This window comes from Mycobacterium sp. IDUB_28 (genome assembly GCF_055419285.1).
In genome coordinates, this window is the sequence record NZ_JBVAXK010000014.1 from 1 (window position 1) to 56,730 (window position 56,730).

The following is a 56,730-nucleotide window of genomic DNA, read 5'->3' on the forward strand; positions in this document are numbered from 1 at the left end:
ATGTTCGCGGTAGAGGAATCGTGTCCTAACTTTCACAACGAATAGCGCACGTCCGGAATACGCGCACTCCGCCAGTACGATGCGACACCACGCTGTACCGTCCTCCCCCAGGGCCACAGTGTCAATTCACTGATTTGGACAACCGAGGTGGCAGGCGCACCGGTGTCGATCAGCAACACATCGACGGACAAGCCCGCCCACTCTGAAAACCGGGGTGCGCCCGCCGGCATCATCGGGAGGGGCCACCACGGAACTGCAGGCCGAAGCCTGCTCCCAAGAATCCGGTCAAGAAATTGTTCGCATCATTGCGCCCGCTCCCACCCCGAGCTTGAGTCTCCTAGCCGTTGACGGTGTCCTGGGGTGGACGTAGTTTGCCAGTTCAGTTCCGATCGCGCCGGGTGGTTGCGTGGAGGAAGGGGGCCGTCTGGTGGCTGGTGTGGATGTTTCTCCGGCCGATTTGTTGGGTTCTGCTGATGCGTATGCGGCGTTGGCGGCGCGTGCGGCGTTGATTGCGCCTCAGGCGGTGGTGGAGGTGCAGCGGATCGCGGAAAGTCATGGTCCGATGGGTTATCCGACGGCGGTGGGTGTGGCGGCGGGGTTGGCGTCTCGGGAGGGTTCGGTGACCGCCAAGGTGGCGGATTTCGGGGTGTATTCGCAGCGTTTGAGTGAGCATGCGGCGGCGTATAGCCGTGCGGATAAGGGTGGGGCGGTGCGGCTGGCGGCGGTGGCGTGGCCGGCGGGGTTGCGTGAGTTGGTGACTGGCACGGGTGTGCCTGCGGCCCATGTTGACCCGAAGCCTCCACCAAGCAAGCCGGCGGAAAAGCTCTGTTGGATCGGCACCGAAGATGGTGATGTCGCGAGTTTGTGTCCCCCCGACACCGACAGGGTCAGCTACGTCGACAAAGACAACAACTACGTCTCCAAGGACCTGAGCACCGGAGAGATCACCATCGAGTTGCAGCCCGGGCCAGAGCCCGGGGGAACCAGCTGCTGGCTGGGCAGCCGTGATGCTGACCGCTCAATCTGCGGACCGGACACCACCCGATGGGTCTATCAATACAGAGGCTGGCGGGTCAGCGAAGTGCTAATGCCTGACGGTCACATCGAAGTGATCTTCGAGATGCCGCCAGGTCCTGTTGACCCCAACTGATTGACGACCGCTCCCCCGCGGCGGCATCCGAAGCGCGCGAATTGAGCGGTCATCCGCCGTTGCGGGGCTTCGATTCCGTACATGCTTCGCGTACCAATTTGGGCGAGACGCCCGCGTCGGTCGGGTTCCTTCGCTGGGGTCGTGTGGTGGTTGGCGGGTGTCGGTGGGTGTGGTGGCTCGGTTTTGTTGGCGGGTGGGGTTTTCGTGGAGGTCGGTCATGCGGTGTTGGTCTCCTGGGTGGGGTTGGTGTTGTTGTCGAGTTGGGTGGCGATGTGGGGCCAGCAGTGGTGGCAGATGGGGGAGGCCAGGGGTAGTTGGGGGCGTTGGGGGGCGTTGGGTGTGGCGCAGACGAGGCATTGGTTGGTGCCGATGGCTTGGTCGATGAGGAGTTCGGTGCTCAGTGAGGTGGCGGGATGGTGGTGGGGGGCTGGGGTTTTGGGTTGTCCGGCGAGGGCGTTGTCGGTCCAGTGGGTGAGGGCTTGGGTTAGTGGTAGGTGGGGGAAGAGTCGGGTGGCGCGGCGGCCGGCGCCGGCGAGTGCGGCGGTGGGGTTGGTGGTGGGCCCGAAGGTGGTGTTGTGGGCTTGCAGGAGGCGGCGGCGTTGGTGTGGTGTGGTGGCGGCGGTGACCTGGTGGTACCAGCGTTGGGTGTCGGTGTGGGTGGTGGTGGTGGTGGTGTTTTGGGTGCTGGCCTGAACCTGGTGGACCTGGCTGTTGGCCGCGATTGCGGTGTCGGGGTTGGGGGTGGTGGCGCTGCCCTGGGTCGGCCCGGGGGGCCGGTCGGGCAGGGCGCGCAGGCGTGAGGCGAGGAAGGCGCCGGGGCGCTCGATGTGGTCGGGCCAGGTGTAGCCGGTGGTGCGCATGTCGGCATTGAGTGCCTGGGTCAGCGCGGCGGCCGACCACACGGCGGGGTCGATGCCGGTGGTGATCAGTGCGTCGCAGATGGCGCCGATGTGGCCGCGGGCCAGGCCGTGGCACAGCGGGGTGCGGCCGTAGCGGTTGCCGGTGAGTTGGTCGGCGAGGCGTTGGATGGCGAGGGGCCGCGGCGCGCGTAGCGGGCGCCGCGGTGGTGCGTGTCGAGGAGTACCTGATGGGGGGTACGGCGCGCGCTTGCGCGCCCTTGGTGAGGAAGTCCTTTCCAGAGATAACCGCCTATCACTACGTGATGGCGGTAGGTCGCAAACACCGCTGTTGTGCACAGGCTGTTTGCGACTGATGAGGTGCCACACGGAGGGGCGACGGCGGTGCGAAGGTGTCCTGGGCGAGCCGGTGCCCCGGTACGCCTCGATCGCCCAACCGGCGGCGGCAAGGACTCGGCGGGCGGTAGTGACGCTGCGAGGCGAGCAGCCTGCTGCGGCGGCGACGGTGGCATTGGTCGCAGCACAGTGCCGGCCGGTGCGGTGATCTGCGCTTACCGCCATCGCCTCGGCGACGCGCAGGAGCAGTTGAGCGCGTAGGTTAGCCGCGGTCAACGCCGCGACCCCTTCATCAGCCGTCGTCCATACGGCCAACCCGTCGAGCCATCCACGCCTACTGGTCCACATCGGCGTGCTGGTGGTTGTCACTGCCGCGGCAAGAATCCAGTGGCGACGGCTGTCGCGCAGGCGTTTTCGATGTGCGCGGGTGGTGCGTGGTGGATGAGCGTGTCGATCGTGATCATGAAGTAGCGCGCCTTCTGGTCCTGCTTGGGCGCATAAGCTACCGTGGTACCTGTCCATCGCGACAAGTCCCTTCGGGGATGGGTGCGAACCCACCGAGTCGAGGGCCAACTCGACTCGAACACTTCAGATACGAAGCCCTCGGTTGCCGCCGGGGGCTTCGTTGGTGTAGGCGGTGGATCCGGACCGATATTCAGCTGTGGATGTCGCCGGCCGCGAAAAATGGCTCAACGCTTAATGTTTGGGTGCTGCGGCCTGCGCGAGTGGTGCAGGGGTGGGAACCTCCTCCCGGTGCGCGTGGTTTCAGGGGTTATGGGTCAGGGCACGTCGAATAGACCCGAGTCATGTCAGAAGACACGGGCGATGACGAGTCAGGTTTCGCGGTAGCGAATTTCGGTCGCGACTGTTGTGCGACGCCGAAAAGGATGGCGCGCGATGCGGATTCGCGCTTCGGGCAGGCAGCGTTATGGACCGTGCGGGCGCATGGCGACCTCCAGACTGTTAATGGTGTGCCTGGAGGGATCGTCGCACGGGAGGCGCGGGAGTCCGCGCAGCGACACGCGGACACCCGCGCGTCGCTCTCATCTCACTGTCGAATGACAGCGATGCCTGTTAGCAGGCCACCGGTGCCGATGAAGTCAGCGCACGCAGCAGTAGTGCCTGCGCTTCGGAGATTCCATGTGCACGCGCGAGGTCCTGGAGGGCGTCGCGATCGGCGGCCAAGGCGTCGAGTGCGCCGGGAGACATCAGGGGCTGGCACACGTCGACGATCAGCGCCTGGACGCTCTTCATGTCGAACTGCGAGGCGACGGCCTCGGCGACCTCTTGCTCTTGCGGCAGCAGTCGCAACGTCATGTGCTTGGTACGGCGGCGGGTCTCGGTGCCGCGCCGACTCTTGCGGGCGGATTCGCCTGCGACAGGGGCCTGTGCGGTGTCCAAACCGGTTGTCATGGTGGTTCCCTCTCGCTGGTGCGCGGACATCCGCGCGCTATAGCGATACAGTAGCGCACAATGCGCCATGATGAGTGATATGTCTCCGCCCGGTTAGTGGTGTGTCGCAAGATGCGCCATTAAGCGTGAGGTGGGGTAGTAAATTGTGGGCATGACGACGCACGATGGCGCTTTCGACGCCGTCGACCCCGACGGGTGGCTGACCGCCGAGCAAGTAGCGGAGCTGTCCGGCGGCCGGGCAAAGGCGAACACGGTCCGTAGTTGGTGGAATACGGGAACGCTCGCTTTCAAGGTGTTCCCGGAACTCGGCGCCAAGTCGAACAAGAGGTCAAAGCGTGAGGATGCGGAGCGTTTTCTCAGCCGCAAGTTCGGTATCACGCCCACCACTCCCCTACCCGCCCCGCAGGCTGGGCGCCCCGCGCAGCCGGATCAGCGTCGGGTAACCGAGCTGCTCGACACGCTCACGTCCTTGAAGGCTGCGGCCGACGCCGCGATGCAGGCGCTTCTCGCAGAAGCTGAGCATCATGCCCAGACAGCCGCCGCGCAGGCAGCCCTTTCGCGCGCCCAGGCCGACGCTGATGCCATTCGTGCCCAGGCCGATGCGAAACGCGTGGAGACACTTCGACACTTGCAGACGATGTTCCGCGGCTACGACTCAGCGCTGACGACGTTCCTGCAGCCCAGCACGCCTGAAGCTGCGTTTCTTCACGCAGACTGAACCGGAGACAGGCCACAAGACTCCCCCGCTGCCAGCGCGCGGCCTCCCTTTAGTTTCCGCCCTCTGCCACGGTGGCGTTTTGTGCGGGCACGCTGCGGTGCCATGCGCCGTGACCTGCGATGTACGGATCAACGGCGGGTCTTTCACGGGCAACCGACACCCCGTTACCGGATCAGTCGCGGGGTGACGACCCGTCGGTGTGACGGATGTTTGTGAGTCCTTCCGACGGAGAACGGCCTGCAGCATCGACGGGCGGTCGTCGGACGGCGTCACGGCCCACTGCCCGTGCTGGCGTACGGGCGAATGACGTACGAGCGATCGCGCGTTTCGCCGCGTGTCCGCTCGCACGTGCGCGCGGTCGGCGAGACGTCCAGGGCGCCGGCACGCGGCACGTCCGGGGTGCGGGACGGTGTCGCGGGAGTGGCACCGCCTACTCCGACGCGGGGTGCCACGCGCGGCTGTGTGGGCGGTGGGACGGGCGGGACGCCGATACACCGCACGTCCCAACAGTCACTTGTGTAACAGTTCGGTTTCACGTCAGTGTGCCGACGCAGTTGCGAGTTCGCGTGCACTTACGTTGCAACGCGTGACAATGACTGGACCGACCCGAGTTATTCTCGTGGCTAATCAGAAGGGCGGCGTCGGCAAGTCGACGACCGTCGCGGCCGTCGCCGAGATGATCGCGACGGCAGGCAAGCGCGGACGCAGAGTGCTGGTGGTCGACGGGGACCCGCAGGCCAACGTCACCGTGGAGGATCTCGGCGTAGCGGGTGACCGCGGACAGTCACTGGCAGCGACCCTGCAGTTCGGGACGCCGTTGGTCCCGGTCCGCAATGTCCGCGACCATCTCGACGTCGTCGCGGGGGGACCACAGTTGGCGGTTGCCGGCGCGGCCGCCCACCTGATGGTCGACAACGGCATCGACATGGCAGCCAACCTGCAGACCCAGCTCAGCGCGCTGTGCGACGCCGAAGGCTACGACGTCGTGCTCATCGACTCCGGCCCGGGCGACGTGCCCCTGCTGGACACCTACCTGTCGGTCGCCAACTATCTGCTCATTCCAACCCGCGACGATCAGGCCAGCCTCGGCGGCGTCGAACGGCTGGCCCGACGCTTCTGGCGGGCCCGCAAGCACGGGGCTTCGATTCAGTTGCTGGGCGTGCTGCTGTTCGATGTCAACCCCCGCGCGACTAAGCGCAACGAGGAAGTTTTTGCCCAGGTCAACGACATGCTGGAGGGCAGCGGCACGACCCCCTTCGACATCACGATCCGCTCGGCATCTGCGGCTGCTGTCGACATGCGCTCGATGCACAAAACGGCCGGCGAACTGGTCGCCCTGGCGCACGACGCGCGGCGCAGCAGGCTGTCGAAGTTACGGGACAAGCAAAGTCCCGAGCGCGCAATGTGGGCCAGCGATCCGTCTGGCTTGGCCTCGGATTACCAGGAGCTGGTGCGCCAGATCGTGGCGCGTCTGCTGCGCTACGAGGCGGCGGCGCCGGTCGCGGAGCGCGCCGGATGAGCACCAGTCGACAAAAGCGCAAGGCCGTCTTCGATCCGTCGGCCCTCGACGACGAGATGGATGAGATGTGGCCGGCGCGGAGCAGTGCTGCGCCGAACCCGACCCAGACACCAATTGCGCCGCCGGCCACGCCTGCGCGGGAAGTGTCGCCCGCCACGCCCTCGCCGAGACCGTCGACGCCGGCTGAACAACGGCAGCCACACTCGGCGCCGCTGCAGCTGGTCGCCGAATCAGAGCCCGGACACCAGCGCCCGCACACCCCGGTGCGCACCGAGCTTGAGGTCGATCACCAGCGTCTACGTCCGACCGCCTCACCCGGTTCCGGTGGGGCGGCGAAGCGCGTCAGACCCCCGGAGGTGTTGCTGTCGGCCGAGGTGTACGACGAGCTGTATCGCGTGCAGATCGGCGAGAAAAAGCTGCGCCGGGGTCTGGCCCGACCCATGGGCACGATCGTGATGGATGCGATCGAGGCGCACGCGCCGAGGTTGGCGACCACCTGGTCCACGGTCGCGTCGTCGACGATGGGGGAGGGGCAGCTGTTTGAGCGGCCATCGTCGAATGCGGTGCCGCGGCGAAGGCGTCATGTGACCGCTCCGCGCACGGTGGTCCTGTCCGGAGTGTCGGCCGCAAACGGTCAGCGGCTAGACAATCTGGTGTTGGCGTGGGGCGCGGGTACCCGGAGCGCCCTGGTCGAGCAGGCGCTGCGGTACGAGTTCGGCCTGCTCGGGGCCTGACGGTCCGAGGCCAAGATCACCGGCGTCCCGGTTCGAGTGGCTCGGTGTCGGGAACGATGGCGCGTCCGCTGTTGTAGTCGCGCGCGATAACGGTTAGCTGCGCGACGAATGCCTCGCGGACAAACTGCGCGAAGGTGTACCGGCGTCCGGTCACCCGTTCAACCAGCCGGACCGCGGCGCGCGCTTGCTGATGAAGGTCGATGGGAATATTGACCTTGCTGTTCTTGGTCGTCTCGCCGTGCCGTGCAGTGTTTTTCGAGTTAGGCATTGATGGGTACGGAGCAGAACATACCGAGGCGCTTCATGTGGCTGAGCACGTTCTTGTAATCAGCGGTGATGTCCTTGGCCCGGTATCCATACAGCGGTACGGGGCGATAGTTGGTGTAGGCCTCGTCGACGATCGAGCTGCGCCGAATCGCCGGGGTCACTTTGTCGCCGAAGCCCTCCTGCAAGTACTCCATCTGCTGCTGGTACACCGCGCCGCTGGCGGGCACCGCGCAGGGGACGATCGCGAGCAGCGGGATGTCGATGCGGAAGGTCTTCTTGACGATGGCGAGTTCACGAAGCAGGGCCTGGATGCCCTCCGATTCCTTTCCGGCGGGCTTGGTGCAGGTGATCAGGCCCCATGACCCCGGTGGTGCTGCCTCGTCAACTGACGAAGCGATGAGCGCAGTTGTGACCAGGGCGCTGTTCGAGCCGGGGGAGTCGATCAAGGTGACGTCAACCGGGGCAGCATTTTCGAGCGCGTCGCGCAGACGCATGACGCCGCCAACCACGGCCGGCAATTCGACCATGAGTTTGTCCAGTGTCGAGCGGGCGGCGGGCACGATGGTGAGGTTCTCGATACGCGCCTCGGGGGCGTCGCTGAGGAGGAGATCGCCGTCGTCGGTGTAGTCGATGGTGCGGGCGGGGCGTTCGATGTCGTCGATTGTGGCGTCGAGGCGCAAGACGTCGGCGATCGTGGTGCCGGCGATGTCCGGATAGCCCAGCCAGGTACTGGCGTTGGCTTGCGGATCCAGGTCGATGACCCGCACGCGCAGGCCGGAGGCGGCCAAGAGTATGGCGGCGGTGACGACGGTAGTCGTCTTGCCGACGCTTCCGGACATGTTGGCGACGGTGTAGGTAGGCATGGCTGGCGGGTCTCCTATCGCGGGCGAGGTGATTGGGCGGTGATGCAGGCTGCATCACGGTGGTGGTGCGTGAGCGGTGATGCAGCCTGCATCACGCGATGTGAGGAAGTCCGGACGTGCACGGTGACATCACCCTCGGGCCATCGATATCTGCTGGCTTTCCCAGTCCGTCGGCCGGTAACCAACCCGTTCAACGAGCACATCGAGGTGAGCCACGGCGTCGTCGTCGAAGCCTTCTTTGAGAGACGCGGTGTGCAGCTCGGCGGCGGCGATCGCGTGGTGCCACGCGCGTGTGCAGCGAGCCTTCTCGCCGGTGCCGGCAACCGTAGCGTTCCAGTCGCGCAGAAGAGCCTTGACTGCGGATGTCTGGCTGCGTGCGGCGACGCCGGACAGATATTGGCGGACCAGGAGTTTGAGCAGTTCGGCATTCGAGGGCTGCTGGCCGATCAGCGTCGCGCACGCCTGCCGGCGCAGCGTCTGCGACGAGGCGGCGGCTCGCTGCTGCTGCGCGATCTCGGCGGCCACGGCGTCCGCCCCTGGATCAAGGTGTGCATCGCTGCCCTGAGTGCCGGCGCTGGCGGGGCCAACATCATCATCGGTATCCGGCCGGTTCGGGGGGACTGGGGAAGGCGCGTCGTGCTCTGTATAGGCCGCTTCGGGTGCGGGGTCGGGTCGCGGCCGCGCGTAAAGGTCTAGGTGGCCGGTGTTGGGGTTCACCGCGCCCACGACCTGGGTGCCCGGGGACAGCTCGTCTCGGCCTATGCGGTGGTCGGTGTAGTGCTCGCCCAGCTCGCTGCGCGGATCATCGGTGAGCGTGATACCGAGAGCGGCGGCCTCCGCGCGCGCGTCCCGCTCGGCGATGATGCGTTCGGCCGCGCGGGAGGCCGACCAGTGGTGGCGCAGGATCAGTTGCTGGGCCGCCACCTGCTCGGCGCGGCGCGGCGCGGAATTCTGGTCCCGATCTCGCCCTTTCTGCCATCGCCGGTGCGGCCCGTACGGCAGCTTGCCGGCCAGGGCCGCGGCCTCCGCGCTGGGCAGGCTTCCGGTCGCGACCGAGTCCCGAACCTCCGGTGCGAGTAGCAGCAGCGCTAACCGTCGTGACACGGTGGCCTGGTCGACGCCAAGGCGTTCGGCGATCGCGCGCTGGGAAAGATTGATGTCCGCGTAGCGGGCGAACAGGTCCGCTTCGGCGAGGTCGGAGAGGTCCTCGCGGCCAAGATTCTCGGCCGCCATCGCATCGAGGTCGCCATCATCGGCCATGATCGAGTCGTCGACGACAGCTGGCACGGTGGCACGGCCGGCAGCAAGGGCTGCGGCTCGCCGACGGTGCCCGTAGACGAGGACGTAGCGGGCGTCGGCTGAGATCTGCTGCTCGGCGGACGGCCTGGCCGCGAGGAAGGCATCTCGTGGCACGGCAAGCACGGGCAGGCGGACCCCGCTGACGCGCACTGCGTTGAGAAGTTCTTCCCACTTCGGTTCGCCGGGTTGGGGGGTGGAGCGCGACGAATCGTTGAAGGGGTGCGCGGCGATCTCGGCGACCGGGAGGTCGACGACGCGGTGGGCCTCGTCCGCGGCGACGGCGGTCATCCCGGCGATCAGCCCGTTTTCGTCGGCCGTGTCGCCGGCGGGGGAGTGGGATTGGCCGGGTTCGGTGTCGCCGCCCGCGAGTCTGGCGAAGCGATTGGCGGTCTTGCGCTTGCCGGCGGCTTTGACTGGCCGGCGGGAGGTCCTGGTGGACGTGTCTGTCATGACGCAACTCCTTCTCAATACCGGTATTAGAGTATTAGGCCGGGGGGACACGAGCAACAACAGCGCGTTGCCGCAGGGCCGTCGGCTAGCGGGGGCAACGGCGGCGGGGTCGATCGTGGCGGTCGTCGTCGCGGTGATGCACGCTGCATCACCGTTAGTCCGGAGTTATGGTGTCCCACCAGGCATTCCTTGACTTTCGTCACGTGACGTATTTAGCGAGGGTAGATGGGTGGCGCAGGTATAGGGCAGCGATGCGCGAATGTCTTGTTCAGCGGGCTTGCTATCGCACGGATGTCCGTGGGCCGCGGTTGACCGATGTGCGGCAACTCGTGCTGCGCTCCACGAGCAGACCTATGTCTCGACCAACCCCCATCATGGTACCGGCGGCCAGGGACGCGACGGCGCAACCACGGCCGTCACCAACTGCTCGACCCTGGCTGGGTCTCGCGACCTGTCAGTGCCGCTGGCCGCCGTTCGATATTTAACCTTTCGCCAGTACGTTGCGACATGGCGCCGGGCCGTTCTCCGTGCGCGCGATCCACAGTGGCAACGCCGAGTGCTGATGCCATCGTGGTGTATGTCGTATGCGCATATGCGATGATGCGCGTCGCGCATCGCATCGTGTTCGGCAATTCCCTGAGGTGTGCTGCTGGTGTGTCGGCGGGCAGTACGTCTCCTACACTCACCGGCTTGCATCATGCGCTACGGCGGTAAGCAATCTATTTGCCGTGTCCACTTCGTGTGCTCTACTGCGAGCACGCACGGCAAGGATCCGGGTTTGGAGGGAAACCGTCGATGACTGAATCGAAGTTGGTGGACGAGCTCAGCGCTCGTCTGCTCAAGCAAGACGAGAAAGTCCCGACCACGATCCGCTTGAGCCGGCGGCTCCTCAAACGGCTGCGGGACCAGGAGCGACGCTGGTCGACGTCGATGTCGTTCATTGTCGAAAAAGCCCTAGAGCCCGTCCTTACCGAACTAGAGCAAGCCAAACCACCAACTGAGGGTGCCGCCGATGACAGCGACTAAGCACCCGGCCATCGAGGTGACCGCGCAGCAGGCGTGGTTCCTCGCTGATCACCTTCGGGCAGGTACCTATCCGTGGATGTTGGCGATCACCACCCCCTACGTCGACGCGGGGGAGCGGGCCCCTTTCAATCAACGCTGCAGGGACGAACTCACCGAATCCGGCGTTCTGGATCATCGGGGGCAGCTCAACCCGTCCGTCGCTGAAGCTATCCGGACCGCGTGCCATCCACGTCAGTGGCTGGAATGGCTCACCATCCTTGGCCCGGACCAGATCTTGCGTGGAGTCCTGGCCCGCACTGAACCCGTACAGGCCGTGGCCGTATTGCGCTACGCGCAGATGGTGACGTTCACCCCGCTGCAGCTCACTGACAGCGAAGCGATCGTGCCGATCGTCACTGCCGGACTGCCCCCTGACCAGCGGGCGGCGCGCTTCGAGGAGTTCTCGCTGTCGATGGACCTCGGCAAAGCGATCGATGCCCGGATAGGCCGCGGCGCAGATGTGTTCGAGACTCTCACCGACCTGGGTGTGGACGAACAGGCAGCCGAGATCATGACGCTGGCTCGTGGTGGTGACCGCGCGATCGTGGAGCTGACCGCCCATGAATCCACAGGCGGCGGCCACCACCACACTGACGTCAGCGTCAACGTCATCAGCACCGATATCGGGCTCATACTGGTCAGCCCGCCAGCTGGTGAGCCGCGAAAGGGCGGACGGTCGGTGTTCGCCCCTGGTGATGCGTTCGCAGTGGCGATGGCCGTGCGTGACCTCACCGCCCGATTACCCTCTGGCACTTGGTTTCCCAATGAGAACTACAGCATCTGACATCTCCGATTCGAAAGTGGGACCGCATCGATGAGCACTCCATCTGACTTCTCCGCCGATGACAACGCCGCCGGCAACCTGCCAGCGCAGCGGTCGATTGAGACCCCGGCTGCCCCGCCGGACCCGTACCGTCCTCCCGGTCAGGCCGACACAGGGCCCCAGCGCCGCATCCAGTGGCCATTGCAGCAGGGCGTGGGACCGGGCGATGGGCAGCAGGACCCTCGCGCGGCGGCGCCGCTTCCCGCGACGGCACCCCGGCCGCCGGCACCCCCGCAGCACGCCTCGGGTTCCGGCCGCCCTCAGTTCATCCCACCAGCTCCTCTGCGCCCCTCCTCCGTTGACACGCAGAACCAGCAAGCCTTCAGGCCGCCGGGCCAGCCTGGCGAGCGCCCCACACCGCCCCCGCCGGCCTCGCACGCCGCCCCTGAGTCAGCCCCACCAGTGCCCAACCTCCCCAGTTTCGGGGGATTCTTCGACGACACAGACCCATCTGACAGCGCGCCGCACACCGGGTGGGCACCTGAACCCAACACCGCGGCGCCGCCACCGGCCAGCCACGTTGCGCGCGGTCACGACAGCTTCGCTGGCGCGGTCCCGCTGACTCAGGACAACCAGCGGGTCGTCACGACACGGCGACGCGCCAGCGGCACTGGCTGGCGCAAAGTCGTGGCGAAGATGACATTCGGGTTGATCACGCCGGGCCCCAGCGCCAAGCAAGAGCAGGCCGACGAGCTGAGCAGGCGGATCAAGAGCGCCCTGCTCGGTGTCCATGTCGTGGCTTTCGTCAACGCCAAAGGCGGGGTAGGCAAGACCACGATGACCGTCGCCGCGGGCAGCGCGATCGCCCGCGAACGCGGCGACCGCGTCATCGCCGTCGATGTCGACACCGACCTGGGCACCCTGTCGTCGCGCTTCGAACAGCAAGGCGGCGCCAAGGCGAACATCGAGGCACTCTCAGCACTGCAAGACGCCAGCAGCTACCCCAATGTCCAGGTATTCACCGTGCAGAACAACGATCGGCTGGAAATGCTTGGCTCCCAGAATGATCCGCGATCGTCCTACATCCTGAACAGCGCCGACTTCGAGGCCGCGATGAAGATCCTGAAGCTGCACTACAACATCATTCTGTTGGACTGCGGCACGGCGATCACCTCACCGCTGTTCGCCACCATCGCCGCCCACGTCGACAGCCTGGTAGTGGTCGCATCTCAAGATCCGCTCGGCATCAATGGTGCGTGGGCGACCGTAGAGTGGCTGCAATCCCACGGCTTCAGCCGGTTGCTACCCCGTACCGTGGTCGCGCTCAACGCCACCGCCAAAGGCAGACCACTGGTTGACGTCACTGACGCCGAGACACGGTTTCGTGAGCGCATTCCCGGCGTTGTGAAGGTGCCCTACGACGTGCACCTGGCCGAAGGCGGCGACATCGCGTTCGACGAGCTCAAACCACGGACCCGCAAAGCACTCATGAACGTGGCCGGGGCAGTGGCCGAGCACTATCCGGTCCGGCAACCACAGCAACACCGCCGCGATGTGGGCGGGAGTTTCTAAGCGATGGATCCCGCTGCTGCAACCGGACAAATCCGTGTCGCCGTCATCGGCGAAGACACCGCCGCGGATCTGGCATTGCCGACCAGTTTGGCAATCAGGGAACTGATCCCGCGCATCCGAGCCACGCTGGCCTCCAAACGCGACGACGACGACATCGTTGCCGACGCCGGCGACACAATGCGCCCGTATTCGCTTGCCCCACTGGGTGGTACACCATTTAGCCTCGATGCCACCCTGGGCACGCTGGCGATCGACGACGGCGAGCAGCTCTTGCTGTGCCGGCTACCACCGGGCCCGGCCGCGCCCCCAGTCGTCGAGGACATCGCTGATGCATCGGCGATCCACTCGGCCAGCCAGTTCAAACCGTTCGAGCACCCGATGCTGCGCACCGCCGCTCAGGTCACGGTGCTGGTGTTCGCCACACTGGTCTGCGGCCTCGCTGTCTACGGATGGTGGCGCGGCTATCGCGGATGGTCCTCGGTGGGTTGCGGGGTGCTGGCCGTGACCCTCCTCGCCGCCACTGTGTGGCTGCACCGCCGCGGATCCACCGATGTCTCGACACGATTGGGCATCGCCGTCACGGTGCCGCTGGGGTTGGCCGCGGCCGCCGCATTGCCCGGTGACGCCAGCGCCCCGCGGCTGTTCTTGTCCGCGGCGCTGCTGCTGGCGTGGTCACTGCTGCTGTTGGCGCTGACCGACCGCTGGGCCAGCGTCCACGCCGCCACCCTGGCGATCAGTACCACGGTCGCGCTCGCAGCCGCAGTGCGCATTGTGTGGCATCTGCCCTTTCTGACGATCGGCTGCGGAGTCCTTGCGATCTCGCTGCTGCTGGCCAGCAACGCCCCGACGATCTCGGCGATGTGGGCGCGGTTCCCGTTGCCCAATGTTCCGGCGCCGGGCGAGCCGACCCCCGCACCTTCCTCGCTCGCTGAGATCGAGGACCTGCCACGCAAGACCGCGGCGTGCAACGCCTATCAGAGTGGTTTGGTCGCCGCCTCGGTCATCCTGTCGGTCCTGGGCTCGGTGCTGGTCGTGTGGCTACCCGCAGCGCCGTCGCTGCTGGCGTGGTGGCTGGTGGTCGTCATCACCACTGTCACCGTCCTGCGGATGCGGATCTGGGATTCCGCAGTTCCCGCCTTCTGGTTTTTGGCCACGCCGCTGGTGACCGCGGTCGCACTGAGCGTGTCCTTCGCCGCCACCGGACACCTGGTCGCCAGTATGTACGCTCTGGCCGTCGTCGCGGCGCTGACCGCGACCATTCTGATCGCGGCGGCGGTGCGGCCCAAAGAACTGTCGATCCCGCAGCGCCGCTGGCTCGATCTGGCCGAAAACACCCTGCTGGTCACGATCCCACCAGCCATGTTGTGGCTGATCGGATTGATCAGCCTGATCCGTAACCGAGGAGCGTTGTGATGATGCGGCGACTGGCTCCCATCGCGGCGACGGCCGCGTTGTTGATGGTATGCACTCCCGCGCCGCCCGCCGCGGCACTGGCCTTTCCGATTGTCGATCCCGTGGCGCTGCCACCCGACGGGCCACCGACACCGGAGCAGGACATGCGCCAGAACGGGACGTGCGCGTTCTTCGGCGCGATGCCCGGTTTCGATCCAGCCGCCGTACCACCAAGCCAGGCCATGTTGAACCTTCCCGAAGCGTGGAAAACCTCGCGGGGCAGGGGAGTGGTGGTCGCGGTCATCGACTCCGGTGTCACCCCTGGGCCACGGCTGCCCAACCTCACCGCGGGCGGCGACTACATCGATCCGCCCGCCGGCGGGCTGGTCGACTGCGATGGCCACGGATCCGCGGTCGCCGGCCTCATCGCCGGCCAGCCCGGCCCCGACGGATTCTCCGGCGTGGCCCCAGAAGCGGCGCTGGTCTCCATCCGCCAAAGTTCCGCGCAATGGTCCCCCAAAACCCCCTCGGGCCAAGATCCCCAACAAGCCAAGACAGCCGGAGATGTCGCCACGCTGGCACGGGCGGTGCGTCACGCCGCCGACATCCCGGGAGTGCGGGTCATCAACATCTCGCTCACCGATTGCATCCCCACCTACAAGCAGGTCGAGCAAGCGGCCCTCGGTGCGGCGCTGCGATACGCAGCGATCGACAAGGACATCGTGGTGGTCGCCGCAGCCGGCAACACTGGAGAAAGTAACTGCACCAGCAACGCGCTGGCCGATCCCAATCGGCCCGATGACCCGCGCAACTGGGCGGGCGCCACGACCATCTCCACCCCGTCGTACTGGCAGCCCTACGTACTTTCCGTCGCTTCGCTGACTCCCGAGGGCCAACCCTCCAATTTCACAATGGCCGGTCCCTGGGTGAGTGTCGCGGGACCCGGTGAACAGATCGTCTCGCTGGGCAACGCCCCGAACTCGGGTCTGGTCAACGGCCAACCCTCGAGCAAGGAACCTCTGGTTGCCATCAACGGGACCAGTTTCGCCAGCGCGTATGTCTCTGGCGCCGCGGCGTTGGTGCGCTCGAAATTCCCAACCTTGACCGCCCGCCAGGTGGTGAACCGGTTGGTGTCCTCGGCGCACAATGCTGCGCGCGCCCCGTCGAACGTGGTGGGGGCCGGGGTCATCGACCCCGTCGCAGCCCTGACCTGGGACATTCCCAGCGGCGAGGCGCTGCCGACGCAGATGCCGGTGGTGCGTGTCCCCCCGCCAGCACCTCCCGCACCGGATCACCGACTCCCGCGCTTCATCGCCTTCGGCGTCGGAATCCTCGCCGTAACGCTGGCCATCATCTTCGTGACCGTGATTGGAATGCGCCGTGACCGCCGCGACAGCTAGCCGCCAAACTCGCTTCTCCCCAGCCCGGGCGAGCTGGCGACGGCTCACCGTCTTCGTGACCCTGTTGGTGCTGGGGTGGGCGCTGGCCGTTCCCGTAGGGCACACGCCCCGCTGGTGGCACTACCTCGTGGGGGCGGCGCTCGCCCTGGCGCTTGTGGGGTCGTGGCACGGCCAGCACGTCTCCACCACGATGGCTCGCTGGACGCCGATGGTGTGGCGCAACCAGCGCCTGCGGTCACGGGGCTCCGGCGAACCCGTCCGCCGGCGGCACCGCACACCCCACAGCCCAGGGCCTGCCGGTTCCACTGCCCGGCTCCACGCTCAGATCGTGGTGCACGTGCGCCCACAGCCGCACGCCTTGATCACCACCGATGACGTCGATGACCAGCTGCCGTGGGAGTTCGTCACCGCCTGGCTGGACCGCTATGGGATCCGCACCGACACATTGACGGTGTGCTCCGTGACCCGCACACCACCGGCCAGTGGGCTACGCAGCGACGCGGCAACCCTGCTGGGCGGACGCCGCACTCAGCACCACGACACATGGTTGACCTACACCGTGAGCGCACACAGCAACGTCGGCGCACTCGTGGCGCGCCACGGGCCCAGCACCACGAGCACCCCACAAGCCGGGGACACCGACGCTGACGCGGACGGCCGCGCCACGACGCCCGGGCTGGCGTCGTTGGCCGACACCACCGCGCGCAGACTCATCGCCGAATTGCGGGAGAGAGGGTGGCTTGCCACCGTCGCTGATCAGACCCAGCTTCCCCAGTTCGTGCCGGCGTCAGTGACAGTGCGCCGCCACACCTGGACGGGCATAGAGTATTCCGACGGTTACCGCGCCGTGTACGCCGTGGACCCCGCCGCGCTGGCAGACGTCGCCGACGCCCTTCCCGCGCTGCCCACCAAATCCACCTGGTTGTCGCTCACAATGCGGTCTCAGGGCCGTCAACCGGCCACCATCAGCGCCGTGGTCGGCACACTGACCACTACACGGCCCGCCCGGTGCCCGCTGAGCGGACTGCACGGGTTCCACGGATTGCACCACCAGGTTGCGCCAACGCTCACCGCGACCCACTTTGCCGCGCACACGCAACTTCCCCGCGGCCCCCTGGCGGCGAACGACCTGACGGCACTACGGTGGCCGACTACCGCGGCCGGTGTACCGATCGGGTTCAACCGCGCGCGACAGCCGGTGTATCTGGGTTTGGCGTCCCCCGAGCCAGTGCGGATCACCGTCACCGGCACTCCACAGTTCCAAGTAGGAATCACCGCACGGCTCGCGCTGTCAGGACTGACCCTCGCGCTCTACACCGCCGACCCGGCCCGCTGGGCCGCATTGGCCAATCATGCTGGGCCACAACAGTTCACGATCCAGCCCACCAGCGTTTCCCCTGAAGCAATCGTGGTCAGCGACGGCAGCTGCGATACGCCCGCCGGCGCGGGGATCACTGTGACACTGCGCCAGCCGCAGTCCACGCAGGCGCCGGCCACGACAGTTGTGATCACGCAGGATGACCGTCATCCCGACCTTTTCTACATCACCACTCCGCACGGCCGGCAATGGCTCAGCAGCCGCCTTTCGGAATGAGCCCGCAGGTCATCGCTGCGGGAAAGCAGTGCATGCCCTTACCGTCAGGTGGCATTGGGCCGGACGATGTTCGGGTTTGACGGCTGGCTCACTGAACACCGAGCCCGGCTTCGTTGATACGGCGTCGGATTTGCTTGAGGCTGATCAGACGGTGGAAGTCGTCGCCTGCAAGGTTCGCCCATTCCTGCCAACCTTCGAGGGCTTCGTTGACGGCGACCAGTAGCACGTCAGGTCGGCTAATCGTGATTGCATCGGCGTTATCGGACCGGTGTTGATCGTCGATGACAGCCAGCAATTGGCCTGTGCCGTCGAAGGTTTGGCGATCGCCCGAGCCCCAGTTCCGTCGAAAGCGCAGACGCAGTGGCCGGCCAAGTTCGTCGATGAAGTCCCAGGGGCCTCGCCGTAGTCGATGTCGGCCACCGACCGACTAGTTGGCGGTGGTATCGACGACCGCAGCACCTGATGCGTTCGCTTTGACCGAATCGATACCTTTCTGAGCCGACGCCTTCGTCGTGTACCCCTGACTGCTGGCGATGACCTCTCCGTTGGCAGCCTTCAGGCGGAAGCGGAACTCGCCGGCCGGCCTTGTCTTGAAAGATCTCAAACTGTGCAGCCATCGGCGTCTCACTTTCACGTAGTTGGCAGAACAACACTAGTCCGCTTGCACGAACCCCTGTCGCCAACGGCTGGTAGCTCGGTTCGGAGCAGTTTCATGGCAGTGGGGCGGGCAACCTGTCGGTGCCCGCCCCACAAGGGTGTGCTGTGCTTAGTGCACGGTTGCCGCGCTCACACCCATTTGGCTGCTTCGTTGCCGTCGGCGCCCATCATGTTCATGGTGTTGTTCTCGTGCGCGTCGGTCATCTGCCGGTAGGCCGCGATCAGCTCTTCGAGGCCGGTGTTCCACTGGGTCTGCCAGCTCTGGTACGACATCCCGGTGTCGCCGGTCCAGCCAGCCGCCAGCGCGCCCTGTTCGCTGGAGATGCCTGCGCCGATGGTGTGCAGCGCACCGCTGTACCCGGTCATTTCTCCGGCGTGAGCCATCATGGCCGGGTAGTTGTAGAGAATTTGCGCCATCAGAGGTTCCTTCCGTTTGTGGTGTGGTCCGTCAAAAACGTGCGTCCGGGTTGCCGAACTACACGTTGTAGCTGGGCAGCGCGCCCAAGGCCGAGTTGTAGCCGGTAGCGCCTTGGCCGTCGTACATGGTGTAGGTGTTGGCGCCGTCGCCGATGTTCTGCCCGGCGATCGCCAGGAGCTGGTTCATCTTGGTGGCGACTTCCACGAACCGTCCATGGGCGACCTGGAATGCCTGTGCTGACTCGCCCTGGTGGGCGGCCTGGGAGGCGAGCGCCGATTGCTCAGCGGAGTGGACGGTGCTGGTGAACAAAGAGGCTTGATCGGAGAATGAGGCCTGTGAGGTGACCATCTGTGGAACGTTGGCGTCGAGCAATCCCATGGTGGTGTTTCCTTTCGTGAAGCGGTTGTTCGGGGGTCAGTTATTCGAGGTGCTCATCGGGTCATCGTGTGCGCCCCCTCGTCGCTGCCGGCGTCCTCGGCAGTGTCGTCGGCGTAGCGGGACACCCGCTGGGGACGGCTGTTCTGGCGGTGCGCGCCGGTGCCCATCATGCCGCCGCCTGCGCCGCTGCCGCTGGCCGCGGATCCTCCGGACAGACCGGCGGCGACCGGGCTGATTCCCCGGGCGCTTTCGCTCAGCGACTGCGCGGCGCTCGTGGGCGCAGCGCCCCAGGTGGAGGGCATCAGTGGTTTGCTCGGACCGGTTCCCAGGGCGCCCCCAGCCAGACTGGTCATGCCCGCGGGGTTGAAACCCCGCAAGGCGCCGGTGCCGGCGAAGCCGACCGGCATCGTGCTTTGCGGGGTGGAACCGCCGCTGCTGCCGGCGAATTGGGTCAGCATGCTGCTCAGCTGCTGGGGTGCCGAGGCGAGCTGTTGGGGAGCGGAGGTCAGCAGCTGCCCCGGACCTTGCGTCGCCGATTGCGCGGCCGAGGGGCCGACGGACCCCATCTGTTGGAGCAGGCTGCCGGCCATGTTCTGGGGCTGCAGACCCTTCTCGGCGTTGTTGGGGTCGGCGGCGTTTTGCCCCTGGTTGGCGGGCACGCGGTCGGTGAACGACAAGGGACTGGTGCTGGCTTTGCCGACCAGAAGTTTGTTGCTCACCATGTCCGCGCCGGTCATCGCGACACCACCGGTTTGCGCCTGGGCGAGGTTGAGGCTGGATGCGGCGCTGGCCGAGGCCAGACCTGCTTCACCGACGCCGGGCATCAGCGTCAGCGGCGACATCGGGGTAGGGGGCACCGAGTCGGCCGCGGTGGTCGAGACCGCATCCCAGCCAGTCATCACGTCAGCTGCCAGTTGCCACATCCGCTCGTAGTCGGCCTCGTTGAGACCGATCGGGATGGTGTTGACGCCGAAAAAGTTCGTGCCGATCAGAACGCCGTGCACAAAATGGTTCTCGAACAGCTCGCCCAGGCTGGGCATGGCCACGACAGCGCCCTCGTAGGCGGCGGCGATATCGGCGTGGGAGACGGCAGCGACCGCGGATTTCGCGGCCACATCAGCTAGCCACAACAGCATCGGCTGATGAGCGGCGACGAATTGTTCGGCGGCCGGTCCCTGGTAGTTGGCCTGAATCACCGCAATGATGCCTTCAAGCTCGGCCAGCGCCGAGACGTACTGGGCACCCAACTGCGTCCAGGAGGTGGCGGCGGCGGCGATCCCCGCCGCCGTGGCGCCGGTGGTAAGCAGCGTCGAATGCACCTCGGGCGGTGCTGCCACCCAGATCGGAGGAACAATCGCGTCGACTGCCATAGCTGGTTGCGCTCAGTCCGTCTTTAGACGGCCATCCCGGCGCTAGCGGTGTAGGTGGCGGCCGCCGCGCTGTCGACAATGGTGTAGGTCAGGCCAGCCTGGTCGATGCCTTCTGAGCTCAGGCCCAGTTCGGTGTTGCCCATTCCGGCCATCGCTTGGTGGGTTGCCCCTTCAGCAATCAGACTCGCCGCGACCTTGATCGACGGCAAGTCCGAGCCCGGCGGCATGATCGCGCCGGTGGCCGCGGCGTGGACGGCGTTGCTGCCCATCAGTCGCCCGGTCAGTGCTGCGACCTGCGCTGAGGCGGCGGCCAAAGCTTCCGGTGTCACATCGAGTTGCATGCTATGCGCCCCCTAAATTCGTTTGTTTGCTGACAATGTGCGAGACGCGTTGCGCGTGGGCGCCCCGCCGCCCTGCTACCGCTGGTTGCCGCGTCGACGCGGCGATCTGGATAAGCGAACAGTACCGCCGGAGAAGGACACGTCGGCACATTGTTGCGGCGCCGCCACCCGCCGCACCACCGCTATCGTGCACTTTTAACATGCCGGTTACATTCTTCGGTGGCGGCCAGCTGCACGTAGCCGGCGTTGTCGTCGCTGGCTGCGAGCACAAATCCACGCCCTGGCGGCAGCCCTTCTTCGAACTTCACTCCGCCCACCTTGTCGGTGGTGGTGCGCGAACCCAACAGGATCCGGTTGGCGCTTTGGGCTGCCAGCTGTCCCGGCACCGAGTTGGGGGTGATCTCGATAGCGCCGATCCCCGCCGCGCGGTGGGTCATGATGACCCGTAACCCGACATCGCGGGCATTCGCGAAGTGCCGGATCAACGGCTGCCAGACCTGCACGACCCGGCTCTTGATCTGCGGTGCGGCGGTGTCAGACCCATCGCCGCCGCCGACGCGCTCATGCAGTTGCACCTGGACGGGGATGGCATCGAGGTCATCGACGAACAGGTAGATCAGCGGCCCCTGGATGCGCCACGCCCGCTTTTCCTCCCATCCCAGATCCGCCGGCGGCGTCCTGCTGTCGAGCAGGCTCGCAATGGCCTCGATGCGTTGGGCCATGGTGCCGAAGTCAGTCTCGTAGTAGTCGTGTCCCTCGATCAGGTTCTCGGTTTCCCCGCTGAGCTTGCGGCTCTTGTCGAAGACACACACCAAGGCTTGGTCGGGGTGCGAGCGCCGGTTCACCACGGCACGCAGCAGGTGGGTGATCAGCGTGGACTTGCCGTGGTGGTCATCGCCGTAGACGCCGAGCAGGGGTTCTTGGGCGAGGTCGACCACCATCGGCGCCAGATCGCGGCCACGCAAACCGAGGGCAAAGCGTTCCCCGGTGCACGCATCCTGATTGAGGTCGCCGGTCTCCACCAGATGGGGGAGCAGCTGCGGGCTGGGGACCGGCCGTTGCCCGGCGTGGCGCTCGGCCAGCGTGGCCACCGTGCGGCGGACTTGGCTGTCGAGCTCGTCCATGGTCGCCTGGCTGTCCAAGCGCCCGACGGCAAACCGGATGACGTCGCCGACGGCGTTGATCCCGCGCCCGGGCTGGTCGTAGGGAATGCGGTCCTGAGGGCGCACCAGTTTGTCGTCGACCTGCGCCCGCACCTGCGATTGGGACCCGGAGGCCAGTTTCAGTTCAAATTTGGTGTTGAGGTGGGTTTGCACTTCGTTGCCGAACTTGATCCAGTCCGCGGCGCTGACCAGGACGTGTATTCCTCGCCCGGCACCGATGAGGCGTTCCACGCTTTTCAGGTGCGGGTTCTTCGGGTGCATCAGCGAGGTGTTGTCGGTCAGGAAGTTCTCCCAGCCGTCGATGACCAGGAAGATGTCGGTGGGATAGCCGTCATCGAGCCCGGGGTGGTTGCCCAGCCTGCGCCGTTCGCGGAATTCGGCTACCGACCCAATGCCGTGGTGTTCGAACAACTTTCGGCGTCGCGCCGCCAACGCTTCGAGGTCACCGAACACGCGCAGATTCAGTTCCTTGCGGTCACCGCCGCCGAGCACACCGACGTGCGGGAGGTCTTTGAGCGGGGCCAGCGCGGGCCCACCGTAACTCATCACATAGAACCCGACGTCACGCGGCGAATAGCGCGCGGCCGCGGCCAACAGGAACGTCTGCACTGCCCGGGACACATCCTCGACCTTCATTCCCAGGATCGAGACGTTGCCTCCGCCTTCCAAGCTGTAGGTGAGCAGGCCGTGGCTGAGCTGGCGAGGCCGGTCGATCTCGCCCAGCGGCCACCAGGGGGCTGATCCTGGCGGTGCGGGCATCGCCTCGGCTTGGGCCAACACGGTGTTGAGTGGAATCGGATCATCCAGCGGCTCGGACCACAGTTGCGGTGCCCGTTTGCCATAGGCGGCCGACAGCTGCGGACCCACGGTCAGCACCAGCGACCGCGGCGGGCCTTCAAGGACGGATTCTGCGGCGATCTGTTCCTCGATCACCGTGTCCGGGTCGGGCTGGACCCGTCCGGCGGTGAATACCCGCGCGCGTGGTTTGGCGCTGATCACCTTGCGGTTGATCGTTGTCGGCGGCTCGTAGCGGTCGGGCAGCAGGAATCCCCGGTACTTGACGGGCTGCGCGCCGGGCGCACGCACGAAATAGCCGGTGCCTTTGGCGTTCTTTCCATCCGCGACGTGGTAGGCGTCGCCGGTGCCGATCACGCGCCGCGAAATCGATTCCGAGGCCACCTTCAACCCGATCCGGTACTGGGTGTTGTTCGGGATCTGTTTGATCGCGCCCTCGTCGAGGGTCTGGCTGGCAAACAGGAAGAACACCCCTTGGGAGCGTCCTTTTCGGGTTACCCGGTCGAACACGTCGGCCATGGCGGGGTGATCTTTGAGCAGCAACGAGAACTCGTCAACGATGATGAACATGAACGGGATGGGCGGCAGGTGCGCGCCGGCGGCAGTCGCGCGGGCTTCGTTGTATTCGCGCAGGCTTTCAAACGCCGCGCCCTTGATCTGATTGCCGGCGCGGTGGAAGGCGCGGCCACGTTGGTCGAGCAGCCCCAGCAGCGTGTCCCCGAACCGCTCGACGAGTGACTTTTTCTCCTCCATGTTGGAGATGACGGCCACGGTGTGCGGATAGTCGGCGAACGCATCGAAACCGGCTTCGTCTTTGAAGTCGGCCAAGATGGCCTGCACGACGTCGGGGGAATGGCGCGTGAACAGCCCGAACACCAGTGTTTTGAGTTGGGTGGACTTCCCGGAACCGGTCATGCCGATCATCAGCCCGTGCGGACCGTTGCCGCCGTCGGCTTCGTCTTTGAGGTCGATGACCAGCGGCGCACCGCTGGGTTGTAGCCCCAGCGGGACCCGCAGCAGCGGTTCGAGATCCACGGGTTCACCGGTTCCCACCGGCAGCATCCGCGGCCCCCACACGGCGTTGACGTCCAGTTTGGCGGCGTTAGGGATTCCCAGCAGCGACAGCATCGTCTGGGCGGCCGCCGACTCCGCGTTCTGGCGGCTGGCCGGCGCGGCGTCCCATTTGGACAGTTGACGGGCCAGATGCCGCGCGATCGGCGTCGCTAGCAGGTCCGGTTCGGCGCAAAAGGTCTTCCACCCGTAGTTCTGCCACATTTGCATCCCCAGGGTCTGCGCGCCGCGATGCAGCCGCAACACCAGTTCCCGCGGGTGGGTGTCGTAGTCACGGTCGGGACCGGCGCCGTCGCGGTAGGCGATGACGGTGACACCATCGCGTGCGGCGATGCGCCGCACCAGAGGGGTGGCCGCACCCGGGTCGTCGACGACGAGCACCACGTGGCGGTGGGACTTGGTCGCCTCGGCGGTCACCATCCCCTTGTCGTCCACGATGCGGTCACGCTGCTTGAGAAGTGCCTCCAGCACCGAATCGACCTCGTGCAGCGATACCGCCAGGAAGCGCTGTGGGCCGGCGCCGTCGATCTCGTCGCCTTCGGTGTGGGGCAGCCATTTGGCCCAGCCCCAACTGGTTTCCAGATCCGGGCAGGCCACGGCCACCGCCGTGTCATTCGGGGAGTGCCAGCACACCAGTTGGGCCACCCAGGCCCGCACTGCGGCTTCGAACAGGTCCCGCTGCCCGTACACGGTGATCATGCCGACCCCGGCCAGGTCGATAGCCTTGGGGCAGTGGGGAATCGACTGCTGCACTGCCCGCAGGTGCTGCAAGGCGGTCTTGGTCACCGGCTCCATATCCAGCTCGGAATCGGCTGCCTTGACCCGGATCTTGGCCGACAATTTCACTTCATCGCGCCCCACCCGCACGTGCAGGTAATCGGGGTCGCTGGCCCCGCGTTCCCACATTCGTGGGGAGCCCAGGACGGCTTCGAGGACCTCGGGATTAGGGTGTGACCATTCGGCGATGGCTTTCTGGGTGCCGGCGGCCGCGCGGATCTCCTCAGCTTTGCCCGAGAGGTACCGAAGGTATTCGGAGCGCTCGGAATTAACTTCCGGCGTGGACATTTCGGCGTTTCCGCCTTGCTGCTGTACGGATTGGAACAGCCCGATCGCCATCATCGCCATGAAGAACAGGTACATCGGGTTCATCTGCCGGAACCCGGTCACGAACATCATGACCACCATCCCGACCATCGCCAGCCCGAACACCCAGGGCAGCGCTTTGCGCACCGCGGTCATTTCGACGGTGCGCGGCAACTCCGGCGGCGGATTGAGGGAGAAATCGGTCAGCACGTTGCCGGCGGGGCCCGACTCGGTGGCGCGGTCCAGGGGCCGCAGCAGGCGGCGCCGTTGGGGGAATCGTTGTCGCATTAAAGTGCCTCGTTCGTGTCAGTGTGCGACCAGCGCGTCGGCTTTGGACAAAGTGGGGCCGGCGGCCAGCAGCGCCAGCACCGACCAGGGGATGGGCAATGGTTCAGCGGTCATGCCCAATGCTTGTGCAGGGGAGGCCGTTTCGTTCGCGCCAGCTTCTAGCCCGTAGCGCACACCCAAGTCGGACACCCAGAACTGGGATTCCTTGGTGGCCGATTGCGGCTGTTGACCGGTGACTTGCACGTAGAAGCCGACGCCGCGGGGTAGCACGGTCCGCGCGGCGGTGGTGGGCCCGGCCGCGGCCAGCGTGATCGGTGTGGCGTCGGGGGACGTCGGCACGCTTTGGCCCGCCAGCAGCCTCAGGCTGGAGGTGGGTGCCCCGCGCAGTTTGGTCCACTGCCCGCACAGCACGGGGTCGCGGGTGGGATCGAGCACGTGCACGGCGGTCGGGGGATAGTCCTCGACGGCGATAGGTGCCACTTTGGGCGCTTTGGCCACCTGGTCGGGGGTCAGTGCCGGCGGCGCGATGAGTCCGTAGGCGTTGTTGGCGCGCAAGATCGCGGCCAGCACCGGCGAGATCGGTTGCAGCCCTTCGCCGCTGACCGCGTAATAGCGCAATTGGTTGTCTTCGGTGTGGTCGACGACGACGGAGCCGATCGGGGGCGGCTGCTGTCCGGGTACCGGCCAGACGAACCGCGGGGCGTCGCCGCCGTTGCCCAAGAACGGCACCGTCAAGGGCGCTGACTCGGGGATCAGATTCAGCAGCGCCCGGTTGAGGGGACGCGGGGCCGGGGTGTCGACGGTGATGCCGACGGCGGCCGCCACCGCGGCGTTGGTCAGGTCGATCAGGCTGCGTTTGCCGCCCCAGATCAGCCACGTGGTCTTGCCGTTGTCGCTGGTGGCCAGGATCGCCGACGAGTCGGGCAGCGTCGCCGCGTGGCCGGATCCTGCAACCGGGTCTCCGAAAATGACGCTGGCCCCGACCTGGGGCCCGCTGGCCGCATCGCAGACCATCCAGCGCGCGTCGCGCGCGCCGGACTGCACCATGCGTGAGGGCGCATTGGCGATCCCCAGCGTGTTGCCCAGCGCGAACTTGTCGATCTCTTTGGCTTTGACCACGGTGGGGTCGGCGGGCTTGCCCACGATCAACCGCGCGCTGGCCAGGTTGAGGACCGGGTGCAGCTCATCGTTGATGAGCACGTACAGCGCGTTGGTGGATCGCTCGGCAAGCACGGGCCGGTTCCCCGACACCCCTGCGGGTTTGAGCACCGACAGCACAAACGCTCCGACCACCAACACCGCCGCCAGCATGCTGCCGACGACCAGGGCGCGTCCTTGCCGGCGCAACGGATCGGTCAGCATCCGAGTGTCGCGCAGGGCGACGCCGTTGCTGATACGGCGAATCAGAAACCGCCACCCCGAAATCTGGTGGCGAGTCACAAATCCCCACGGCCGGCTTCGTGTGGAGGTGGGCCCCAGCTTGGCGCTGCGGGACTTGAAACCGCGCCGCGGCGGTAGTGGCGCGTTCATCGCGTCCCCCCTGCCTGCGCTGCGCCGCGGGACAGGCCGATGTGGCGCTGCGCCTCGGCGAGGTCGATCTCTTCGGCCACCGCGGCCTTGACATCCTCGGCGGTGAGGGTTTGCAGATCCTCGACAGTGGGGTTGTCCAGCTTCCCGCTCTCGTTAAGGCGGTGATCGCGGACCTCTTCGGCGGACTGGATCAGCTTCTCGCTAAACCGTGCGTGACCCAGCACATCGAGGGCAGGACGCCGCCGCCCACTGCTATCAGTGGCCGTCGACGCCGACAGCTCGGCGTAGGCCGCGCGCAACGGCTCGCTATCGGCCAGAACACTGCCGCCCTTGGCGGCCTTGCGGATCGAGATTTCGACCAACTCCTCGACGCTATAGGGCGGCAGGGTGATGCTGCGGGCAAACCGGGAAGGCAACCCTTCGTTGGAATCGAGGAATTCCTGCATCTTGTCCGCGTAACCGGCCGCGATCACCATCAATTTGTCGGAGTAATTCACCATGGCCCGCAACAGCTCGGCGATGACGAGCGGCCCGAAGTCGTTGTCGGATCCCGAATCGGTCAAGGCGTAGGCCTCGTCGATGAACAACACGCCGCCGCCGGCGGCGACGATGCGGTCGATGACGGCTTTGATTTTGGCTTCGGAGCCTCCGATGACCTTGTCCACCAGGTCAGCGCGGCTGACCTCCACGAAGGTGTCCGACGGCAACGCCTCTGCGGCACACAGCAGCTTGGCGATCACCCGAGCGATCGTGGTCTTGCCGGTGCCCGGCGGCCCCTGCAGGATCAGGTGCAGCGACTTGTTGCGCACCGGCAATCCCAGCGCCTGGCGTTGCTTGTCTGCGCGCACACTGGATTCCAGCCGGGCGATCTGCGCCTTGACATCGGCCATGCCGACGAAGTCGGCCAGCTCGCGGGCCGCCTCGGCTTTGAGTTCGGTGCGGCGAGCCGCGCCGAGCTGGTGAACGAAATCGCGTTCCCCAGGCTCTGTGTGCGGATCCCAATAGTCGCTGCGCGCATCGATACGCGCGGCGGTGGTGGGTTGGATACCGAACTGGGGATCACTGAGCGCGGTGCCGATCGTGGTCTGCACGTCCTGCGCGATCCCCACCACGGCGTAGGCCTCGTTGAGCAGCGAGGCGGCGAGCTCGGTGCGGTCCAACGCGCGCGCACACAGACCCGCCCCCAGCAGCGCCTCGGCGCTGGCCGCGGCGATGGGGCCCTGACTGTGGGCACGCAGCCGCTCAAAAGCCTGGTCCCACAAACCCAGATACGCTTCGGCCAACCCGTGGGCGACACCGACGGCCTGGCTCAGGAACGGGTCGGCCTCTACATGCGGTGACACCGGGGCCAGGACGCGCCGCACGTCTTGCCAGCGCTTGGCCCGGTAGTAGACGACACCCAGCAGCCAGCCGGCATGTCCGGGCTGGGCGGCCAGGAGCGCGTCGTCGATCAACTCGCGGGCCGCTGCGTAGTCGCCAGCGGCTACGCGCGCGGCCGCGCAGGCCAGGATGACGCCGTCAGACCCGTGGGCATACAGCTGCACATACATGCCGGTGTCGAAGGGGAAGTCGACGGCGTCCTCGGCGACATCGGCCACCGACAGCAGATCCCCGCAGGTGCCTAGCGTGCGGTAGGCGCTCTCGATGATCTGCGGGCCGTCGGCTCCGCTGGCGGCAAGCCCGCGCCAGCCATCGCACTGGTCGGGATAGGCGGCGGTCAACTCCTCGAAACCCGCGCGCGCGGCACGCTTGTCGGCCACTTGCCGACGACCGTAAGCCTCCACACCCAGGGCTGCGCAGCTGCTGACGAACAGCTCCAACGCCTCGCCGTCGGTGCTCATCGCTGCTCGTCGAGGATCGCGGCCACTTCGGCGCTGACCTTGGCTGAGACTTCACCGAATCCTTCTTCGCACATGGCCAGCAGCAGGTCGCGAAGTGTGTCGCCGGGGTAGCGGTCGAAGAGGTCCTCGGTGAACGCGGCGTCGATGACCATGCCGTCTCCGCCGAACACGATCTGGTTGTCGCCGTCGGGGCATGCCGTGGTGACTGTCAGCCGCTCGATATTGCGGCGCGCGGTGCTGAGTTGGTCGAGAAATTCACGTCCTCGTGCCATCTCTGCGATGACAGCGGGATGCAAGGGGATCTCCGTCATGCGGGGCCTCTCACTGTGGCGGCGACCCAGACGGTGCGCGGTGACCGCGACGGCACCGCGTGTAGCGCCGGTGGTCTGGCGCTGTGCTCGATCATGAGGATCAGCCTGGCATACAAGGTGGACACGGGGGTCAAATGCCGGGACGGTCCGGCGACTGGTCAGGGCTGTCCGGCGGCGTCTTTCTTACGGGCGGCCAGCCGCTCTTGGACGGCGTTGCGGGCTTCCGGTTTGACCTTCGGTGCGAGCTTGGTGGTATCGCCGACGACCCCGGGACGGCCGCGATCGTCGACGTTGGGCAGCGGCTGCTCGTAGCTGGTCACCGGTTTGACGGACTTGTCGCCGGCCTGATGGCCCATGGGCATCATGCCGCCCATGCCGCCGGCCTGGCTTGCCGTGGCTCCCTTGCCTGCGGCCGCAGGTGCAGCGGGGGTGGCCGGCCGGGAGGTGTCCGGAGTTCCGGTCAACGAGGCGGGGTGCACCGAGGAGCCCAACCCACCCGACGGCTTGATCGAACCACCCCCACCGCCACCGCCTTTGCCGGCGCCGGCATGGGGGTGGGCCAGCGCGGCGGGTTTGATCGCCGAGCTGGCCGGTTTGGCGCCCGAGGCTAAGCCGCTGGCCTGCTGCCCCAGTTGCTGGCCGATCTGACCCAGCGATTGCAGCGGGTTGGCGCCACCGACGGACTGAAGCAACGGGCCCAGCGCCCCCATCAGTGGGCTCAGCATGTTCTGCCCAGAACCGTCCTCCGCCGATGCCAACGATGCGGGGTCCTTGTCGTCGAGCTTGTGCTCGACAGCCGAGGCGACCTCGGGCGGTACGGGCCCGGCAGCGGTCTCGCCGTTAGGTGCAAGACCGGGCTGCGGCAGCGATGGTGGCGGCGAGGTGGCCGTCTGGCCGCCGGTTTGATAGCCGGTCATCCCGATACCGGCGGACTGCTGCATGCTGGCCAGACGGGTCTTGAACGCACGCACTTTCGGGATACCGGCCGCACCGGTGAACTGTTGCTCCCACACGGCTTGTCGGTAGCCCGTCTTGACGGCCTGCCACTGTGTGGACGAGCCGACCGCCGCCTGGGCGCCGGTGTGCAAGCCTGCGGCAGCGGTGAACGCTGACGCCAGCGCACCGGCGTGGCCGGTGACTTCCTGCGCCCACACGATCGCGCGACTCAGGCGGGCCAGCAGCGGCGGACTCGCCGCGGATTCCCCGGCACCCAGCAGCTGGGTGTAGGCCGTGGTCAAGGCGGTGTGGGCGGCTTGGGCTTGGGCGGCTAATCCGGTCAGTCGGGCGGCTGCGGCCACGGCGGGAGCGGTTCCGGCGCCGGCCTCTAACGCCAACGCGAGGTGTTCGCCGTCTTGGCCGCTGATGTCGGGGATAGCCATCAACTCCGGCAGACCCACCGGGGCGGGGCTGGCCGGGGACGCCGGGGCCGCAGTGGGCGCGGGCGGCCCGGCTGCGCCGTGCCCGCCGCCGGGGTAGGAGGCGGCCGCGGCGAAATCCTGGGCTTCGTAGGCGGTGGCGGTGCCGGCGATGCCGGCCGCCGCTGCCGCGGCCTGCTGGGCTCCAGCACGCACGTGCTGCATCAGCCACTCCTGCCAGGCGTTGAGGTTGGCCATGACGGCGGCTGAGACGGCGTCGCCGCCGCACGGTGGAACCGTCAGGGATTGCGGCGCGGCTAAGGCAGTTCCAGCGGTCTCGACATGCTCGCCGGTGCGCCGCACCCCGTGGGTATCGATGTTCAGTGCCATAGTCGTGTTGCCTTGATGTCGCCGACGTTGGCTAAACCGCTCGGGCCGCGCCCGCGGTGGCGCCGGCGGCCGATCCGGTGTCGATTCCGCGGAATTGCGCAGCGCCGGCCAGGTCCTGCGCACGGTAGGTGGCGGCGTGCTCGGTGAATCGGCGAGAGTACGTCCCGAAGTCAGCCGCCTTGGCCGCCACCGCGTCGTGGGCATGCGCCAGGGCCGAGACCACACCGACGGCGACCGGGTATCCCATCACACCGTGAGTGGCGATGACGCGCTGCACTTCATCGGTGGCCACCGGGCCAATCACGGTGGTGCGCGCTTGCAGCGCCGCGTACTGGTCGGCCACGACCTGCAACTGGTCGGGGTTGACCCTGAGTTCGGCGCCGCAGGATTGAACGGGTGCGGGTCCCAGGTAGCGACTGCCCGGGTCACGGGGTGGGGGCGGCCCGGGAAGAGGGGTTCCGGTGTCGGCAGGGGTGGGCGGGATCGGTGGGTTCGGTGTCGTCATGGGCAACAGTGGCGGCCAAAACCTTCGAGGGGGTGCCGCATCTCCTTTCCACTGGGTGATCGGGGCGCTAGTGCTGCTCGTCGAGCAGCGGGTCGTAGCGGTGAGCGAACGCGGCCTGCGCGCAGGTGACGAACAGTTCTTTGAGTCCGTCGGCGCCCAGGGGGCGCAGCCTGTCGACGTCGGCGTCGACGTCGACGATGGCGCCGGTGGTGCGCACTGACACCGAGATCGCCGCGGGATCGGTCTCGGCGGTGGTGATGACGTCGTCATCGTCGTCGGTGAATTGTGTGATGGTGATCGAATGCATCAGCTGTCCCTACCCTGATCGTCCGGCGAGTTCGTAGACGGCCGGATCTCGGTCGGGCCCGGCGACCGCAGTCAAGTACTGCCCCCGCAACGCGCGGAGTCCGTCGTTGTCGTGGCCGTCCCGTGCTGATTGCAGCGCGATCTTCCACAGGTCCTGGCGGGCGTTGTCATACCAGAGGCCTTTGCGTGCGGTGTCAGCGGCGGTACGGAAGCTCTTGGCGCGGTAATGGCGGTGCGCCAAGGCCAGCGCTACGGCGGGAACCCGGTCGCGCAGCTCCTCGCGCAGGTCGTTTGCCCATGCCCATTCTTTGGGGGGTATGCCGCCCAGTGGAGGGCCGGTGACCAGGTCCATCGCGGCCACCAGGTGCGCGGTGGAGGTGGTTTCGACGAGGATCTCCACCAGACGCTCGAATTCCATCCAGTCCGAGCGCACCGCGTTATCGAGGTGGTAGCCGCCCTCTTGCATCGTCGGCAGCGCTTTGGGGCCACCCGGGCGGACAACACCCATTCGGCCCCGCAGCAGCGAAATCTGTTGTGTCACTGTCTTATCCGAGGCGGCGCCGCCGTAGACACAACGGATGATGTCTTCACTGCTGGCCCACGGGTGGTGCTGCAGGAACACCAGCAGCTCGTTGAGACGCTTTTCACGCGGGCCGGGCTGCTGACCCGGGGACGGGGGACTCAACGTGACCCTGCCCAGGATGCGATTCCATATCGGGGCCAGCGCGGGCCCCGCCGCCGGGTCGACCGCCGCTGGTTCACCGGCCGCCGGCGCGGGTGTCACCGGCGCGTCCCTTCGTTGCGGGTCGGGGCCGGCGCCGTCGCCGAATGAGATTGCGGGCACGTCGGGGTCGGCATCAGCCCAGTCCACGACGCCCGCGGCAGCGGCCGGCGCGCCCGGGCCGCTCACCGGCTCCGGTGACCCCGCCGGCATGGGGGTGGGGGAGGCGAAGAAGTCGATCGATTCACCCAGGGCATCGCGGTCGCGATCGTCTGCCGGCGTGTCATCGTCGGAGTCCAGAGCCGAATCCCAGTCCGGCCCCAGATCCTGGCCGTCGGCGGCGCGAACGGCAGCATCATCGTCGGCTACCGGGTCGTCGTCGACGCCAAGGCCCAATCCGTCGGGCGCGGCTGGTGGGGACGTGGGGCTGATCAGCATCTGGGCGCAACGGTCGACGATGTCGGCGCCGGGCACGATCAGCGTCGTGGTCATCGGCTTCGATGACGACCCGGACCGGCTGATGTGCCCCACCCGGTCCGGTCCGCAGGTGATGACCCACGCGGTGGACACGGCAGCGTCGTTGCCCAGGTCGAGCAGGATCGCGCTGGTGGACGCGGCGATGATCTGTGCGCGGTCGGCGTAGCTGACAGCGGGCCCGCAGACCAGGACGTCGACGTCGGGGACGCTGCCGGCCGCCACGGGCTGCACGCGGCTGGTCAGCGGTCCGTGCCAGGCATCGGCGGTGACCCCGATGGTGATGTCGGGGTGGGTGCACAGCAGTTCCAGCACCCAGCGCGCGATCAGCGCGGTGGCGGTGGCCGGGTCGCCTTCGACGCGGATGCGGGAGAACGCGGCCAGGTTCAGCCCGACCAGTGCGCCGTCGTCGGTGGTGCCCAACACCACCAGATACACCGGATGTGCGGGGTCGGGGGTGGTGGCGGGATCGACGGCCTCCCAGCTGATGCGCGCTTCGCGGCCGGTGCCGGGCAGCCATGGTTGCGGTAGCGGCGCTTTGAGTCCGTCGACGAAGGTCACGGTCAGTTCGTCGCGGCGGGCGGTGACCACGCCGGCCGGGCCGGGGGTGGGCGAGAGCGCGTAGAGCGATTCCAGGCGCCGCACAACTTCCACCGCGCGCCCCTGCCCGTACCACCACGAGGTGACGGGGGCGCTGCTGACGGTAGCTGACTGCATGGGCTGCCGCTGCCGGTTGCCTATTTGCGGCCGGTGGTGGCCGGGTCGGCGGGCACACCACCGCCGTCACCGCCGCCGAACGCGTCCAGGTCCAGGCCGCCTCCGCCACCGCCGGCGGCAGCGCCTTGTCCTTGGCCGCGGCTTGCCAGCGCGGGGGCTGCGGCACCGGCACCGGCGCCGGCGCCTTGGCCTTCGGTGGCGCCCGCGGTGGTGAACGGGTTGGGCGCGTTGTTGGGATTGCTGGCCGGCACGGCCCCTGTACCCGTTGATGGTGCGCTGGCGAAGGGATCGCCGGCAGGGCTAGCGCTGGCCGCGGCGGCTGGTGATTCGGCGAACGGGTTGGCTGCCGGGCTTGCCGCGCCGACCTGCTGGGCGCCGTAGGGGTCTCCGAAGGGGTTGGACCCCGCCCCCATGGGGCTCATCCCTTGACCGAAGGGGCTCATTCCCTGACCGAAGGGACTCATCCCGGACAGACCTGATCCGCCACCGCCCAGTAGTGAACTGAGCACGCTCATCAGGCCGCCGCCGCCGGAATCGTCGTCGTCGTCGCCTTTGTGGTGGTGTCCTCCGCCGGAGCTGTCGCCGGCGGCCTGTGTTCCGTTGGCTTGTTGGGTGGCCGCTGACTGTTCGACGGTGCCGGCGCTGCGGCCCTGATACTTCTGGATGATCGCCAGGATGGCGGCTTGGCCGGCCGGTGAGGTCGGGTCGGGAACCGCGGCGATCTCTCTGGCTTCTGCCTCGGCGTTGGCGCCGACATCGTTGCCGCCGTTGACGTTGACCTCGGCGCTGTAGTCGGTGGCGATCGCCCCGGAGCCCGCTCCGGCGCCGAAACGATCCAGGGGATGGTGATCGGCATGGGTCACATGCCCGAAGGCGCCGGTCATCCGGTGATCGCTGTCGAGAAGTGCAGCGCCAGGACCTGTTCGCGGATATCGCGGGCCTGCTGTCCCACGTCGTGGGAAAACGCGGCCAGCTCACGCAGCCCATCGCCGCGCACCGGGTTGGCGCCGAACAGTTCGTAGTAGCGGCGGTGCTGTTCCTGAGACGCCGCGACCAGGGCGTCGATGGCACTCATGACTGGTCCTTCCCGTTGGCGCCCGCACCCAGTGTCACCGGCTCACGGTTGGGGGTTTCGCCGTTGGCCCGCGGCGCCGACGGCTCTGCGTTGCGGCGCGCCTGCGCCTCACCAGGCGGGGGGTTGGACGCGGCTTTCTTACCCGGTGCGGCGGGCAGTTTCGTCGTCTTCGGGTACCCCATCTGATCGAGCTGATCGTTGGTGAGCGCGCCCGCTTTGACTGCCGCCGCGCGCGCATCCTCGTAGCGCTCACGCGCGTGTGCGGCGTCGTCGAGGATGGCCAGGTAGGCGTCGAAAGTTTCCCCGACATTGCCGACCAGCATGGTGTTGTCTTTGAGCAGGTTCGCGTACGCCGCCTCAGCGGTCGCGCGTCCGGACTTTCTCTTGGCCGCCATCACCTCTCCTTTAGTGCATACGCAGTTTCCGAGCCTGCATCACTTCGTAGGGATCAACGTCGATGTCGCCGGCCTCGTGGCCATCGTCAAGATCCCGGTAGGGGATCACCAACCGCTCAATGCCGTCGACATCATCGGTGAGGTAGGGCTCAGCGTGAACGTACTTCCAGTCTGGGACACCGTCAACGCAAACGTCCACCAGATCACCATGGTCGACTTCGTTGGCCGACACCGCTGCGGCGGGTCCGTATTCGTCCTCGACGGTGGGCAGGTATTCGTCGTCGAACCCGTCCACAGGCCCACCGAAGGCCGTTGCAGACACCGGGGGAGGCAGCGCTGCGCCGTCGGGGCCGCTGTCGGCCTGATTGTCGTCGTGGTCGTCATCCATCGTGGGAGAACGCACCGCGGTCATGGGCCGCACATAGTGGTCGCTGAGCGGGTCGAGGTCGGGTCGTTCTGAGGCCAGCACGATGGGTGATTGCCGGATCCGGGCGAACGACATCTCTTGCTGATCATCCTCGGGGTCATAACCGCGCAGCGCACTGTCGACGACGCGTCGCGGCCAGAAGCTGTCGACGTTGCGCAGCTCGGCGAGGATGGCGCGATCATGATCGGACAGCGCCGCCCATTGTTCGGCGGTCGCCGGAATCTTGGGGGTGTAGCAGGCCTGCATTTCCCGGAACGTCCCATCGGGCAGTTGCACGGTGCCGCGGCCCCGGATTCCCGGCTGCACCCGGGTGCCGGCCACCGCGTCGTTGAACATCATGATCGCGGCGTCTTTGGACCGCAGCCGCCCCATCGCCACCCGCAGGGCGGTGTTGTCGCGGGCCTCCCCGGAGATAAACATGGTGTCCGGTCGCTGGATCCCGATCGCCATGTGGATGCCGACCGCACGCGCGGTCCGCAACAGGATGCCGACGTCCTTGGTGGTGGGGGGAACGCCCTTTTCTTTGCTGGATTTGTAGGTGGTGAAGAACTCCGCCAGGGCTACCACCAGGTTGGAGAATTCGTCGGTGACGATGACGATCGGGTCGAAGTCATCGGCCCGGTTGGGGTTGATCTTGACCTGGGAGAGCCGCTCGCGCATGGTGTCGGCGATAAACCGCAGCGCCGCGGTGTGCCCGACCAAACCGTCCTCGTCAGTTCCCGCGGTCACCAGCGACACGTTGGGCCAGTCGCGAAGCCCGGGGGTGTCGAATCCTTTGGGGTCGATGAACACCAGGTTGGCGCCGATGCGGCGCGCCGCCTGGGTGGCCACGGTCATCAGCACCGAGGTCTTTCCTGAGGAGGTCTGACCGGCCACCAACATGTGCGGGGACTGCTTGAAATCCCACACGATCGTGTTCCCGTAGGCATCGACACCGAACGGGATGACCGTGTGCTTGTAGAGGGTGCGGATGCTCGCGCGCGTCACCGCGGCGAAGTCCAGCGGCGGGTCGACCATGGTCGGCAGCCCGGGGCTGCGCACGAATCTCACCCGCCGCGAGGCCATGCTCCATTCGGCTTCCCAGGAGCCGCCCAGCGCGTCGGCGACCATGCCTTCGATGACGCCGCGGCGGTAGGCCGAGCTGACGCGCAGGTTGTAGGCGAAACCAATGGTGAATTCCCGGATTCGCGCGGCGACCGCGTCGTTGACGGTGGACGCCGACCGCTGGGCCCGCTCTGCGTCGGCGCCGTGCACGGTATCGGCCGCCTCGTCCGTATCGGCGGTGTCGGTCGCTACAGCGGGGCGGGGCGCGGGTTCGTCGGTAACGGTGACGGCATGGATGTGGGCGGCGGCATCGAACCACGACGCCACCAGCGGGGCCAAGACGGATTCGGCGTCGACGACGGTGTCGGCTGCGGCGAGCACCGTTTCGGTGGCGGTCAGGGTGCGCGTCAGCGCGTCGTGGTCGAGCGTGTAGGTGCGTCCGGTGACCTGGTGCAGGATCGCGGCGAGCTCGGCGATCAGGTCCTCACCGATCGCGCTGGGATGCTGGCAGTAGAGCAGCGTGAGCACCTTCGCAAACGGTGCGCCGCCCCGCGGGTAACGCCGACGCGAGGGCCGCACCCGCCCCGAGCGCAGATCGGTCCACCCCAACGCTGGGGAGACCAGGAAGGTGACCTCGTTGATCGCTCGGGTGATGGCGCCCCGGGCACATGCCCACCGGGTGAACTGGACCAGCCCGTAACCCGATGCGCCGAGCAGCGCCACGAGTACCAGGCGTCCGGCGATGGTGGCCGCACCGGGGGCGGCCAGGCGCAGCAGGGATCCCCAGGCCGCCAGGGCCACGGCTACACCGGCCAGGATCAGGGGCACCGTGGGGTGTTGCTGGCCGGTCCAGCGCTGCCCGGGCCGCACGTGACCCAAAAATCCGGTGCGCACGCGGTGGTTGTGCCAGGCCAGCGCAACCGACCACAACGCCGCCACCGCCGCAGCCAGCAGGGGTGCTGCCACAAACATCACCCAGAACCAGCCCACTCCGACCCCGGCGATCACCGTGACCGGTCGCGTCGAGGGCGGCAGCAGATAGGTGCGTAGCGGGGAGGGGGTGTAGAGCAGCCGCGCGGCTGCGGGCCACAGCGTGGTGTAGCCGAACAATGCCGCAGCACCGATCCCGGCCAGGGCGAGCCACCGCCCCGAACCAGCGGCCTGCTTTTGCGCGGCGGCGCTCTCTGCGGGGATATAGGGGCGGTTGAGTTCGGCGCTGCTGGTGGCCCACGCCCGGGTCGACGACGCAGCTGCCGGGGTGGACTTGGTTGCCCCGCCACCAGTTTTCGGCGCCATCACCGACCCCCCGGGCCGGGGGGCTCGGTCACCGCTGCGGCGGGCAGCGGGAGCACATTGACCACTTTCCAGCCTTCGGCGGACAACTCCAGCCGGATCTCGATGTGCGACTCATCGCTGTAGGTGGCGCGAAACGCCGCCGCCCCGTCGCGCGCACTGACCGGGCCCTGCAGTGAGGTGAGTGTGGCCTGGGTGAGGTTGCGGATGTCGGTGAGTCGGTACTGCTCCATCAGCTGAGCCGACACATCGCCGTCGATGCGGGCCAGCCAATTGTCGCGATCACCGTTGGGGGAGCCGAAATTGGTGGCGAAGCGTTGCGCGACCTCGCGGGCGGCCTCGATCGAGGCCAGTTCCGGCGCCACGGTGGGCGCGGCGATTTGACCCACGTCAGGGTCTTCACCCCATTCGGTGGCCCCGCCCGGGCGCGGCGCCACCGCCGTCGCTGTGGAGGGGGCCGCCGCCGGCGGTGCGCTGTGATCGGCCGCGCCGTGGTGGCTGCTGTATTGCCAGAGCAGTCCGGCCATCGCCATCACCGCGGCCGCAGCGCCGAGCCGGACCCGCGGCGGGACCCGCCGCAGCCATGCGCGCAGCCACCACCACCGAGCCGCCAGTCTTCGGGTAATCATTCAGGTGATCCTTGTCTTGTTGTTAGAGAACACGTTTGATGACGACGAACCGGGTCGGAAACGGTGACAGCTTCACCGGGATACCGAAATCGGGTGCTTCGATGATGGTGCTCGGGTTGACCACCAGCGCGACGTGCCCAGGTCCTCGGGAGTCGGGATTCAAGAACACCACATCTCCGGGCTGCACCGCGGTGCGCGGCACGATCTGACCGAAATGGACCATGTCATAGGTCAAGTGCGGCAACACGATCCGATGTCCGGATCCTTGGTAGATCGCGAACAGCACCAGTCCCGAGCAGTCGAAGCCGCCGCCGCTGGGCCCGTTGATGGTGCCGCCGCCCCACACGTAGGGCAGCCCGATCTGCGCCTCGGCCGCGCGCACTGCGGCCACTCCTGCGGCGGTGCCTGGCGCAAGGTTGGCCGGGGGGGCGGCCGACGGGTTGCGTGCCACACCGCACACGTCACGGCCGCGGTCATCGGTGACGGTTCGCGGCGGCGCTGGCCGCCCGGAGGCGGCCTGGACCTCGCGCAGGTATTTGGCGTAGAAGATCTTTGCGCCGGCCACGAATTCGGCGTAGGCGTCGGGAAATGCCGAGCCCTGCACCGCCTGCGCGGCGACGGTAGGCGCCATGTTCTCCCAGCCGCCGATCTTGAGCAGCTTGGTGAAGAACTTCTGCGCAGCCACCCCGGGGGTCATCAGATCCCGCAGCGGACCCCACCAGGGCTGCTGCTGCATGATGCCCACCGAGAGGTGGTCGTGACCGACTCCTTCATGCGGAATCTGCAGCGACTCAGGCACATTGGAGTTCGCCAGGTTCCGCAGCCCGGACTCTTCCATGCCGACCGCCAGCCCGATGATGATGCCTTTTTCGGGCACTTTCATCTGCAGGCCGGCAGCGATGACGGCTTTGCCGTTGTTGACCGGCCCGGGCCCGAACGACACACCGGTGTCGGCGCTGATCCCCTGAGATTGCAGCTGCTGCTGGCACTGCGGTGTCTGCAACGCCGTCGCCGGCACCGCCGCACCCCCGGCGAACAGCACGAACAGCACCAGCAGCCCGGTGAGCAGGAATGGCGCCAGCAGCGCCAACCCCGCATAGATCGTGCGCCGGCGCGCCCACACCGCCCGGATCAGGGTGACCCACTCCATCGGCTCCATCGCTGCAGCCCCGGGCCTAGGCGGCCTCAGAGAGCGCGTGGCGGCCCGAGCCCGCGCCGCCGCCGTCGCCGCGGGCGGCCCGATAAATGCGCATCGCCTCAGACAGGCGGTCCGCAACGCGGCTGCGGTCGCTGTCTGTCGCCACCGGTTCGGCCGGTTGCGGTGCGCGCGGCGCGGAGGCCGCCTGGCCCGCCGCGTCACCACCCTGGGCGGATCCGCTCGCGCCGGCGGGTGATCCCGAGGCGGGATTATCGACGGACACCGGGCCCTGCGGGGAGTCGTCACCGCCGTCGCCGCCGTCACCGCCGGTCGTGCGCGAGGAATCCGATTCCGGGTCGATGCGGCCGGCATCGCGCTTGTTCGCGCCGCCGCCGCGGCCGCGCCCGCCGAGCAGATCGTTCTTCAGCCGCGACAGGTCGGCGCCTTTGGATAGCCAGCTACGCCCGGACCCGCCGGCAGCCCCGCCACCGATTTTGGCGGCCATCGTGTCGCGCTGGCGATCCAGGATGCGTCGCAGCGGCCCGAAGAACGCGAAACCCAGCGCGAGCACCAGCGCGGTCATGAACAGCGACTCGATGGCGTTGTTCGACTCTTTGAACACCTGATCCAAGATCGCGTTGTAGCCGCCGAAGGCCGCGGTGTAGATCACCATCGCCGCGTACGCCATTGCGCAGTCCAGCAGCGTTTTCCAGGCGAAGGTCTGCGGCGCCCCCGGGATCACCCCGATCGCGAACGCGGGCGGCGCCAACGCGGCATACACCATGGCCTGCACCGCCGCCCGCACCACGTGCCAGGCGAAATAGCAGGCGAAGGCCACCAGGATTGCCGCCAAAAGGCCGCACACGCTCAACGACACCAAGAACGCCGCCGGGTTCCCCATCGACTTGTCGTGCATTTGCTTGCCTTTTTTGGCGTCGCACCCCTCGATATCGTCTTTGAGTTCATCTCCGCGGCCGGTCTTGATTCCTTTCGACCACGCTTCCTTGCATTTACGGGAAATGGAGTCGCTGACCACCCCGAAATTGATCATCTGCGTGGGTGACCGCAAGAATCTGTCAGCCAGCTTGGACACCATGTCGTCGACGTTGGCCTTGCCACCCTGATCTGCCATGGCTCCGTCGGACACCGTCGCGGCGATCTGCAGCCCGGTGTCGCGCCCCTTGGCCAACAACCCGTCCGACCCGATCAGCTCGGCCAACGGATTTGCGAAAACCGTTGCCGCAATACCGATCATCAGCATCCCCATCGCAATGTTGGAGAACGCCTTGGCGGTCCTACCGGCCAACGCCGTGCACACCACGATGATCGCGAGCACCGCGACGGCGGTGGCGGTCAGCCCGAATCGCTGCATCGCCGAATCCACCCCGTGGCCGATCTTGGTGAAAGGGCCGGTGAACAGCGCGAGCCACGAAAATCCGAGCACCATTTTGATCAGCCACAGCGCGGTCGCGGTCACACACAGATAAACCTCGTACGCGACGGAATCGACGAGGGCGAACATTTTAGCCGGCGGATCATCCCAGCCACCCTGATTAAGCGTCAGGGTGTATTTAGCGACCGGAACACCATCGGAATCTTTGATACCCATCCACGAAATCAGCGCATCGCCGCCACCAGTGTCAGCGCCAGTACCTGGGTCCGCGCCCGCCTGGGCGGCGCACACCACCACCAGCAGCAGACCGAGGACCACCAGGACGGTGAACCGTCGGTGGCGCCCCATCCAGCGCAACGCCACCGCCGGCGTCCAGCTCCGCGCCCAGCACTGCCACAGCACCAAACGCTCTGCCGCGCAGGCTATCCCGGCGCTCACCAGCGCCCCTGAGCGTCACACATCGCCGCCGACGCTTCGCGGTGACGTTCGTAGAACCGCCGGGCCTCGCCCAACCGCCCCGCGTAGGTGTCGGGCAGTGCCGAATGCATCACCGCCGAGGCGACCTGCTGCGGCGCCATCGCCTGCCAGCCTTCGATCCCGCGCATAGCGGTGAACCATTTACGCGCGGCGGTATCCGGCGACATCAGCTCGACCGCAGTGCCCCACTGCTCGTTGAGCGCCAGGATGCCCACCGCTCGGTGATCGGCGGCAAGTCCATCGTGGGGCAGGCTCAGCGTCTCGGGCACGCTGGGATTGGCGAGGTTACGCAAGCCGGTTTCCTGCAGGGCCACGGCCAAGCCGATGACAATGCCGTCGGCGGCAATGTCGAGGGCGGCGCCCGCGCGGATCACCGCTTCACCGTTGCCGTCGGGCCCCGCCGCGACGGCGCGACATTGCACCACACTCGACGCTGGGACGCCCGGCAACTCCCAGCTCGCCACCAGCAGCACACTGAGCACCACGGCCAGCGCAGACATCGACACCACGACAGCCCGGCGCGACGAGCCGAATACCGGCGGCGGCGAAATCACGTGACGTTTCATGACATTGGTTCCCTGTGTCTCAGGCGACTTCGGTGTGTTCCGGGGGAGTGGTGCTCATCGCTTCGCGCCGCACCAGCGACGAGGGGCCAAGAACCTTGATCCGCCCGATCGCGCCGCGCGCGTCCTTCATGTAGCCCTCGCCCTCGCGGCCGCGCACCACCTTGCTGTCGGCGCCTTTGGGTGAGGTGTTGGTGGTCAGATCGCGCACGATGTGCGGGTTCTTCTCCGGGTCGATGCCCAGCCATTTCAGGGACCGCTTGGCCAGGGTCTCGTCGCGGTGGCGCATCACGATCCGCATCGGGATCAGATCCAGCGCCGTTCCGGCGGGGTAGTCATTGACGGGGTCGTGGCTGCCCAGGATCAGCGAGATGTTGTCTTTGCGGCCGTCGCGGGCCAGCCGCGCGGTCCGCGCCAACCCGGTGGACGTCGAGGTGACGTGATAGGCCTCATCGAGGGCAACCGCGGCGGGGCGGGCCTTGTTCAGTTGAAACGCTTGGCGCCCCAACTCCATCGACAACCCGTAAATGGCGCGCCCGAACACCTTGCTGGGGCTCAGCGCTTCGCGGCCGGCGACCTCCTCACCGGTGGGCACTTCGACCCGGTTCGTGCGGATGACGATGCCCTCGGTGTTCAGGTCCAGCGACGGCAGGTTGGGGTCGAACAGGGCAGCGGCGTAGCGCCGCCCCGACCAATACGCCAGGTGGCGGTGCAGCTCGTCCCACCCCGACGGCAACGCCTTCCCATCGGGCAGTGCCCCGCGGTCAGCTCCGCGCGCCAGCACCGCAAGCAGATCCGGGATCGACCGCACCCCCCATTCCGGGCGCAGCACCTCACCCAACGTCATGCCCATCGGCGAGTTGGCTTCGCATTCGAACAGCGGCGTGAGCAGCTCCACCGCGGCATCGACACCGATATCGGCGGCGAAAGTCCGCAACGGATCCATCGACCATTGCGGCCGCATCAAGTCGATGATCGCGTGGCGGGCCAACGTCGCCGCCGGGCGCGCGTATTCACCGGAGTCGGTGCGGTCGATGGCCAGAAACTGGCCGCCGATATCGACCAGGTGAAACAGCATGTACATGATCAGCCAGGTTTTGCCCGCCCCCAATTCACCGGCGATCGCGATCGCCGAGGACGCGTCTTTGAGCGGCTCGCGCCACCACTCGAGATGCACGGGCTGGTTGCGCCGCCCCGACAAGTTCAGCGCGATGATCGGGCCTTGGGCATCACCGACCGCATTGGTCGCGCACGGCACACTGGCCGCGGCGTACTCGCTGATGGTGACGTGGGAGAAGTCCGCGACGACCCGCAGGTTGGCGCCGCCGGGATTCATCGCGGCCCACAGCTCACGCTGCCCGCCCAGCGGCGCCACCACCTTGATGCGGTTACGTTCGAACGCCTGCACCAGCTTCAGGGCGCCGTCCTCGCATTCGGCGCGCGTGCTGGCCGCGATCGCGAACACCGGGCACAACGCCACCTCGATCTCGTCGTCGTTGGTTTCCAGGTGCGCGTTGTACTCCCCGAGCAGCAACGCCTGCTCGGACAAGGTGTCCTGGGCGAACGACACCTCCAGGTCACGCTCACCGACCTGCTCATTGAGCCGGCGCAGGTTCTTGGTGTTACGGGCGATCGCCTGCTCGCGGCTGGTCTTATTCACCCGCACCGCCCAGTCGACATCGAATCCGTCGACGCGATCAGCGATGGTGAAAAACTCCGAGCCCGGAAATTGCAGCCCCTCCAACGGCAGCGCTTCAATCGCCAGCAGCGTCTGCCACGATGCGCACGCCCCGACGTGAGCAAGACGGCTGATTTTGACCAGCGGCGCAAAGCTATTGGGCCGCCACCGCTTGTCGGGGCGGCGGCGCTCACCCTCGTCGAACTCGGCGGCCGAAAACGCCCCGGCAGCAGAGGCCACATTGGACAGCACCGGAGTCGGAAACACCTGGGGACCGGTGCCCCGTGACAGCGCGTGATTCCACAGCCACACCATCTGCGCCGCGGTCAACGGCTGCGGGGCAAACACCGCCGGCAGACGCGACACGATCTGGGCAGCCAGCGCCGCTGCTTTGCTCATTTCCGCGTGCTCGCGGTGCGTTGAGCGCCGAGCACCCGCGCCCCAGCCGGTCAGGTCAGCCACCACATCGGCGTCGGTGACCGGAAAGGAGACAATGAAGATCCGCTCCGAGGCGCGCACGGTGGAGGAGAAGAATTCGTGCTTTCCTTCGCACTCTTCGCGCCACATCGGATGAGTCGCCACATCGGTTCCCGACAAGGCCCGCGCCAGGATCTCGTCAGGGTTCATCGCCGCGACGATCCCGGCGATAACTGCATTGTTGGGCAGCACCCGCAGCAGGTTCTTGTGGTGAATCAGGGTGTCGTACTTGCGTTCTTCGCTGGTGTATCCGTAGGCCAATCCGGCCAGCCGGTAGTCCGCCCAGATGGAGCCATCACGCATCCGGCGCAGGTTGCCCATCACCGACACCGTGGGCTGCAAATTGTGGTCGAGCTGACTTGCCATCAGAAGGTCTCCTCACATCCATTGCGGGGTGGTCGGCGTCAGCCGAACAGCTCGGCGGCAGTGCTGCATTCGCGGCCGAACAAGTCATCCCAGTCCCGCTCCATATCGCGCTGCGGGGCCGACGACTGACGTGCTGATCCCCGCAGCATCGGCGGGGGCGCCGGCTCTGCCAGAGCGTCGAGGATGGTGATGTCCGGGCGCACCGCGGACAGCGTCGTCATCGCCTGGTGCGCCTCGCCGCCACTGACACTGACCGGGCCGGTGTACAGGCGCATGATCCGGTGCACACGTGTACCGAACTTCACCGGCGAGTACGGCATCCGCCGCATCGCGGCCACTGCCACCGCCGTCGAGCCGACACCGACCAGTCCGGTCAGCAACGGCTGCCCCAGGCGCGGCAACATGAACAACGTGAACAACACACCGCCCACCAACGCGACTAGCTCGGGAATCGGATACGGCCCCCCGGGCAGCTTCCACCGGCCGTCGAACTTGGCGATGACAATCCGGACCCTGCTCGCCCGCGTGTACCACTTGGCGACAAACATCGAAGCCCTTATCGGGTTCCGTTGGTCAGGCCGCCGACAGTGTCTTTTGACACCACACCCAGCGACGGCAACGACCCGACCAGACCGATCAGCACCACACCGATCACGAGCGTCTTGAGCGCCGCGGTCTTGTTCCTGCCGACGAAATAATGGGCCGCCGCAACCAGCGCAGTACCGCCCATCAGCAGGTAGACCGCGAACGTGATTCCCTGGTTCTTCAGGTTGGCTCCGACATCCCAAATCGGGGCCGCAACCGTGCTCACATGTGCGGCCGCATTCGCGGCGACACCATCGAGCAGCATGGGCGTAATCGTGGTGATCATCTCTCAGTTCCTCCTACCGTGGTGGGTGCATAGATTCGCGTGGTCGTCGTCGTTGTCGGGGTCGTCTCCGCCGTCGTCGGCGAACCACCCGAGCCCGACTGGGCGGGCGCGGCGATACTGGGTGCGTCGTTGAGCCGATCGACCTGCCAATGCCCGGCAGCGACCGACATCACGAGCGGGAAATCCATCGGCAGCTCCACACCACTGGCGGTCTGCAAAATTGCGCGCGCGGTGACCTCGATACCGTCGGCCTTGGGAGGCACGGTCTGCGCCGTGGCCGCCTCGGAATTGGTCTGCATCTGCTCGATCGAGATCGCGGTGAACCGGGGTGGCCGCTCGGCGGTCAATGTCGATCCGGCCACCACGTACGGCGCGATTTCTCCCTGGCCGGTCAACAGCGCGGCAAGGAACCCCGACACGGTCCGATACACCGGCCGATCTTCGGCCACAAGGGTCTGCGTCCCCAGCTGCACCGCGCGACCCGGCAACCGGTCGGGACGGGCGTGGGGGAGGGTGAATGCCCGCAACAAGTTCTGCTCGTCGGCAGAGATATCGACTTGCAATTTCACGGCCACCATCGACACCGCATTGGCCGCCTTGGGGATCTCGGCATCCACCAGAACCGAGTACGTCTGAAAACCGTCCCGAGACACACCGGGAAGACATGACGACGCCCGCAACGCGCGCCCACCGGCGGGCACCGCCGACGCCGGGAAGTCGCCGTCGTAGAACCGCTTGATCGCGGTCTTGTTGGTCGGGTCTTTCAGGTACACGTCGACGTAGCGAGCCGCGAAGGCCGCCACGTAGGTCAGCTGGTCACGCTCGGCCGTTGCATCGACCGCAGCGGGTCGGTTCGCGACGAGCACCAGCACCGCCGCGATCAGCGGCAGGTAGCTGATCATGATGAACCCCAGAAACTTCGCGGTGCCACGCGCACGAAGCTCGTCGGCGCGCAGGGAATCTCCTCGCGCGAGTCGCAAACACACCGACTGCAACAGCCGGTCCAGGGCGCGGCTCAGCACGCCGCACCCATCCCTGTTGCCAGGGTGTCCCACAGTTGGGCGGCGGCGGCACGGTTGTTGACGATGTGGGTGACCAGCGCCAGGGACTTCGCTTCATCCAAGGGGTCGGCGCGCAGCAGGTCCATGAGGTCGCGCAGCTGGTCGGCGTAGGCGCGCACGGCTGTGGTGGTGCGGCGGATCGGCTGCGCCATCGGCGGGGCCTCCTGAAGAGTGGCGTGGGGGACGCCCTCTTATGGGGGGTAAAACGCCGATTTCGCGACATCCGCATGCATAACGAATTGGTAACGCATACGCGGTGATGCCTTCGCGATGACATTGCGTGTTCGCTGAAAGGCTTGACGCGGGAATTACGCTCGGTTTCGACGAGCCCCCCGGCGAGGAGAGGAAAACCGAGCGTCCTCCACGCCTCGCCTTAGCTTGACAACCTATGCGCCGCCCGCATCACCGCATATGCGCCGAGGGCACCAGGGGTCAAATCCTTTCCGCATCCGCCCCGACGCGCCTCCATCACACCAGCAGCACCCCGCCAGCGCACCAGCTAGCACACGAGTTGGACACCCGCAGCAGCGCACTCCACCCCGAATCGCCGCCGGCCAACACCACAGCAACAGCCGACACCACCACACACCGAATTCGTGACAACCCGGTTGTCAACCCCAAAAGCCCTGTTCGCCACTCTCAGATGTGATGCACATCACACTGCTGTAGGTGGGTTGACAACCCTCCCAGCAACCACTGCGACAACCGCCGCAACAACACCCACCGATTCCATGAGCGCGTCATCCCCTCGCGACGCCAAGGAATCCAATGAACATCTGGGACCAACTCGCCCACCAAGCCCACACCCTGCTCACCCGCCCCCGCCGCACCGACCTCACCCCGGCGGTGACCCTCGTCCAATCCCTGCACCCACACAACCCGCACACTCCCGCAGCGATCTGCGCCCACCTCGACACCGCCACCACCGTCCTGCCGACCCTCGCCCGCTACGCCCGCAACGGCGACCCACACGCCCTCCTGATGGCAGCAGTGCTCATGCGCCACCCCCTGCGCCGCATCGCCGACCTCGCCGACCCCGACGGCTACCACGCCAGCGACCGCGACGCCCGCGACAACGACACCCTCACCATCTTCTTCACCCTCATCCGCACCACCGCCGAACCCCACATCCTCACCGCCCGCTACCTCTACAACGCCACCCTGAACAAAGTGCTCGCCGCCCGCCCCCGCACCGGCACACCGGCAGCCGCAACCCGCGTCGACCCCCACGCCGCCATCCTCGACCGCACCGACCACGGCACCACCACCGACCGCACCGCCCACCTGCTAGCCCAGGCCCGAGACCACCGCATCATCACCGCCCTGGAATACCGCACCCTGGCCACGCTGTATCTCAACGCCGACATCTACAACCCCACCGCCGCAGCCCACGCCCTGGGCGCCAACACCGGCGCCGTCGAACGCCGCGCCCAACGGGCCATCCGTAAGCTGTGCACTCACTTCGAAACCGCCGCGACCGCAGCATGACAACCACCCGCCGCCGACTCGCAGCGTTCGCGGCATGCACCTGCCTCGCCATCCCCGCACCGGCAGCCGCCACCCCGAACCCACCGCCCTCCGATGGCTGTCCCGCGGTCGAAGCGATCGCCGTGCCCGGCACCTCCCAAACCAACCCACAGGCCGACCCCAGCAAGCCGGTCGGTGTCCTCGCCAACATCCTCGAACCGCTGCGACAGCATGTCCGCGTCCCGATGCTCACCTACTACACGCCCTACCCCGCCACCATCTTCGGCGGCACCGACGGCGGCGGCTACCTCGCCTCCAAGCAAGCCGGAATCGACAGCACCAACAACCGACTCCGCGCCGAAGCCAACCGCTGCGCCAAGACCACATTCCTTCTCACCGGATACAGCCAAGGCGCCGACATCGCCGGAGACGTCGCCGCAGCCATCGGCAACAACAAAGGCGTCATCCCACCGAGCCGACTGCTCGCCGTCGCCCTCCTCGCCGACCCATCACAGTCACCCGTCGGACAACCCACCATCGGCCTCAACCAACCCGGGATGGGCTTCGCCGGAGTCCGGACCGGAGGGTTCGGAGCACTCACCCAACGCAACAGCATCCTGTCCATCTGCGCCCCCCTCGACTACTACTGCAACCTCCCACAAGCCGACCTCGTCATGCGGTTCATAGGCCACCTCGGATCCCATCTCGACGCCTCCGACCCCGCCGGATCCGCCCAAAAACTCGCCACCATGTTCATGGCCGGCCTGGTCGCCCCCGCCGCCGCCGCCATCAACCAAATCCTCCAACTCGTCAACGACCGCGACCTCATCCCCAACCTCATCCACCGCGGCATCGCCTTCGCCGCCGCGCTAGCCCAACAACTGTTCTGGCTCGCCGGCCCCCAAGTCGCCGCCACCGCCACCGACCTCGTCAACACCGCAACCCAAGTGATCAACCTCGTCCAATCACGAGCCTGGACCGCCATCCCCGCCATGATCACCGCCATCGCCACCAAAGCCGCCGCAGTCGGTAACGCACTGACCCAAATGCGCGACAAAACCTCCCAAATCAACGTCAGCGGCTTCGGCCCGCTCGGCACCGGACTGTCCCACCCCGGCCCCGACCAAGCCAGCCTGATCAACATCGTCATCAACGCCATCACTGTCGCCACCGGAGGGATCTCCACCGCCGCCACGGGAATCTTCGGCCCCACCTTCTCCCAATTCACCGCCGCCACCGTGGCCACCGCCCTCAAGCACTACGCCGAATTCATCAAGGGCGATTTCCACAACAACTACGACGCCACCCGCCTGGACTCCGCCGGCCACACCGGCACCCAACTCGTCCAGCGCTACTTCTTCAACCACGTCAGCAAATTGCTCTAACCCGCCACGCAGAACACCTGCTACAAACCCGCCCAAGACCACACTTCGAACGGACAGGACACCCACCTTCATGGACTACCAACTCTGGCTGCAACGAGACGACACCGGAACCGTCAACCTCACCGGATGGTCTGAAAACAACGCCAGCAGCCACGTCGAACACTGGCCCACCTACCCGCTGTGCCAACACCTCGACCAACTACCCACCCGACTCACCGAACTCGGCCTGCAACCCGACATCGGCTACAACATCGCCGACCTCGAGAAAAACTGGGACGTCTACCTCACCCACCCCAACCTCACCACCCTGCGCGCCACCCTCGAACACACCGCGGCACCCCGCTAAGACAGGAAAGAAGCCCGGTGTCCACGAAGTGCGCGACAATGACTCCCGTGCATCTCCACCCAGACACCACATGGCACCCCAGCTCGCAGTTACAGCCGCAAACCGCAAGCCCACCGCACACGGGCGCCACCCACCCAGAAGGAACGCCGTGTTCCGAACCCTAATCACCGCGGCACTAGTCACCGCTGTGGCCACACAGCTCCTCGGAACCAGCCCGGAAATCGCATTCGCCTACGCCCTGGTCCTCACCGCGACCCTCTGGTACCTCTGGCCGCTACTGCGCCTGGCCGCACGAACTCTCCCACGCACCCGCCGCCGCACGCACCGTTCCCCGGCCACACCCGCACCCCGCCTGACGCAGATCAACCATCACCACCACTACTACGGCCAACTCCCAGTCCCCCAGCCGCAGCCCAACCGCGCATTCCTGGCCCTACCCCGACGAAGCGAACAACAGATCGCCCACGACGCCATCTACAACACCATCGACGAACAACCATGACCACCGACCAGAACCACCCCACCGATCACGGTTGGGAACATCGCCGGCTCATCCTGGCCTCGCTCGCGCCGCGCACCACCACCCGACCCGCCCGCCACAGCCAGCCCCAGCCCGATGACCCCGGCACCGACGACCCGGCCCCCAAACCCGGCCTACTCACCCGCAGCTTCCACGCCTCCACACGAGCGGCCCTCGCGACCGGCCGCCAATTCAACAAACGCGTACCACCCGACCGGCGCACCCACACCGCCGTCATCACCGCCGCCGCAATCGTCCTGCTGCTCGTCGCCCTCTCCGCAATCAACTACATCACCACCGACGTCAACCCGCCGCCGAATACCACCGCCGCCACCGCAGCGCCGCCGCCACCAACAACCCAGACCCCGCTGCGCCGCGACACCATCCTCAACGGCGTCACCGCGACTGACCTATGCCCCCGCGACGCCAACTACGCCGACGCCAACAGGGCCTTCGACGGCGACTTCGCCACCGCCTGGATCTGCACGCGCGCCAACAACAAAGACGGACAAACCATCCAAGTCAACTTCGGCCGCCAGGTCACCCTCACTCAGATCCGGGTAATCGGCGGCTTCGACGCCACCGCTCCCGACGGCACCGACCAATGGCCCAAACACCGCATCGTCACCGAACTTGAAGCATGGTTCCCCAAAGACCTCAAACGCGACCCCGCCACCATCGACACCGGCGGAGCCCGCGACTGGCGCTACATCACCCTGAACCCACCCGCCACCGTCAGCAAGCTCCTGATCCGCATCAAGACAACCTCCGAACCACCACAACCACCCACCCCGACAAGCCAAACTGCAGCAGCAACCCCCGACGAAGTCACCACCGTCGCCATTAGCGAGGTCCAATTCATCGGCACCGAAGTAGTGCCCGGCTCCGGACCATAAACGCCAGGTCCCTCAGCGCTCACGACGCGGCTTTCTCACGACCACCAGCTAGGTATCGGCTCTAGCCCTTCGTCGGCCAGCCTTGACGTAGCGTTCGAGCGCCTGACGAACCACATCGCTCACGGACTCGTCTTGCGTGGCGGCGATCTGCTGCGCCTCTAGGTACAGCTCGTCGGGTATCCGAAAGGACCGGAGCGGGGTTCGTGGCGCATTCGGCATAGGTGTCATTACACCAGTCTCTTAATCAGGGCCACTACCTCGGCGCAATCACGGCAGTTGTCGTTAAAACCCGGATGGGAAACGGGGTTGTCAGCCGTGTAGCGGATACCGCAGCGCGGGCAGTCTCGCCGTCTTTGCTTGAGCGGTACGCCGTAGCTGTCCCTGAGGTCGTCAGGTGGAACGTAGTCGCGAATGTGACCGCGCACCAGGTGGAACTCCGGCTTGAAACAGGCACCCGTGGGGCGCGGCTTTTGCCGGCCGGGCAGCATTTCCGGCGTCACGTCGAAGATGCTGATGGCGATCGTCATGCGCCCGCGCGCTCGTATCGAGGGCGCTCGATCGGCTCGCGCAGATCCGTTACCCAAACGTCCCGTAGTGGATTGACCCTCGCCAACTGCGACCGGCCGTAGCGATCCATCTGGTCTTCGTGAGTCATGCACGTGGACCATTCGCAGTACCGGCATGTCCACCAGTCTTCGCGGGCGAGCCTCGGATAGACACCCGCCTTGGCGCAGTCGGGGCACGTCAAAAAGCGGAAACCTCTGCGCATCAGATCACCACCGCGCCCGCGAAGGCGGTGCAGACGCCAAGTTCGTCTGGGTAGCGCAGCAACAGCGTGAGCGTTTCTGCCATCTCTCGGGTGACGTAGCGGAGTTCAGACCCGACCCGGACCTCGATCAGATCTGCGCGGCGCTGTTCGGCGTAGCGGCTGCGTTCCGTCGCGCTAAGACGCACTGGCGCGTAGAGCGCCTCGGCCTCGGCCCAATTAGCGACCAGCGTCCACCCTTGGGACTCACCGAATTCGATGGCTTCCACGCGCGTTGCGAAGTCGCCGCCATACCAGCCCAAGGGACGGGTGCGTCCGAGCGTGTGAGGGGTTCGCTTACTGATGGTCCATTCACCATTTGCAGATGGGTCACTGCGTCCGGTAGCGCGACGGACCGTGAACCAAGTAGGTGCCTCGGCCATTGGTCACGCCTCCTTCTGCGCGAGATAACGGGCCGCAGCCTTGTCGACGCGGCGTAGGTGGGGTTTGCCTGACTTGGTGTTGCATTCGGTGTCGACCGACGCGCCGCACCGCGGGCAGTCATAGCCCTGCGCAAGGCGATTGAGCGCTTCGCTGCTGCCGTTGTTCCTTCGGGTGTACATACACCAATGGTATCTGGTGTTATGACACCGAGCAAGGTTTGGTGTAGATACACCACCGTTAGTAAGGGTTATGACACCAACGATGAATGTTGTTCGGTGAGTGGGACATCCGAACGCCCCTATCACACGGGCAGGCCCCGGCGGCGTTTGTGCGAGCGCGTCGATCACGTAGCAACTGAGGCGGGCAATCTCCCGCCGGTCCCTTGCGAAATGGCATGCACGCTGGCTGGCCGACGGCGAAGTTGGGCTCGGGGCAAGCCAAGCCACCGGCGAGAACGCAATACCACCATCACCACAATGTAGGGTCCACATCTCTACATGGCGTAGGATCGTAAGCCATGCACGGGCATGGGGGCCGACAGATCGCGTATGAGCAAACCACATGGCCCGGGCGGACGCTCAGGACGGACAGAGTTGCTGCCCTACTCGGTATCCAGCCCGCATCGTTGCATCAGCTGGTGGCTCGACACGCCTTCCCCCCTGGTTATCCGCAGGGACGGGAACGAAGCTGGCCGCTCGATGTAGTGCTCCGGTTCATCGTCGCCCACCGCCGCCAACTTCTAGCGCGTGTACCGCGCCTGTTTCCCCGCATAGAACCCATTCCCGCACTTTTCTGCGGATCCTTTCAATTCGTCCTCCGGTCGCAATCAGGCGGCCGCCAAACCTCGTGCGTCGCGTTTCTGTGGCAACCCAGCGATGCCCTTGGCCGAGTGGCGCTGGCCTACCCGTTGGACCATAACCTCTGGCAGCCCGCCGATGTGCTGGCGGCATTGCGCGCCGCATACTCTGACGTCGATGCGGTCGTGATACCTCAGACGACGACCAGCGTTGGGGAAGATGGCGTACTCAACCCTCCCGACGTGGATTACGCCGACACCAGGGAACCGGGCCTCCGCATACGTGAAATGAGCTGGCTCGATCTCGCCTACCTGCTGCAAGTTGACCTACCTTGGTGGCCATCAGGTCTCAGAGATGCGCAGTCGATGCTGCGTTGGCAACCCGACAGCCCGCCCTATGACTTAGTCCCGACATCGCCCAGCACCGGCGATCCGCACGCAATCTTGCGTTTGGGTGCCACGGTGCATCCTGACGCACGCCGTGATGTCTGCGCCCCCTTTTTCCAATGGTTCGCCGAAACCGCTGCGTGCGTGGCGTGCCCTCCCAAGGTCTCCGGGGCGAAAACCGTTCCTGGCATAAGAGTTTCTGCGCGCGCTGTAGCTCCGGGCACGGGTGCCGCACTCCGTGACGAAGTTGCTTCCGGCAAGGACCGTCCGACCACTTCAGAGATAGCCGCGGTCCTACATTCACAGGTTGACCCTGCTGCCCTCGACCAGCAGGTAAAAATGTGGGCTCACATCGTGGGCGCGTGGTCGCCGCTGATTGAGCGAGTGGTGGCAGTTCGGATCGGTTCCGCCAATCCGCTGGCACGCCGATTTCTCAATCGCCTCCGTGAATCGCCCGGCCCGAATGACGAGCTCGGGTTCGCGATCGTCGCCGCCCACGGACTCTCCGTTGAGCGCGCCAGTGACCCGCTGACAACGGCAGCGCCGCGAAGACTTGAACACGAAGTCGATCCCGATCTGTGGATCGCCCGGTACGGCAATACTGTCTATACCTCAGTGCCACAGGTGATCTCGACCGCCGTTGGAGAGCTTCGCGAACTCGATATAACACAGGAACGCGGGCAGCTGCTCACCGATTTCACCGCGTGGTGGACAGACGGTGGCGGCAACGCGTGGCCCGTGCCGGGGTGCGAATCCCACACGGCAGGTTATGAAGGGTCCGGCCCCAGCAACCTCGCCGCCGCAGCCACCATTCTCGCCTACGACGCCACTGCCCCCGTGGGCGGCAGACACAACCGAGCTATAGAGCGCGACCTCCGATGCCAAGAGCTCGAGCAAATACTTAGCGCCGATCACTACCCCACACTCGTACGGCGATTTGTGCCCAACGGCAAGGAATTTCGGTGGCACACCAGCGGGGAATAGCTGACCCCCAGTCGGTCGTCTGTTCCAAAGCCCCTGTCACAGACAATGATTGATTTATGTCGTGAACGAAGGATAGGCAATACCGCCATGGGCATCGCTACGCATAACTGGTATCAGATAGCCCGTCTAAAGGTAGTATTGATGCACGGGACGGCAGGTGGCCTGATCATCGGGGATGACACATTCAGTTCGGACGCCCAGTGATCGGTCAGGGAATGAGCGGACCGAGCGGCGTCTGTTGGATAACCCGGGTCGTGCCGTCAGGCTCTAACTGTTCAGTAACCAGATACCCACCGCGCGCGTAGGTCCAACGGGTGGCGTTGGGCCCGCAGATTGAGCGGTCAGCGTCAGCGCTGCCCAGCCAACATTCATTTCCGACTTCAGAAATGGGGCCTGGCCGCATCATGACGGTGACCTCTCCGGTGCCCAGGTCCTTGGAGACGTAGTTGTTGTCTTTGTCGACATAGGTGACCGTGTCGGTGTCGGGTGGACACAAACTGGCGACATCACCGTTTTCGGTGCCGATCCAACAACACGTCCCCGCGGGCCTGCTCGGTGGAGGCTTCGGGTCAACATGGGCCACAGGCACACCCGTGCCAGTCACCAACTCACGCAACCCCGCCGGCCACGCCACCGCCGCCAGCCGCACCGCCCCACCCTTATCCGCACGGCTATACGCCGCCGCATGCTCACTCAAACGCTGCGAATACACCCCGAAATCCGCCACCTTGGCGGTCACCGAACCCTCCCGAGACGCCAACCCCGCCGCCACACCCACCGCCGTCGGATAACCCATCGGACCATGACTTTCCGCGATCCGCTGCACCTCCACCACCGCCTGAGGCGCAATCAACGCCGCACGCGCCGCCAGCGCCGCATACGCATCAGCAGAACCCAACAAATCCGCCGGAGAAACATCCACACCAGCCATCTCGTCGAGCCCCCCTTCCTCCGCATAACGGCGAAGCGCGACCGGAGCTGAAACCGAAAACTACGTCCACCCCAGGACACCGTCAACGGCTACGCCGTGACGTCCTTCGCTCCCGGAGCGTCCGCCACTCGATGATGCGGGTGGCTTCGGTTTGAAGGTCGCAGGTGAATGCTCGCGCTCGGTTCGATCGCGGACTAGCCGTGAGAGCGGCTTGTGAGCATCGCTCAGTCGACTGCGCCTGCCCGCACCACCCACTGGCACGGTTGGCCTGTTACCTCGGCAATGAGGTCGAAGTCCGCGTCGTAATGCAGCACCGTAAGTCCGCTCTCTTCGCCGGCGGCCGCGATCAATAGGTCGGGAATCTTGCGGCCACGCTGGCTTCGTTGTGCGAGAAGTCGCTGCACCTGAAGTGCACGCCGGTGATGCGAATCAGTCGATTCCACCAGTCCGAATGAACCCATGGCCGCGATGAGCCTGTCCCACTCCTGCGCATTGCGTGCCGAGTACCCGACCTCAAGATCCGTGATACGGGCCCGCGCCAGCTCACCAGCAGCAGCGAGCGGTTCCACCACCTGTCTGATGGCGGGCTCACCGAGTCGTTTGATAACGCTGGTGTCGACGAGAAAGCTCACCGCCAGCCCGCTGCTCGATCTTCTTTTGGTGCAGCAGCAAGCTCGTCGAGCGCCGCCGCCACCCGCTGTGCGCGATCCGATGTCGCCAGACGCAGGGCCGCATTCACAGTTTCTTTGATCGTCGCGGTCCCCAGCTCCGTACGAGCCATACCGAGCGCGACTTCATCGATGTCTATCAGGTGCTTACCCACACGAGCAGTATATACAACACGCAGTTCGTATATACGCCGTCCACCGACGCCTGCGCGCGATGTCCGCCCATGACAGCGGTACGCGGCCAGCCATGGGCGTCGGCGACGAGGCGCCACGCAATGGCTGCGCTAACCGGTTTCCAATGTCGCAAGATCCTGGGACAATGTGTCCCATGGGGACGATGGGGACGAAATCCAAGCTGGATATCGAGACTGGCCAGCTTGCGTCAGCGGGCGGCAAAGCGACCTCTACGCAGGCCGGCAGCGCGACCACGGCCCCCCCTTCACCACCGTCGACGGTCACCTCGCAGCTCGACGCCGCCCTGGCGCTGCTAGCGACCAGCTCGACGACAGCGTTAACGGCCGCCGACACCGCCGACTCCGCCGCCGCCACCCGCCAGCAGGCTGCACTGACCCAGTCGCCGCCGGTGTTCGTCGCCCAAGACCAACGAGGCGCCCAGGACTACACCAGGGCCGGCGCCTCCATGCCCACCCCAGTAATGGGACGAGGATCTACGGGCCTGGTACCGAGCTAACAGGAGTTGTTGGAAATGTCGATCGCGCCGCCGCCGCCGGTACATCCGTGGCCCGCGCAGCCTCCAGCGCCACCGTCCCCGCGGCGTCGCTGGATCGCGATCGTCGCAGCCGGGGCAAGCGGCGCCATCGTGGCGGCCGCGATCACCGCCGTCATCATGGTCGCCACCACCCCGAAGCCTGCGAAGCCCGTCAAGCCCGCCGCCGCGCCGACGATGACCGTTACCGCCGCCCCAGCACCCCCACCCGTACCCCTGCCGACCGAGCAGGCTGACGCGCAAACCTGCCACAGCTGGGGGACAGCTGACATGCTGGTCAGCGCGGCCGGGGCCGCCCAGGCCATCATTCCGCAAGGGATGACATTCACCGATCCCGCCATCCAAGACCACCCGGAGTGGAAAGCCGGGGTTTTGCGGGCCGCCGACCTTTACCAACAGGCTGCTACCGCACTGGCCCCGGCACCGGGCACCAGCTCGATG

55 protein-coding genes and 1 pseudogene (1 of these 56 only partly in view) are annotated in these 56,730 nt (G+C 66.6%); 18 read left to right on the forward strand and 38 right to left on the reverse strand.

Annotation, left to right across the window (positions count from 1 at the left end; translation table 11 throughout):
* Positions 1–427: 427 nt before the first annotated feature.
* Positions 428–1,150, forward strand: coding sequence for a WXG100 family type VII secretion target (locus ACZYZ9_RS23360; RefSeq protein WP_133437113.1), 723 nt, complete (start codon positions 428–430; stop codon positions 1,148–1,150).
* A gap of 215 nt (positions 1,151–1,365) precedes the next feature.
* Here ACZYZ9_RS23360 and ACZYZ9_RS23365 read toward each other — a convergent pair whose 3' ends face one another.
* Entirely contained in the window at positions 1,366–2,712 is a 1,347-nt protein-coding gene (locus tag ACZYZ9_RS23365) for a rep protein (protein ID WP_133437114.1), read from the reverse strand.
* Between the two features lie 705 nt (positions 2,713–3,417).
* Positions 3,418–3,756: a hypothetical protein gene (locus ACZYZ9_RS23370; protein ID WP_205879616.1), complete on the reverse strand. Its 339-nt coding sequence runs from the start codon at positions 3,754–3,756 to the stop codon at positions 3,418–3,420.
* 151 nt (positions 3,757–3,907) lie between these two features.
* Here ACZYZ9_RS23370 and ACZYZ9_RS23375 point away from each other — a divergent pair, with 151 nt between their 5' ends.
* From ACZYZ9_RS23375 to ACZYZ9_RS23385, 3 genes are all read left to right on the forward strand, one after another.
* On the forward strand, positions 3,908–4,474 hold the full coding sequence (locus ACZYZ9_RS23375; protein ID WP_133437115.1) for a hypothetical protein: 567 nt from the start codon (positions 3,908–3,910) through the stop codon (positions 4,472–4,474).
* Positions 4,475–5,060: 586 nt separating this feature from the next.
* Positions 5,061–5,993 carry a ParA family protein gene (locus ACZYZ9_RS23380; protein ID WP_133437116.1) on the forward strand — a complete coding sequence of 311 codons (933 nt, stop codon included), beginning with the start codon at positions 5,061–5,063 and terminating at the stop codon, positions 5,991–5,993.
* A complete protein-coding gene (locus ACZYZ9_RS23385; RefSeq protein ID WP_133437117.1) occupies positions 5,990–6,727 on the forward strand; it encodes a hypothetical protein in 738 nt (245 codons plus the stop codon). Before ACZYZ9_RS23380 ends, ACZYZ9_RS23385 begins: the two co-directional genes overlap by 4 nt.
* 16 nt (positions 6,728–6,743) lie before the next feature.
* On the opposite strand, the gene ACZYZ9_RS23390 is transcribed toward ACZYZ9_RS23385, so the two are convergent.
* From ACZYZ9_RS23390 to ACZYZ9_RS23400, 3 genes are all read right to left on the reverse strand, one after another.
* Positions 6,744–6,995, reverse strand: a complete 252-nt coding sequence (locus ACZYZ9_RS23390) for a 50S ribosomal protein L7ae (RefSeq protein ID WP_205879617.1) — start codon at positions 6,993–6,995, stop codon at positions 6,744–6,746.
* The gene (locus ACZYZ9_RS23395) at positions 6,988–7,857 is read right to left on the reverse strand and encodes a ParA family protein (RefSeq protein ID WP_133437118.1); all 870 of its coding nucleotides are present in this window, start codon (positions 7,855–7,857) and stop codon (positions 6,988–6,990) included. Before ACZYZ9_RS23395 ends, ACZYZ9_RS23390 begins: the two co-directional genes overlap by 8 nt.
* Before the next feature lie 129 nt (positions 7,858–7,986).
* Positions 7,987–9,606 (reverse strand): ParB/RepB/Spo0J family partition protein, encoded by a 1,620-nt coding sequence (locus tag ACZYZ9_RS23400; protein WP_133437119.1) that lies wholly within the window; start codon positions 9,604–9,606, stop codon positions 7,987–7,989.
* Between the two features lie 795 nt (positions 9,607–10,401).
* Here ACZYZ9_RS23400 and ACZYZ9_RS23405 point away from each other — a divergent pair.
* The 6 genes from ACZYZ9_RS23405 to ACZYZ9_RS23430 all read left to right on the forward strand — a co-directional run bounded on the left by ACZYZ9_RS23405 (position 10,402) and on the right by ACZYZ9_RS23430 (position 17,392).
* The gene (locus tag ACZYZ9_RS23405; RefSeq protein ID WP_133437120.1) at positions 10,402–10,632 is read left to right on the forward strand and encodes a hypothetical protein; all 231 of its coding nucleotides are present in this window, start codon (positions 10,402–10,404) and stop codon (positions 10,630–10,632) included.
* Positions 10,633–10,648: 16 nt separating this feature from the next.
* Complete coding sequence (locus ACZYZ9_RS23410) at positions 10,649–11,455, forward strand: ESX secretion-associated protein EspG (RefSeq protein ID WP_463828653.1); 807 nt, start codon at positions 10,649–10,651, stop codon at positions 11,453–11,455.
* Between the two features lie 441 nt (positions 11,456–11,896).
* On the forward strand, positions 11,897–13,006 hold the full coding sequence (locus ACZYZ9_RS23415; protein WP_463828654.1) for a MinD/ParA family ATP-binding protein: 1,110 nt from the start codon (positions 11,897–11,899) through the stop codon (positions 13,004–13,006).
* Between the two features lie 3 nt (positions 13,007–13,009).
* Positions 13,010–14,419: a type VII secretion integral membrane protein EccD gene (gene eccD, locus ACZYZ9_RS23420; RefSeq protein WP_133437122.1), complete on the forward strand. Its 1,410-nt coding sequence runs from the start codon at positions 13,010–13,012 to the stop codon at positions 14,417–14,419.
* Positions 14,419–15,798, forward strand: coding sequence for a type VII secretion-associated serine protease mycosin (mycP, locus tag ACZYZ9_RS23425; protein WP_133437123.1), 1,380 nt, complete (start codon positions 14,419–14,421; stop codon positions 15,796–15,798). The genes eccD and mycP overlap by 1 nt, the downstream gene beginning before the upstream one ends.
* A gap of 55 nt (positions 15,799–15,853) precedes the next feature.
* The gene (locus ACZYZ9_RS23430) at positions 15,854–17,392 is read left to right on the forward strand and encodes a hypothetical protein (RefSeq protein WP_133437214.1); all 1,539 of its coding nucleotides are present in this window, start codon (positions 15,854–15,856) and stop codon (positions 17,390–17,392) included.
* Between the two features lie 88 nt (positions 17,393–17,480).
* On the opposite strand, the gene ACZYZ9_RS23435 is transcribed toward ACZYZ9_RS23430, so the two are convergent.
* From ACZYZ9_RS23435 to ACZYZ9_RS23565, 27 genes and pseudogenes are all read right to left on the reverse strand, one after another.
* The gene (locus ACZYZ9_RS23435; RefSeq protein WP_240751280.1) at positions 17,481–17,687 is read right to left on the reverse strand and encodes a hypothetical protein; all 207 of its coding nucleotides are present in this window, start codon (positions 17,685–17,687) and stop codon (positions 17,481–17,483) included.
* Between the two features lie 132 nt (positions 17,688–17,819).
* Positions 17,820–18,009 (reverse strand): annotated as a pseudogene (locus ACZYZ9_RS23440) (YegP family protein).
* Positions 18,010–18,178: 169 nt separating this feature from the next.
* Positions 18,179–18,466: a WXG100 family type VII secretion target gene (locus ACZYZ9_RS23445; RefSeq protein ID WP_133437124.1), complete on the reverse strand. Its 288-nt coding sequence runs from the start codon at positions 18,464–18,466 to the stop codon at positions 18,179–18,181.
* A 58-nt stretch (positions 18,467–18,524) separates the two neighbouring features.
* A complete protein-coding gene (locus ACZYZ9_RS23450; protein ID WP_240743952.1) occupies positions 18,525–18,845 on the reverse strand; it encodes a WXG100 family type VII secretion target in 321 nt (106 codons plus the stop codon).
* Between the two features lie 53 nt (positions 18,846–18,898).
* Positions 18,899–20,215: a PPE family protein gene (locus tag ACZYZ9_RS23455; RefSeq protein WP_133437125.1), complete on the reverse strand. Its 1,317-nt coding sequence runs from the start codon at positions 20,213–20,215 to the stop codon at positions 18,899–18,901.
* Between the two features lie 23 nt (positions 20,216–20,238).
* The gene (locus ACZYZ9_RS23460; RefSeq protein ID WP_133437126.1) at positions 20,239–20,556 is read right to left on the reverse strand and encodes a PE family protein; all 318 of its coding nucleotides are present in this window, start codon (positions 20,554–20,556) and stop codon (positions 20,239–20,241) included.
* Between the two features lie 182 nt (positions 20,557–20,738).
* The gene (eccCa, locus tag ACZYZ9_RS23465; RefSeq protein ID WP_133437127.1) at positions 20,739–24,956 is read right to left on the reverse strand and encodes a type VII secretion protein EccCa; all 4,218 of its coding nucleotides are present in this window, start codon (positions 24,954–24,956) and stop codon (positions 20,739–20,741) included.
* Positions 24,957–24,974: 18 nt separating this feature from the next.
* A complete protein-coding gene (eccB, locus tag ACZYZ9_RS23470; RefSeq protein WP_133437128.1) occupies positions 24,975–26,486 on the reverse strand; it encodes a type VII secretion protein EccB in 1,512 nt (503 codons plus the stop codon).
* Positions 26,483–28,327, reverse strand: coding sequence for a type VII secretion AAA-ATPase EccA (eccA, locus tag ACZYZ9_RS23475; protein ID WP_133437129.1), 1,845 nt, complete (start codon positions 28,325–28,327; stop codon positions 26,483–26,485). Before eccA ends, eccB begins: the two co-directional genes overlap by 4 nt.
* Positions 28,324–28,638: a YbaB/EbfC family nucleoid-associated protein gene (locus tag ACZYZ9_RS23480; protein WP_133437130.1), complete on the reverse strand. Its 315-nt coding sequence runs from the start codon at positions 28,636–28,638 to the stop codon at positions 28,324–28,326. The genes eccA and ACZYZ9_RS23480 overlap by 4 nt, the downstream gene beginning before the upstream one ends.
* Positions 28,639–28,796: 158 nt before the next feature.
* The gene (locus ACZYZ9_RS23485) at positions 28,797–30,383 is read right to left on the reverse strand and encodes a PPE domain-containing protein (RefSeq protein WP_133437131.1); all 1,587 of its coding nucleotides are present in this window, start codon (positions 30,381–30,383) and stop codon (positions 28,797–28,799) included.
* 31 nt (positions 30,384–30,414) lie between these two features.
* Positions 30,415–30,888 carry a type VII secretion target gene (locus tag ACZYZ9_RS23490; protein ID WP_133437132.1) on the reverse strand — a complete coding sequence of 158 codons (474 nt, stop codon included), beginning with the start codon at positions 30,886–30,888 and terminating at the stop codon, positions 30,415–30,417.
* A 67-nt stretch (positions 30,889–30,955) separates the two neighbouring features.
* Positions 30,956–31,195: a hypothetical protein gene (locus ACZYZ9_RS23495; protein WP_133437133.1), complete on the reverse strand. Its 240-nt coding sequence runs from the start codon at positions 31,193–31,195 to the stop codon at positions 30,956–30,958.
* A 9-nt stretch (positions 31,196–31,204) separates the two neighbouring features.
* Positions 31,205–33,106, reverse strand: a complete 1,902-nt coding sequence (locus ACZYZ9_RS23500) for a bacterial transcriptional activator domain-containing protein (protein WP_133437134.1) — start codon at positions 33,104–33,106, stop codon at positions 31,205–31,207.
* A 20-nt stretch (positions 33,107–33,126) separates the two neighbouring features.
* The gene (locus ACZYZ9_RS23505) at positions 33,127–33,990 is read right to left on the reverse strand and encodes a hypothetical protein (protein ID WP_133437135.1); all 864 of its coding nucleotides are present in this window, start codon (positions 33,988–33,990) and stop codon (positions 33,127–33,129) included.
* Positions 33,987–34,181 carry a hypothetical protein gene (locus ACZYZ9_RS23510; RefSeq protein WP_133437136.1) on the reverse strand — a complete coding sequence of 65 codons (195 nt, stop codon included), beginning with the start codon at positions 34,179–34,181 and terminating at the stop codon, positions 33,987–33,989. Before ACZYZ9_RS23510 ends, ACZYZ9_RS23505 begins: the two co-directional genes overlap by 4 nt.
* Entirely contained in the window at positions 34,178–34,576 is a 399-nt protein-coding gene (locus ACZYZ9_RS23515) for a hypothetical protein (RefSeq protein ID WP_133437137.1), read from the reverse strand. The genes ACZYZ9_RS23510 and ACZYZ9_RS23515 overlap by 4 nt, the downstream gene beginning before the upstream one ends.
* Positions 34,577–34,586: 10 nt before the next feature.
* Complete coding sequence (locus tag ACZYZ9_RS23520; RefSeq protein WP_273437410.1) at positions 34,587–37,343, reverse strand: FtsK/SpoIIIE domain-containing protein; 2,757 nt, start codon at positions 37,341–37,343, stop codon at positions 34,587–34,589.
* On the reverse strand, positions 37,343–37,969 hold the full coding sequence (locus ACZYZ9_RS23525; protein ID WP_133437139.1) for a hypothetical protein: 627 nt from the start codon (positions 37,967–37,969) through the stop codon (positions 37,343–37,345). The genes ACZYZ9_RS23520 and ACZYZ9_RS23525 overlap by 1 nt, the downstream gene beginning before the upstream one ends.
* Before the next feature lie 22 nt (positions 37,970–37,991).
* A complete protein-coding gene (locus ACZYZ9_RS23530; protein ID WP_306255841.1) occupies positions 37,992–39,128 on the reverse strand; it encodes a C40 family peptidase in 1,137 nt (378 codons plus the stop codon).
* Positions 39,129–39,144: 16 nt separating this feature from the next.
* On the reverse strand, positions 39,145–40,938 hold the full coding sequence (locus ACZYZ9_RS23535; RefSeq protein ID WP_240751282.1) for a hypothetical protein: 1,794 nt from the start codon (positions 40,936–40,938) through the stop codon (positions 39,145–39,147).
* Complete coding sequence (locus ACZYZ9_RS23540; protein ID WP_133437142.1) at positions 40,935–41,543, reverse strand: hypothetical protein; 609 nt, start codon at positions 41,541–41,543, stop codon at positions 40,935–40,937. Before ACZYZ9_RS23540 ends, ACZYZ9_RS23535 begins: the two co-directional genes overlap by 4 nt.
* 19 nt (positions 41,544–41,562) lie before the next feature.
* Positions 41,563–44,061: an ATP-binding protein gene (locus tag ACZYZ9_RS23545; RefSeq protein WP_133437143.1), complete on the reverse strand. Its 2,499-nt coding sequence runs from the start codon at positions 44,059–44,061 to the stop codon at positions 41,563–41,565.
* Positions 44,062–44,099: 38 nt separating this feature from the next.
* Positions 44,100–44,609: a hypothetical protein gene (locus ACZYZ9_RS23550; protein WP_133437144.1), complete on the reverse strand. Its 510-nt coding sequence runs from the start codon at positions 44,607–44,609 to the stop codon at positions 44,100–44,102.
* 8 nt (positions 44,610–44,617) lie between these two features.
* On the reverse strand, positions 44,618–44,932 hold the full coding sequence (locus ACZYZ9_RS23555; RefSeq protein WP_133437145.1) for a hypothetical protein: 315 nt from the start codon (positions 44,930–44,932) through the stop codon (positions 44,618–44,620).
* Positions 44,929–45,954 (reverse strand): hypothetical protein, encoded by a 1,026-nt coding sequence (locus ACZYZ9_RS23560; protein WP_133437146.1) that lies wholly within the window; start codon positions 45,952–45,954, stop codon positions 44,929–44,931. Before ACZYZ9_RS23560 ends, ACZYZ9_RS23555 begins: the two co-directional genes overlap by 4 nt.
* Positions 45,948–46,145, reverse strand: a complete 198-nt coding sequence (locus ACZYZ9_RS23565; RefSeq protein ID WP_133437147.1) for a hypothetical protein — start codon at positions 46,143–46,145, stop codon at positions 45,948–45,950. Before ACZYZ9_RS23565 ends, ACZYZ9_RS23560 begins: the two co-directional genes overlap by 7 nt.
* A 616-nt stretch (positions 46,146–46,761) precedes the next feature.
* On the opposite strand from ACZYZ9_RS23565, the gene ACZYZ9_RS23570 reads away from it, so the two are divergent.
* From ACZYZ9_RS23570 to ACZYZ9_RS23590, 5 genes are all read left to right on the forward strand, one after another.
* Entirely contained in the window at positions 46,762–47,481 is a 720-nt protein-coding gene (locus ACZYZ9_RS23570; protein ID WP_133437148.1) for a hypothetical protein, read from the forward strand.
* Complete coding sequence (locus ACZYZ9_RS23575) at positions 47,478–48,845, forward strand: cutinase family protein (protein WP_133437149.1); 1,368 nt, start codon at positions 47,478–47,480, stop codon at positions 48,843–48,845. Before ACZYZ9_RS23570 ends, ACZYZ9_RS23575 begins: the two co-directional genes overlap by 4 nt.
* Positions 48,846–48,915: 70 nt before the next feature.
* A complete protein-coding gene (locus ACZYZ9_RS23580) occupies positions 48,916–49,191 on the forward strand; it encodes a hypothetical protein (RefSeq protein ID WP_133437150.1) in 276 nt (91 codons plus the stop codon).
* A gap of 148 nt (positions 49,192–49,339) precedes the next feature.
* Complete coding sequence (locus ACZYZ9_RS23585; protein ID WP_133437151.1) at positions 49,340–49,693, forward strand: hypothetical protein; 354 nt, start codon at positions 49,340–49,342, stop codon at positions 49,691–49,693.
* Positions 49,690–50,607: a discoidin domain-containing protein gene (locus tag ACZYZ9_RS23590; protein WP_133437152.1), complete on the forward strand. Its 918-nt coding sequence runs from the start codon at positions 49,690–49,692 to the stop codon at positions 50,605–50,607. Before ACZYZ9_RS23585 ends, ACZYZ9_RS23590 begins: the two co-directional genes overlap by 4 nt.
* Before the next feature lie 227 nt (positions 50,608–50,834).
* Here ACZYZ9_RS23590 and ACZYZ9_RS23595 read toward each other — a convergent pair whose 3' ends face one another.
* The 3 genes from ACZYZ9_RS23595 to ACZYZ9_RS23605 form a co-directional block, all read right to left on the reverse strand.
* Positions 50,835–51,134, reverse strand: a complete 300-nt coding sequence (locus ACZYZ9_RS23595; RefSeq protein WP_133437153.1) for a hypothetical protein — start codon at positions 51,132–51,134, stop codon at positions 50,835–50,837.
* Positions 51,135–51,375: 241 nt separating this feature from the next.
* A complete protein-coding gene (locus tag ACZYZ9_RS23600; protein WP_133437154.1) occupies positions 51,376–51,642 on the reverse strand; it encodes a hypothetical protein in 267 nt (88 codons plus the stop codon).
* A 156-nt stretch (positions 51,643–51,798) separates the two neighbouring features.
* Positions 51,799–51,975 (reverse strand): zinc finger domain-containing protein, encoded by a 177-nt coding sequence (locus ACZYZ9_RS23605; RefSeq protein ID WP_166460410.1) that lies wholly within the window; start codon positions 51,973–51,975, stop codon positions 51,799–51,801.
* Between the two features lie 710 nt (positions 51,976–52,685).
* Here ACZYZ9_RS23605 and ACZYZ9_RS23610 point away from each other — a divergent pair.
* Positions 52,686–53,963: a hypothetical protein gene (locus ACZYZ9_RS23610; protein ID WP_133437155.1), complete on the forward strand. Its 1,278-nt coding sequence runs from the start codon at positions 52,686–52,688 to the stop codon at positions 53,961–53,963.
* Positions 53,964–54,171: 208 nt separating this feature from the next.
* Here the strand turns inward: ACZYZ9_RS23610 and ACZYZ9_RS23615 are convergent, their stop codons facing one another.
* The 3 genes from ACZYZ9_RS23615 to ACZYZ9_RS23625 all read right to left on the reverse strand — a co-directional run bounded on the left by ACZYZ9_RS23615 (position 54,172) and on the right by ACZYZ9_RS23625 (position 55,717).
* Positions 54,172–54,894 carry a type VII secretion target gene (locus ACZYZ9_RS23615; protein ID WP_133437156.1) on the reverse strand — a complete coding sequence of 241 codons (723 nt, stop codon included), beginning with the start codon at positions 54,892–54,894 and terminating at the stop codon, positions 54,172–54,174.
* A 224-nt stretch (positions 54,895–55,118) separates the two neighbouring features.
* Positions 55,119–55,526 carry a PIN domain nuclease gene (locus ACZYZ9_RS23620; protein WP_240743948.1) on the reverse strand — a complete coding sequence of 136 codons (408 nt, stop codon included), beginning with the start codon at positions 55,524–55,526 and terminating at the stop codon, positions 55,119–55,121.
* Complete coding sequence (locus ACZYZ9_RS23625) at positions 55,523–55,717, reverse strand: hypothetical protein (RefSeq protein ID WP_133437158.1); 195 nt, start codon at positions 55,715–55,717, stop codon at positions 55,523–55,525. The genes ACZYZ9_RS23620 and ACZYZ9_RS23625 overlap by 4 nt, the downstream gene beginning before the upstream one ends.
* 173 nt (positions 55,718–55,890) lie before the next feature.
* Between ACZYZ9_RS23625 and ACZYZ9_RS23630 the strand changes: the two genes are divergently transcribed.
* Complete coding sequence (locus ACZYZ9_RS23630) at positions 55,891–56,253, forward strand: hypothetical protein (protein WP_133437159.1); 363 nt, start codon at positions 55,891–55,893, stop codon at positions 56,251–56,253.
* Positions 56,254–56,268: 15 nt separating this feature from the next.
* Positions 56,269–56,730 carry the 5' portion of a hypothetical protein gene (locus ACZYZ9_RS23635; protein ID WP_133437160.1) on the forward strand. 144 nt of this gene lie beyond the right edge of the window, so the window shows 462 of its 606 coding nt (coding positions 1–462); the start codon lies at positions 56,269–56,271; its stop codon lies beyond the right edge, outside the window.

Bases quoted from the DNA above. Each gene is read 5' to 3' on its own strand.
- ACZYZ9_RS23370 (WP_205879616.1), bottom strand. From the start codon at position 3,756: ATGACAACCGGTTTGGACACCGCACAGGCCCCTGTCGCAGGCGAATCC.
- ACZYZ9_RS23375 (WP_133437115.1), top strand. From the start codon at position 3,908: ATGACGACGCACGATGGCGCTTTCGACGCCGTCGACCCCGACGGGTGG.
- ACZYZ9_RS23385 (WP_133437117.1), top strand. From the start codon at position 5,990: ATGAGCACCAGTCGACAAAAGCGCAAGGCCGTCTTCGATCCGTCGGCC.
- ACZYZ9_RS23390 (WP_205879617.1), bottom strand. From the start codon at position 6,995: ATGCCTAACTCGAAAAACACTGCACGGCACGGCGAGACGACCAAGAAC.
- ACZYZ9_RS23395 (WP_133437118.1), bottom strand. From the start codon at position 7,857: ATGCCTACCTACACCGTCGCCAACATGTCCGGAAGCGTCGGCAAGACG.
- ACZYZ9_RS23400 (WP_133437119.1), bottom strand. From the start codon at position 9,606: ATGACAGACACGTCCACCAGGACCTCCCGCCGGCCAGTCAAAGCCGCC.
- ACZYZ9_RS23405 (WP_133437120.1), top strand. From the start codon at position 10,402: ATGACTGAATCGAAGTTGGTGGACGAGCTCAGCGCTCGTCTGCTCAAG.
- eccD (WP_133437122.1), top strand. From the start codon at position 13,010: ATGGATCCCGCTGCTGCAACCGGACAAATCCGTGTCGCCGTCATCGGC.
- mycP (WP_133437123.1), top strand. From the start codon at position 14,419: ATGATGCGGCGACTGGCTCCCATCGCGGCGACGGCCGCGTTGTTGATG.
- ACZYZ9_RS23445 (WP_133437124.1), bottom strand. From the start codon at position 18,466: ATGGCGCAAATTCTCTACAACTACCCGGCCATGATGGCTCACGCCGGA.
- ACZYZ9_RS23450 (WP_240743952.1), bottom strand. From the start codon at position 18,845: ATGGGATTGCTCGACGCCAACGTTCCACAGATGGTCACCTCACAGGCC.
- ACZYZ9_RS23455 (WP_133437125.1), bottom strand. From the start codon at position 20,215: ATGGCAGTCGACGCGATTGTTCCTCCGATCTGGGTGGCAGCACCGCCC.
- ACZYZ9_RS23460 (WP_133437126.1), bottom strand. From the start codon at position 20,556: ATGCAACTCGATGTGACACCGGAAGCTTTGGCCGCCGCCTCAGCGCAG.
- eccCa (WP_133437127.1), bottom strand. From the start codon at position 24,956: ATGCGACAACGATTCCCCCAACGGCGCCGCCTGCTGCGGCCCCTGGAC.
- eccB (WP_133437128.1), bottom strand. From the start codon at position 26,486: ATGAACGCGCCACTACCGCCGCGGCGCGGTTTCAAGTCCCGCAGCGCC.
- eccA (WP_133437129.1), bottom strand. From the start codon at position 28,327: ATGAGCACCGACGGCGAGGCGTTGGAGCTGTTCGTCAGCAGCTGCGCA.
- ACZYZ9_RS23480 (WP_133437130.1), bottom strand. From the start codon at position 28,638: ATGACGGAGATCCCCTTGCATCCCGCTGTCATCGCAGAGATGGCACGA.
- ACZYZ9_RS23485 (WP_133437131.1), bottom strand. From the start codon at position 30,383: ATGGCACTGAACATCGATACCCACGGGGTGCGGCGCACCGGCGAGCAT.
- ACZYZ9_RS23490 (WP_133437132.1), bottom strand. From the start codon at position 30,888: ATGACGACACCGAACCCACCGATCCCGCCCACCCCTGCCGACACCGGA.
- ACZYZ9_RS23495 (WP_133437133.1), bottom strand. From the start codon at position 31,195: ATGCATTCGATCACCATCACACAATTCACCGACGACGATGACGACGTC.
- ACZYZ9_RS23500 (WP_133437134.1), bottom strand. From the start codon at position 33,106: ATGCAGTCAGCTACCGTCAGCAGCGCCCCCGTCACCTCGTGGTGGTAC.
- ACZYZ9_RS23505 (WP_133437135.1), bottom strand. From the start codon at position 33,990: ATGACCGGCGCCTTCGGGCATGTGACCCATGCCGATCACCATCCCCTG.
- ACZYZ9_RS23510 (WP_133437136.1), bottom strand. From the start codon at position 34,181: ATGAGTGCCATCGACGCCCTGGTCGCGGCGTCTCAGGAACAGCACCGC.
- ACZYZ9_RS23515 (WP_133437137.1), bottom strand. From the start codon at position 34,576: ATGGCGGCCAAGAGAAAGTCCGGACGCGCGACCGCTGAGGCGGCGTAC.
- ACZYZ9_RS23520 (WP_273437410.1), bottom strand. From the start codon at position 37,343: ATGGCGCCGAAAACTGGTGGCGGGGCAACCAAGTCCACCCCGGCAGCT.
- ACZYZ9_RS23525 (WP_133437139.1), bottom strand. From the start codon at position 37,969: ATGATTACCCGAAGACTGGCGGCTCGGTGGTGGTGGCTGCGCGCATGG.
- ACZYZ9_RS23530 (WP_306255841.1), bottom strand. From the start codon at position 39,128: ATGGAGCCGATGGAGTGGGTCACCCTGATCCGGGCGGTGTGGGCGCGC.
- ACZYZ9_RS23540 (WP_133437142.1), bottom strand. From the start codon at position 41,543: ATGAAACGTCACGTGATTTCGCCGCCGCCGGTATTCGGCTCGTCGCGC.
- ACZYZ9_RS23545 (WP_133437143.1), bottom strand. From the start codon at position 44,061: ATGGCAAGTCAGCTCGACCACAATTTGCAGCCCACGGTGTCGGTGATG.
- ACZYZ9_RS23550 (WP_133437144.1), bottom strand. From the start codon at position 44,609: ATGTTTGTCGCCAAGTGGTACACGCGGGCGAGCAGGGTCCGGATTGTC.
- ACZYZ9_RS23555 (WP_133437145.1), bottom strand. From the start codon at position 44,932: ATGATCACCACGATTACGCCCATGCTGCTCGATGGTGTCGCCGCGAAT.
- ACZYZ9_RS23565 (WP_133437147.1), bottom strand. From the start codon at position 46,145: ATGGCGCAGCCGATCCGCCGCACCACCACAGCCGTGCGCGCCTACGCC.
- ACZYZ9_RS23570 (WP_133437148.1), top strand. From the start codon at position 46,762: ATGAACATCTGGGACCAACTCGCCCACCAAGCCCACACCCTGCTCACC.
- ACZYZ9_RS23575 (WP_133437149.1), top strand. From the start codon at position 47,478: ATGACAACCACCCGCCGCCGACTCGCAGCGTTCGCGGCATGCACCTGC.
- ACZYZ9_RS23580 (WP_133437150.1), top strand. From the start codon at position 48,916: ATGGACTACCAACTCTGGCTGCAACGAGACGACACCGGAACCGTCAAC.
- ACZYZ9_RS23590 (WP_133437152.1), top strand. From the start codon at position 49,690: ATGACCACCGACCAGAACCACCCCACCGATCACGGTTGGGAACATCGC.
- ACZYZ9_RS23595 (WP_133437153.1), bottom strand. From the start codon at position 51,134: ATGACGATCGCCATCAGCATCTTCGACGTGACGCCGGAAATGCTGCCC.
- ACZYZ9_RS23605 (WP_166460410.1), bottom strand. From the start codon at position 51,975: ATGTACACCCGAAGGAACAACGGCAGCAGCGAAGCGCTCAATCGCCTT.
- ACZYZ9_RS23615 (WP_133437156.1), bottom strand. From the start codon at position 54,894: ATGGCTGGTGTGGATGTTTCTCCGGCGGATTTGTTGGGTTCTGCTGAT.
- ACZYZ9_RS23630 (WP_133437159.1), top strand. From the start codon at position 55,891: ATGGGGACGATGGGGACGAAATCCAAGCTGGATATCGAGACTGGCCAG.